Annotated in this window: 60 protein-coding genes and 1 pseudogene (2 of these 61 only partly in view); 35 read left to right on the top strand and 26 right to left on the bottom strand. The window is 40.7% G+C overall.

What is annotated here, in order from left to right; all coding sequences use genetic code 11:
- The 6 genes from J4G44_RS01410 to J4G44_RS01385 form a co-directional block, all read left to right on the top strand.
- Positions 1 to 265, top strand: the 3' portion of a protein-coding gene (locus J4G44_RS01410; RefSeq protein WP_420830717.1) for a pilin. 215 nt of this gene lie to the left of the window's left edge; only the last 265 of its 480 coding nucleotides appear in the window; its start codon lies beyond the left edge, outside the window; it ends in the stop codon at positions 263 to 265.
- A 70-nt stretch (positions 266 to 335) separates the two neighbouring features.
- Positions 336 to 677 carry a pilin gene (locus J4G44_RS01405; RefSeq protein WP_207973938.1) on the top strand — a complete coding sequence of 114 codons (342 nt, stop codon included), beginning with the start codon at positions 336 to 338 and terminating at the stop codon, positions 675 to 677.
- Positions 678 to 801: 124 nt separating this feature from the next.
- The gene (gene tfpZ / locus J4G44_RS01400; protein WP_207973776.1) at positions 802 to 1542 is read left to right on the top strand and encodes a TfpX/TfpZ family type IV pilin accessory protein; all 741 of its coding nucleotides are present in this window, start codon (positions 802 to 804) and stop codon (positions 1540 to 1542) included.
- Between the two features lie 153 nt (positions 1543 to 1695).
- Positions 1696 to 3327, top strand: a complete 1632-nt coding sequence (locus J4G44_RS01395) for a PglL family O-oligosaccharyltransferase (protein WP_207973775.1) — start codon at positions 1696 to 1698, stop codon at positions 3325 to 3327.
- Between the two features lie 218 nt (positions 3328 to 3545).
- Positions 3546 to 3788: a type II toxin-antitoxin system ParD family antitoxin gene (locus J4G44_RS01390; protein ID WP_019836164.1), complete on the top strand. Its 243-nt coding sequence runs from the start codon at positions 3546 to 3548 to the stop codon at positions 3786 to 3788.
- Positions 3781 to 4074, top strand: coding sequence for a type II toxin-antitoxin system RelE/ParE family toxin (locus J4G44_RS01385; protein ID WP_179989812.1), 294 nt, complete (start codon positions 3781 to 3783; stop codon positions 4072 to 4074). The genes J4G44_RS01390 and J4G44_RS01385 overlap by 8 nt, the downstream gene beginning before the upstream one ends.
- Before the next feature lie 171 nt (positions 4075 to 4245).
- Here J4G44_RS01385 and bfr read toward each other — a convergent pair whose 3' ends face one another.
- The 6 genes from bfr to gmk form a co-directional block, all read right to left on the bottom strand.
- Entirely contained in the window at positions 4246 to 4710 is a 465-nt protein-coding gene (gene bfr / locus J4G44_RS01380; protein ID WP_131260631.1) for a heteropolymeric bacterioferritin subunit Bfr, read from the bottom strand.
- Positions 4711 to 4957: 247 nt separating this feature from the next.
- Positions 4958 to 5152 carry a bacterioferritin-associated ferredoxin gene (locus J4G44_RS01375; protein ID WP_004974511.1) on the bottom strand — a complete coding sequence of 65 codons (195 nt, stop codon included), beginning with the start codon at positions 5150 to 5152 and terminating at the stop codon, positions 4958 to 4960.
- Between the two features lie 171 nt (positions 5153 to 5323).
- Positions 5324 to 5707 carry a RidA family protein gene (locus tag J4G44_RS01370; protein WP_004809961.1) on the bottom strand — a complete coding sequence of 128 codons (384 nt, stop codon included), beginning with the start codon at positions 5705 to 5707 and terminating at the stop codon, positions 5324 to 5326.
- A gap of 121 nt (positions 5708 to 5828) precedes the next feature.
- On the bottom strand, positions 5829 to 7931 hold the full coding sequence (locus J4G44_RS01365) for a RelA/SpoT family protein (RefSeq protein ID WP_207973774.1): 2103 nt from the start codon (positions 7929 to 7931) through the stop codon (positions 5829 to 5831).
- Between the two features lie 222 nt (positions 7932 to 8153).
- On the bottom strand, positions 8154 to 8435 hold the full coding sequence (rpoZ, locus tag J4G44_RS01360) for a DNA-directed RNA polymerase subunit omega (protein ID WP_004809957.1): 282 nt from the start codon (positions 8433 to 8435) through the stop codon (positions 8154 to 8156).
- 76 nt (positions 8436 to 8511) lie between these two features.
- Positions 8512 to 9135, bottom strand: a complete 624-nt coding sequence (gmk, locus tag J4G44_RS01355) for a guanylate kinase (protein WP_004974513.1) — start codon at positions 9133 to 9135, stop codon at positions 8512 to 8514.
- Between the two features lie 134 nt (positions 9136 to 9269).
- Between gmk and ispH the strand changes: the two genes are divergently transcribed.
- The 12 genes from ispH (at position 9270) to rplS (ending at position 20572) form a co-directional block, all read left to right on the top strand.
- Complete coding sequence (gene ispH / locus J4G44_RS01350; RefSeq protein ID WP_207973773.1) at positions 9270 to 10220, top strand: 4-hydroxy-3-methylbut-2-enyl diphosphate reductase; 951 nt, start codon at positions 9270 to 9272, stop codon at positions 10218 to 10220.
- Between the two features lie 163 nt (positions 10221 to 10383).
- On the top strand, positions 10384 to 10941 hold the full coding sequence (locus tag J4G44_RS01345) for a pilus assembly FimT family protein (protein WP_180158752.1): 558 nt from the start codon (positions 10384 to 10386) through the stop codon (positions 10939 to 10941).
- On the top strand, positions 10938 to 11468 hold the full coding sequence (pilV, locus tag J4G44_RS01340; RefSeq protein WP_207973772.1) for a type IV pilus modification protein PilV: 531 nt from the start codon (positions 10938 to 10940) through the stop codon (positions 11466 to 11468). The genes J4G44_RS01345 and pilV overlap by 4 nt, the downstream gene beginning before the upstream one ends.
- Before the next feature lies 1 nt (position 11469).
- Positions 11470 to 12474 carry a prepilin-type N-terminal cleavage/methylation domain-containing protein gene (locus J4G44_RS01335; RefSeq protein ID WP_207973771.1) on the top strand — a complete coding sequence of 335 codons (1005 nt, stop codon included), beginning with the start codon at positions 11470 to 11472 and terminating at the stop codon, positions 12472 to 12474.
- 8 nt (positions 12475 to 12482) lie between these two features.
- Positions 12483 to 13235 carry a PilX N-terminal domain-containing pilus assembly protein gene (locus J4G44_RS01330; RefSeq protein ID WP_207973770.1) on the top strand — a complete coding sequence of 251 codons (753 nt, stop codon included), beginning with the start codon at positions 12483 to 12485 and terminating at the stop codon, positions 13233 to 13235.
- A 10-nt stretch (positions 13236 to 13245) separates the two neighbouring features.
- Positions 13246 to 17328 carry a hypothetical protein gene (locus J4G44_RS01325; RefSeq protein WP_207973769.1) on the top strand — a complete coding sequence of 1361 codons (4083 nt, stop codon included), beginning with the start codon at positions 13246 to 13248 and terminating at the stop codon, positions 17326 to 17328.
- 23 nt (positions 17329 to 17351) lie between these two features.
- Positions 17352 to 17840 (top strand): type IV pilin protein, encoded by a 489-nt coding sequence (locus J4G44_RS01320; protein ID WP_180043538.1) that lies wholly within the window; start codon positions 17352 to 17354, stop codon positions 17838 to 17840.
- A complete protein-coding gene (locus J4G44_RS01315; RefSeq protein WP_180158755.1) occupies positions 17834 to 18259 on the top strand; it encodes a type IV pilin protein in 426 nt (141 codons plus the stop codon). Before J4G44_RS01320 ends, J4G44_RS01315 begins: the two co-directional genes overlap by 7 nt.
- A 142-nt stretch (positions 18260 to 18401) precedes the next feature.
- Positions 18402 to 18659 carry a 30S ribosomal protein S16 gene (gene rpsP, locus J4G44_RS01310; RefSeq protein ID WP_004974526.1) on the top strand — a complete coding sequence of 86 codons (258 nt, stop codon included), beginning with the start codon at positions 18402 to 18404 and terminating at the stop codon, positions 18657 to 18659.
- Between the two features lie 28 nt (positions 18660 to 18687).
- Positions 18688 to 19236, top strand: a complete 549-nt coding sequence (gene rimM, locus J4G44_RS01305) for a ribosome maturation factor RimM (RefSeq protein WP_004974527.1) — start codon at positions 18688 to 18690, stop codon at positions 19234 to 19236.
- Positions 19237 to 19278: 42 nt separating this feature from the next.
- The gene (gene trmD, locus J4G44_RS01300; RefSeq protein ID WP_207973768.1) at positions 19279 to 20019 is read left to right on the top strand and encodes a tRNA (guanosine(37)-N1)-methyltransferase TrmD; all 741 of its coding nucleotides are present in this window, start codon (positions 19279 to 19281) and stop codon (positions 20017 to 20019) included.
- Between the two features lie 181 nt (positions 20020 to 20200).
- Positions 20201 to 20572, top strand: a complete 372-nt coding sequence (rplS, locus tag J4G44_RS01295; RefSeq protein WP_004974529.1) for a 50S ribosomal protein L19 — start codon at positions 20201 to 20203, stop codon at positions 20570 to 20572.
- A 68-nt stretch (positions 20573 to 20640) separates the two neighbouring features.
- Here the strand turns inward: rplS and J4G44_RS01290 are convergent, their stop codons facing one another.
- The 3 genes from J4G44_RS01290 to J4G44_RS01280 form a co-directional block, all read right to left on the bottom strand.
- Positions 20641 to 21609: a lipase family alpha/beta hydrolase gene (locus tag J4G44_RS01290; protein WP_180186856.1), complete on the bottom strand. Its 969-nt coding sequence runs from the start codon at positions 21607 to 21609 to the stop codon at positions 20641 to 20643.
- A gap of 176 nt (positions 21610 to 21785) precedes the next feature.
- Positions 21786 to 22766 carry an esterase/lipase family protein gene (locus J4G44_RS01285; protein WP_104852622.1) on the bottom strand — a complete coding sequence of 327 codons (981 nt, stop codon included), beginning with the start codon at positions 22764 to 22766 and terminating at the stop codon, positions 21786 to 21788.
- A 351-nt stretch (positions 22767 to 23117) separates the two neighbouring features.
- On the bottom strand, positions 23118 to 24146 hold the full coding sequence (locus J4G44_RS01280) for a lipase secretion chaperone (protein WP_207973767.1): 1029 nt from the start codon (positions 24144 to 24146) through the stop codon (positions 23118 to 23120).
- Positions 24147 to 24290: 144 nt separating this feature from the next.
- Here J4G44_RS01280 and truB point away from each other — a divergent pair, with 144 nt between their 5' ends.
- The gene (gene truB, locus J4G44_RS01275) at positions 24291 to 25196 is read left to right on the top strand and encodes a tRNA pseudouridine(55) synthase TruB (RefSeq protein ID WP_207973766.1); all 906 of its coding nucleotides are present in this window, start codon (positions 24291 to 24293) and stop codon (positions 25194 to 25196) included.
- Positions 25197 to 25399: 203 nt separating this feature from the next.
- On the top strand, positions 25400 to 25858 hold the full coding sequence (locus J4G44_RS01270) for a hemerythrin domain-containing protein (RefSeq protein WP_004974536.1): 459 nt from the start codon (positions 25400 to 25402) through the stop codon (positions 25856 to 25858).
- Here J4G44_RS01270 and J4G44_RS01265 read toward each other — a convergent pair.
- Both J4G44_RS01265 and serA read right to left on the bottom strand, forming a co-directional pair.
- Positions 25855 to 26733, bottom strand: a complete 879-nt coding sequence (locus J4G44_RS01265; protein ID WP_004974539.1) for an EamA family transporter — start codon at positions 26731 to 26733, stop codon at positions 25855 to 25857. The two genes, J4G44_RS01270 and J4G44_RS01265, sit on opposite strands and share 4 nt — an antisense overlap.
- Before the next feature lie 157 nt (positions 26734 to 26890).
- Complete coding sequence (gene serA, locus J4G44_RS01260) at positions 26891 to 28123, bottom strand: phosphoglycerate dehydrogenase (protein WP_004974541.1); 1233 nt, start codon at positions 28121 to 28123, stop codon at positions 26891 to 26893.
- 347 nt (positions 28124 to 28470) lie between these two features.
- Between serA and J4G44_RS01255 the strand changes: the two genes are divergently transcribed.
- The 4 genes and pseudogenes from J4G44_RS01255 (at position 28471) to craA (ending at position 32068) form a co-directional block, all read left to right on the top strand.
- A complete protein-coding gene (locus J4G44_RS01255) occupies positions 28471 to 29880 on the top strand; it encodes an FAD-binding oxidoreductase (RefSeq protein ID WP_004974544.1) in 1410 nt (469 codons plus the stop codon).
- A 157-nt stretch (positions 29881 to 30037) separates the two neighbouring features.
- The gene (locus tag J4G44_RS01250; protein ID WP_004974545.1) at positions 30038 to 30409 is read left to right on the top strand and encodes a hypothetical protein; all 372 of its coding nucleotides are present in this window, start codon (positions 30038 to 30040) and stop codon (positions 30407 to 30409) included.
- A 138-nt stretch (positions 30410 to 30547) separates the two neighbouring features.
- Positions 30548 to 30657 (top strand): annotated as a pseudogene (locus J4G44_RS01245) (pirin family protein); the annotation flags it as partial.
- Between the two features lie 181 nt (positions 30658 to 30838).
- A complete protein-coding gene (gene craA, locus J4G44_RS01240; protein ID WP_167846350.1) occupies positions 30839 to 32068 on the top strand; it encodes a chloramphenicol efflux MFS transporter CraA in 1230 nt (409 codons plus the stop codon).
- A gap of 123 nt (positions 32069 to 32191) precedes the next feature.
- On the opposite strand, the gene J4G44_RS01235 is transcribed toward craA, so the two are convergent.
- The 4 genes from J4G44_RS01235 to J4G44_RS01220 all read right to left on the bottom strand — a co-directional run bounded on the left by J4G44_RS01235 (position 32192) and on the right by J4G44_RS01220 (position 35427).
- A complete protein-coding gene (locus J4G44_RS01235) occupies positions 32192 to 32488 on the bottom strand; it encodes a DUF3817 domain-containing protein (RefSeq protein WP_179989060.1) in 297 nt (98 codons plus the stop codon).
- 340 nt (positions 32489 to 32828) lie between these two features.
- Entirely contained in the window at positions 32829 to 33371 is a 543-nt protein-coding gene (gene sodC, locus J4G44_RS01230) for a superoxide dismutase family protein (RefSeq protein ID WP_179989059.1), read from the bottom strand.
- Between the two features lie 163 nt (positions 33372 to 33534).
- Complete coding sequence (locus J4G44_RS01225) at positions 33535 to 34674, bottom strand: AI-2E family transporter (RefSeq protein ID WP_131260611.1); 1140 nt, start codon at positions 34672 to 34674, stop codon at positions 33535 to 33537.
- 108 nt (positions 34675 to 34782) lie between these two features.
- Positions 34783 to 35427, bottom strand: coding sequence for a ParA family protein (locus J4G44_RS01220; RefSeq protein WP_004974554.1), 645 nt, complete (start codon positions 35425 to 35427; stop codon positions 34783 to 34785).
- A gap of 115 nt (positions 35428 to 35542) precedes the next feature.
- Here J4G44_RS01220 and J4G44_RS01215 point away from each other — a divergent pair, with 115 nt between their 5' ends.
- Positions 35543 to 36016, top strand: a complete 474-nt coding sequence (locus J4G44_RS01215) for a Holliday junction resolvase-like protein (protein ID WP_004974557.1) — start codon at positions 35543 to 35545, stop codon at positions 36014 to 36016.
- Here J4G44_RS01215 and J4G44_RS01210 read toward each other — a convergent pair.
- Positions 36013 to 36639: a class I SAM-dependent methyltransferase gene (locus J4G44_RS01210; RefSeq protein ID WP_207973765.1), complete on the bottom strand. Its 627-nt coding sequence runs from the start codon at positions 36637 to 36639 to the stop codon at positions 36013 to 36015. The two genes, J4G44_RS01215 and J4G44_RS01210, sit on opposite strands and share 4 nt — an antisense overlap.
- A gap of 171 nt (positions 36640 to 36810) precedes the next feature.
- Here J4G44_RS01210 and J4G44_RS01205 point away from each other — a divergent pair, with 171 nt between their 5' ends.
- Positions 36811 to 37377, top strand: a complete 567-nt coding sequence (locus tag J4G44_RS01205) for a hypothetical protein (RefSeq protein WP_179991508.1) — start codon at positions 36811 to 36813, stop codon at positions 37375 to 37377.
- Between the two features lie 165 nt (positions 37378 to 37542).
- Here J4G44_RS01205 and J4G44_RS01200 read toward each other — a convergent pair whose 3' ends face one another.
- Positions 37543 to 37875 (bottom strand): HopJ type III effector protein, encoded by a 333-nt coding sequence (locus J4G44_RS01200; RefSeq protein ID WP_179989056.1) that lies wholly within the window; start codon positions 37873 to 37875, stop codon positions 37543 to 37545.
- Between the two features lie 181 nt (positions 37876 to 38056).
- Between J4G44_RS01200 and crcB the strand changes: the two genes are divergently transcribed.
- A complete protein-coding gene (gene crcB, locus J4G44_RS01195; protein ID WP_131260607.1) occupies positions 38057 to 38434 on the top strand; it encodes a fluoride efflux transporter CrcB in 378 nt (125 codons plus the stop codon).
- Between the two features lie 213 nt (positions 38435 to 38647).
- Here the strand turns inward: crcB and J4G44_RS01190 are convergent, their stop codons facing one another.
- The gene (locus tag J4G44_RS01190) at positions 38648 to 38896 is read right to left on the bottom strand and encodes a type B 50S ribosomal protein L31 (protein WP_004974599.1); all 249 of its coding nucleotides are present in this window, start codon (positions 38894 to 38896) and stop codon (positions 38648 to 38650) included.
- Between the two features lie 278 nt (positions 38897 to 39174).
- On the opposite strand from J4G44_RS01190, the gene J4G44_RS01185 reads away from it, so the two are divergent.
- Positions 39175 to 39456: a type II toxin-antitoxin system RelB/DinJ family antitoxin gene (locus tag J4G44_RS01185; protein WP_136144463.1), complete on the top strand. Its 282-nt coding sequence runs from the start codon at positions 39175 to 39177 to the stop codon at positions 39454 to 39456.
- Positions 39456 to 39776: a type II toxin-antitoxin system PemK/MazF family toxin gene (locus J4G44_RS01180; RefSeq protein WP_207973764.1), complete on the top strand. Its 321-nt coding sequence runs from the start codon at positions 39456 to 39458 to the stop codon at positions 39774 to 39776. The genes J4G44_RS01185 and J4G44_RS01180 overlap by 1 nt, the downstream gene beginning before the upstream one ends.
- 158 nt (positions 39777 to 39934) lie before the next feature.
- Here J4G44_RS01180 and J4G44_RS01175 read toward each other — a convergent pair whose 3' ends face one another.
- The 3 genes from J4G44_RS01175 to J4G44_RS01165 form a co-directional block, all read right to left on the bottom strand.
- Positions 39935 to 41233 (bottom strand): ABC1 kinase family protein, encoded by a 1299-nt coding sequence (locus tag J4G44_RS01175; protein ID WP_004974602.1) that lies wholly within the window; start codon positions 41231 to 41233, stop codon positions 39935 to 39937.
- Between the two features lie 145 nt (positions 41234 to 41378).
- Positions 41379 to 42743, bottom strand: coding sequence for an MATE family efflux transporter (locus J4G44_RS01170; protein WP_275945553.1), 1365 nt, complete (start codon positions 42741 to 42743; stop codon positions 41379 to 41381).
- 38 nt (positions 42744 to 42781) lie between these two features.
- Positions 42782 to 43243: a DMT family transporter gene (locus J4G44_RS01165; RefSeq protein WP_131260603.1), complete on the bottom strand. Its 462-nt coding sequence runs from the start codon at positions 43241 to 43243 to the stop codon at positions 42782 to 42784.
- A 170-nt stretch (positions 43244 to 43413) separates the two neighbouring features.
- Here J4G44_RS01165 and hemW point away from each other — a divergent pair, with 170 nt between their 5' ends.
- The 4 genes from hemW (at position 43414) to J4G44_RS01145 (ending at position 47443) form a co-directional block, all read left to right on the top strand.
- Complete coding sequence (gene hemW, locus J4G44_RS01160; RefSeq protein ID WP_265738107.1) at positions 43414 to 44520, top strand: radical SAM family heme chaperone HemW; 1107 nt, start codon at positions 43414 to 43416, stop codon at positions 44518 to 44520.
- A gap of 141 nt (positions 44521 to 44661) precedes the next feature.
- Positions 44662 to 45771, top strand: a complete 1110-nt coding sequence (locus tag J4G44_RS01155) for a DNA cytosine methyltransferase (protein WP_004974609.1) — start codon at positions 44662 to 44664, stop codon at positions 45769 to 45771.
- Positions 45755 to 46843 (top strand): HpaII family restriction endonuclease, encoded by a 1089-nt coding sequence (locus J4G44_RS01150; RefSeq protein ID WP_131260601.1) that lies wholly within the window; start codon positions 45755 to 45757, stop codon positions 46841 to 46843. Before J4G44_RS01155 ends, J4G44_RS01150 begins: the two co-directional genes overlap by 17 nt.
- An 81-nt stretch (positions 46844 to 46924) precedes the next feature.
- A complete protein-coding gene (locus tag J4G44_RS01145) occupies positions 46925 to 47443 on the top strand; it encodes a DinB family protein (protein WP_179989894.1) in 519 nt (172 codons plus the stop codon).
- A gap of 194 nt (positions 47444 to 47637) precedes the next feature.
- Here J4G44_RS01145 and J4G44_RS01140 read toward each other — a convergent pair whose 3' ends face one another.
- A complete protein-coding gene (locus tag J4G44_RS01140) occupies positions 47638 to 49461 on the bottom strand; it encodes an acyl-CoA dehydrogenase C-terminal domain-containing protein (RefSeq protein WP_004974621.1) in 1824 nt (607 codons plus the stop codon).
- Positions 49462 to 49686: 225 nt separating this feature from the next.
- On the opposite strand from J4G44_RS01140, the gene J4G44_RS01135 reads away from it, so the two are divergent.
- Positions 49687 to 52077, top strand: coding sequence for a hypothetical protein (locus J4G44_RS01135; protein ID WP_180160787.1), 2391 nt, complete (start codon positions 49687 to 49689; stop codon positions 52075 to 52077).
- 102 nt (positions 52078 to 52179) lie between these two features.
- Here the strand turns inward: J4G44_RS01135 and aroE are convergent, their stop codons facing one another.
- From aroE to hemF, 3 genes are all read right to left on the bottom strand, one after another.
- The gene (gene aroE / locus J4G44_RS01130) at positions 52180 to 52968 is read right to left on the bottom strand and encodes a shikimate dehydrogenase (RefSeq protein WP_167846346.1); all 789 of its coding nucleotides are present in this window, start codon (positions 52966 to 52968) and stop codon (positions 52180 to 52182) included.
- Positions 52969 to 53064: 96 nt separating this feature from the next.
- On the bottom strand, positions 53065 to 53271 hold the full coding sequence (locus tag J4G44_RS01125) for a hypothetical protein (RefSeq protein ID WP_004974627.1): 207 nt from the start codon (positions 53269 to 53271) through the stop codon (positions 53065 to 53067).
- 317 nt (positions 53272 to 53588) lie between these two features.
- On the bottom strand, positions 53589 to 54533 hold the full coding sequence (gene hemF, locus J4G44_RS01120; protein WP_131260599.1) for an oxygen-dependent coproporphyrinogen oxidase: 945 nt from the start codon (positions 54531 to 54533) through the stop codon (positions 53589 to 53591).
- A 231-nt stretch (positions 54534 to 54764) separates the two neighbouring features.
- Between hemF and hemN the strand changes: the two genes are divergently transcribed.
- Positions 54765 to 56138: an oxygen-independent coproporphyrinogen III oxidase gene (hemN, locus tag J4G44_RS01115; RefSeq protein ID WP_179989900.1), complete on the top strand. Its 1374-nt coding sequence runs from the start codon at positions 54765 to 54767 to the stop codon at positions 56136 to 56138.
- Between the two features lie 44 nt (positions 56139 to 56182).
- Here hemN and ribA read toward each other — a convergent pair whose 3' ends face one another.
- Positions 56183 to 56606, bottom strand: partial view of a GTP cyclohydrolase II gene (ribA, locus tag J4G44_RS01110; protein ID WP_004974633.1) — the 3' portion only. It continues 179 nt past the right edge of the window; 424 of the gene's 603 nt are visible here — the last part of the coding sequence; its start codon lies beyond the right edge, outside the window — the gene reads right to left on this strand; the stop codon is at positions 56183 to 56185.

The following is a 56606-nucleotide window of genomic DNA, read 5'->3' as shown; positions in this document are numbered from 1 at the left end:
TAATGTTGGCACAATTACAATCAGCGGTACTACGGGTGCAATTTCAATTCCGTATTCTACTTCTATTGCTGCTGCTACAGAAAATACATTGGTATTAATTCCATTTACTGGTGCAGGTACAGCTTTACCAGATAGTTCATCAGCTTATACCCCTCCTGCTGACGCTATCCAATGGCAATGTGCTGCGGCAGGTGCTACACCTAAAGTTACTGGTGCTACAGTAGGTACTTTACCTGCAAAACTTGCTCCTTCTAACTGCCGTTAATTTTAATATTAGAAAAAAGCAGCTTCGGCTGCTTTTTTTTCATTCAATTATTAATATAAGAGATTATAATATGCATAAAATCAAAGGGTTCACTTTAATTGAAGTTTTGATTATTGTTGCAATTATTGGCATTCTTATTCTATTTGCATTGGTTCAATATAATCGACATATGACTAAAACAAAAATGCTGGAAGTGATTGGTGCGGCAAGAATTGCCCAACTTGCTGTTACAGAAGCAGCGATAAGTGAAAAAGATTTAACTGCAGTAACTGCCTCAAATATAGGTTATCAATTTTCAAACAACTCACATAAATATATAAGTAATTTAACCATAGAAGATTACACAGGCGTAATTACTGTAACGACAAATTCACCGAGTGCTACGGGTACGCTAGTTTTACACCAAGTCTGAATAGTACAACTCAACAAATAGAATGGTCATGTAGTAGCTCAACAATAAATATTCGTTACTTACCTTTAAATTGCCATTAATATAATGCAGATTTTAGATGTGTAGTGAAATTGAGGTATCAAAAATGGCAAAAACAAAACGAACAAAGTTTTTTTTATCTCATCTAATCATTTCCATTAGTTTGGCTTTGCTAGTGATTGGATTGGTCTTTTTTATTTGGTATCCATCATCACTTGCGACAGCTGTTGGCGTGACTCATATTTTTTTAATGCTCTTGGTCATCGACGTCATTTTAGGACCACTTTTAGGTCTATTGGTCTATAAAGAAGGTAAAAAAACACTCAAATTTGACCTAGGTGTCATTATTTTCATTCAAATTGTGGCTTTGTGTTATGGGGTGTTTAGTATCGAACAAGGTCGCCCTGCATGGTTGGTTTATAATGTAGATCGTTTTGAATTGGTTAGAAAAAATGAATTAGTTGATACGAATATTCAGCAAGCACAGCAACAATTCCAACAACCTTCATGGTTTAAACCGCAATATGTGGCTACTGAATTTGCCAAAGATACACAACAACGCAATGATGAAATGTTTGCAGAAGTATTTAGCGGTATTTCAATTTCACAGCGTCCAGAACGCTATGTAGAACTGACTCAAGCAAAAACCCAAATCCAACAACGTGCATTACCGCTTGTAGAATTGCAAGGGTACAACTCAAAGACAGACGTTGAAAAAACTTTAGCAAAATATCCAAAAGCCGATGCATGGCTACCCTTAAAAGCCAATGCTATAGATATGGTGGTCTTAGTCAATAAAGAATCCGCATCTATCATCAAAATAGTAGATTTAAGACCGTGGAAATAATTTCTTAAGTTAAAAATGGGGAGTTTAAGTATTCCCCCACACAATTATTCCATTTCGAAACTGGTAGAATTCCAATCAAACTTGCTACACAAGGCACTATCATCTTGCCTAAAAAAATATAAGATAGAGCCAGTTTTTTGATCTATTTTTTCTATGAAATCTGCATTGCTACTTTTGGCTGCCATCCTCATCTCCCTTGCATGGCTATTGCCCATTCACTACCGCCCGTGGGTCACCTATACAGGTGAACTCTACGCATTTTTTGCCTTGTTTGCTCTCGCAGCCAGCCTTTTTAAAGAAAAACTACAAATACCCAAAATCAGCCTGCCCTTACTGGCACTGTGCAGTGTTCCACTCATTCAGTGGGGCTTTGGCTTGGTCTACTTCTTTGACAAAGCCTTGCTCAGCAGCGTGTATATCTTCAGTTTTTGGCTGGCAATCATTTTGGGCTATAACCTCACTCAAAACAGCATCGAACGTGAACGCATCTTTACAGGTTTTAGCTATGTGCTACTCGGCGTAGGAAGTATTACCGCATTCATGGCGATTTGCCAGTGGCTCACACTCGATCAATACCTGCCGATTATGGTGGATATTAAAATCGGGCAACGTCCTTATGCCAATTTTGCTCAACCGAATAACATGGCGACCTTTTTAGTGATGTCTCTTATGGCAAGCCTGTATTTATACGAAAAACAAAAACTTAAAACCATGTGGATTGTGATTGCAGCTGCCATGATTTTGGTCGGTGTGGTATTGAGTCAATCGCGCACTTCATGGTTGGCATCGTTGTGTATCTTGACGTATTTGAGCTATCAACAATACCGTGGCGTGATGCGGATTAAATACCGCTATAGCTTGCTGTGGTTTGCCGCATTTATCGGGCTGATTTTTATCGCACCTGCTTTTAGTCAATTGCTCTCACAAAGTGCAGACCTTTCGGTGCAATCTCGTGATGTGGTACAACGTGCCACAGGCGATATGTCACGTTTGGCGATTTGGCAGCAAATGTTCGCTGCAATTGAACATCAACCGTGGTGGGGCTATGGTTGGCATCAAACCAGTGTGGCTTATGTGACGATCAGTGAATTTGTGCAAGGTCCTGTGTGGATTCGTAGCGCACATAATTTTATTTTAGACTTTTTACTTTGGAATGGTGTGATACTCGGCGTGCCATTTTTGGCGTATCTGGGTTATTGGGGCTACCAGTTGCATAAATATACCCAATCGGTGGAATCGGTTGTGGGGATTTTAATGGTCGGTGCATTTAGCGTACATGCTATGCTGGAATTTCCACAAAACTATGCCTACTTCTTGCTGCCTGTGGGTTTTATTATTGGCATGGTTCAGTCACAACGGGTGTTAAAAAGCTTCACTTTATCTGCAATATATTTACGCAGTACATTTGTACTTGGTGCATTGTTGTTGATGCTGATTTATCGTGATTATGAAGTAATGGTGCCAAAACTGAATCAGTCGGTACGCTACGAACACACACCTGAAAAAATCACCAATCAAGACCGTATTTTGTTACTCGAAGAATTTAACCGCCGCATTGCGTGGATTCGATTAAATCCGTATAGCCAGCAAACACCTGAACAATTACAGGATATTCATGAAATTGTGTTGAATTATCCAACCCGCTACGATTTATTGAAATATGCACGCGTATTAGCATTTAACGGTTATGAAGCTGAAGCCAAAAAGCAATTATGGTTGTTAAGCACTTTGTGGCAGGTCAATGTAGATTATGCGACTTTATTGGATGAGGCAGAGCAGCGCTGATTTGTGTAGCGCAAGGAGGGGGATTTGAAAATAGTGAGCCAAATATGGTGAAAATTTTCAATGTTGAAAATCTCTCCCAACTTCTCTTTAAAAAGAGAGGGGGTATTCATTATAAAATTGATTTCATGTGCGAAAATTTAAAGAGATGCTGAACTTTTGTTCAGATAAAGGGAGTTGTGTTAGAATTGTATGATCTATTCACACAATAAGGCATGCTGATGGCGAGAACTACAAGTGTAACAATTGGCCCACAACTCGATGACTTCGTGAGCAAACTGATTGAATCTGGACGTTATGGTTCAACCAGTGAAGTGATGCGATCTGCATTAAGATTATTGGAACAGCAAGAAAATCAAACTGCAGCTTTAAAGCAAGCGATTGAAGCAGGTGAGAACAGTGGAGAAAGTACACTCAGCCTAAAAGATATTGCTGCTCAAGTGAAGCAGAAGCATCGTGTATAAACTATCTAATTTAGCTGTCGATGATTTCACTGCTATTTATGAATACACCTTACTTAATTTTGGTGTAGCTCAAGCTGACCAATACACACAACATTTGGAAAATACCTTTCATTTGTTAGTGAGTTCACCATTGATTGGTTATGTATGTGTAGATATTGGCGAGGGAATACGCCGTCATGATCATCATCAACATGCTATTTTTTATAAAAAACAGGATTATGGCATTTTTATTATTCGGATATTGCATCAACAGATGCATCCCATGAAACATTTTTTTGCGTTATAAATACTTTTTTATAAATCCAAGAATTAAAAATGTGTATCAGCAAAAATATAAATTGATATTGAAAACATCTTCATGAGAGATGAGGAAGATGCTGAATTGTAGTTAAAGTGCTTCTCTAAAAACAAAAGACTGGAAAAACCAGTCTTTTGTGCGATTGAAACGAGATGAATTTTAGAGTTGACTTTGAATATAGTTTTCAATGCCTACCGTTTCAACCAAATCAAGCTGTGTCGTTGCCCAGTCTAAGTACTCTTCTTCTTTCTCTAGAATTTCCTGAACCAAATCACGGGTTACATAGTCCAGTTGTTGCTCTGCCAAAACCACCGCTTTTTGGATTGCTTCAATATTTTCTTGGACTTTACGCACATCGCAGTTCAAAACTTCAACTGTATGCTGACCGATATACAATTTGCCCAAGTGTTGTAAGTTTGGCAGCCCTTCTAAAAATAAAATACGTTCAATAATTTTGTCAGCATGTTTCATTTGACGAATCGACTCTTTATATTCGGCCGAGCCGAGTTGTTCAATGCCCCAATCATTAAACATACGTGAATGTAAAAAATATTGGTTAATTGCAGTCAGGTGATGATACAAAACTTGGTTGAGTTGATTAATCACATCACGATTGCCTTTCATTGCAGCACTCCATCAACAATTTCTGCCTTAAACCGCTTAAGGCAATCTATATTTCTATCTTAAACAAGACTGGGCAAAATGGCGAGTGATTTATAGAACGGCAAATGAAAATCGCAATCAAAAACAATTAGCTAGGCGGTGTGAAGAAATGTAAGATAAGAAAAACCCGCTGTAGTCGAAAGCGGGAGAGGAAACACCGAGTTAAAATTATAATACTGAAATGCGGGAGAACAATAAAACGTCAGTTTTAGGCAGCAACGGCAAGACGAGACGCAATTTGTGCAATTTCATCGCTAATGATGGCGCGAGTTTCAGGCGCACAGCGACCACAACAGGTGCCCAAGTCAAACATATCGCGAATTTCACGATAGCTGTCTGCACCATTGGCAACGGCTTCTTTAATGTCTTGATCTGTAATACCACGGCATAAGCAAACGTACATGAATGCAACCACAATAATGAAATAAGATAAGTATTATTATTGATAATTATTATCGTTTGTCAATAAAAATCATTTGAAAAGTCATTTATCGTAATTGGGTTTTTGAATTAAAAAATGCCACTTAATAGGTGGCATCGTTTATTGGTTTTTAAGTATTTGAATGATAATGACTTATGAATTGATAATCACCACGCCATCCATTTCAACTAAAGCACCTTTAGGTAAGCTGGCCACACCTAAGGCTGCACGCGCGGGGTAAGGTTGTGCAAAATATTCACCCATAATCTGATTGACCAATTGGAAGTGAGATAAATCAGTCAGGAAAATATTGAGCTTGGCAATATCGGCCAAAGAGCCCCCCGCCGCTTCACAAACGGCTTTTAAGTTATCAAATACGCGGCGAATTTGCGCTTCAATGCCTTCTACCAATTCCATGCTGTATGGGTCTAAACCAATTTGACCTGATAAATAAACAGTATTGCCCACTAAAATGGCTTGAGAGTAAGTACCAATTGCTGCAGGTGCATTTTCAGTATGGATGACTTGGCGAGACATTGATTTCTCCTAAAATAATGTACGAACATCATAGACCATCCGACTACCTTTCAGTAGCCTGATGAGTCAATAATGCAAAAGCGGTGAATGTGCGGCACAGTAAACAATGCAGCCACATTAATTAACAAGCTTTGGCTTCTTCTGCGATGCTGATGGGACGCGCTAAGCGGCTAATTCGTGGAAAACCGAAGTGCATACGCAAATCACGAATAATTTTGGCAATTTGCTTACGGTTATTCACCACAATATTCACGTGGGTTTTACCATCATGGCTGCGTACCATTTCTACTCCCGTTTTGGCCTTACGACATTGATAGATCAAATCGGAAATTTGTTCGTCATTCATATCCATATCAATGCTGAGATAAGCCGTAAAACTCACATCATCGACATCTTCTGAAGTCCATTGTAGCGGCATGATATTTTCAGGATGTTGATGTTGCTCATGCAGTAAGTTGTTGCAACGCGCACGATGCACAATCAAGCCACGACGTGATAAATTCCCTTGAATCGGATCGCCCAGCACAGGGTTGCAACAGTGTGCGTATTTGACGTCAATACCTTCTGTACCTTGAATCAGACGGTCAGAGTGTTCACTGCTGTCTTGATCGAGTGCATAGATGTGATTCGCAACCAGTTGTGGCAACAGGTCACCCACCGCAATTTGCTCAAATAAGCGGTCTTTGGAGTCGATATGACGCCATTGCAACACATTTAACCAATCGGCTTCGGTTAAGTCCTGAATTGAGTGATTAAATAATTTTAGTGCACGGTTCAGGGCTTGCTGCCCCACCAAACGCTGTTCTTCAATATCTTGATCACGCAAAATATTTTGTAAGGCACGACGGGCTTTTTGGGTATTAATAAAACTTAGCCAGTCTGGGTTTGGCGTGGCTAACACATCGGTGATGATTTCGACCACTTGCCCGCTGATGAGTGGTGTTGACAGCGGTTTGCTTTCACCATTAATTTTTGTACCGACGGCGTGGTTACCTAAGAATAAACTGGCTGCATAGGCAAAATCAACCGCGGTGGCGCCTTGCGGCAATTCATGTAAATGTCCATGCGGGGTATAAACATGAATTTTCTCTTGGTGCAGATAATCCAGTAAATCGCTAAATGTAGTTTTGGCACATTCACCATCAATCAACACATTCAAGCTTTTCATAGAGGCTTGAATGGCAGAACGACAAGCTTGTGGTGCGTTTTCACCCAAGACCACGCCAAAACGTGCGGCTTTACGCATCAATTCGGTTTGAATGGTGAGTGATAAGGTAGTTTGCTCACCTTTTAGACGCATCATCAGCGATTGGTTGCCACCTGGCAGTGGGCGACGGATATGATCTTCATAATGTAAGACCTGAAAGCTGTCACGTAAAATATCAGCCAAACGGTCACAGTCGGCAATGCTTTGCAAAATAATTTCGAAGGCGTGGCTGTGGGTCAGTTCTTGTAGATCAATATCGTTTTTAACAAAGTGGCGCAGTAATTCTATATTGTTATTTTTCTTTTTAATACGGCCTGCAATTTGATTGTCTTGCAGCAGGTCGGCAAGATTTTGTTCCCATTTAGATTGGTATTCGCAGCGTTTTGGTTTGGTGTGCAAAAGGGCAGCTTGCACATCGTTATACATATCTAAATCAAGATTTTGATAACACAGATGTTCGAGGTTATCTGCCATTTCATTCATACCCACGATACGTGCCATGGGTACAAATACATCAAAGGTTTCTTGGGCGATACGTGCGCGTTTGTCTGGTCGCAGCGCATCTAAAGTGGTCATGTTGTGATAGCGGTCTGCCAGTTTCACAATAATGACACGTGGATCCTGTAAGGTCGCTTGCAGAATTTTACGGAACGATGCGGCCTTGTTGTATTCCTTATCGCTGGAATGGCTAAGTTTGGTCACACCATCGACTAGTTCGGCAACGGTGCGTCCAAATTTTTCTGTGATGTCATCTTTGCTGTAGTCAGTATCTTCAATGACGTCATGCAATAGGGCAGCAATGAGCGTGTCGGCATCCAAACGCATGTGCGCCAAAATACAACTGACCGCAATCGGGTGTAACACATACGGTTCACCACTTTTACGGGTAACGCCATCATGCGCATGCTCGGCATAATCGCAAGCCGTAAGCACCTGTTCGACTTCACTTACGCTAAGGTAAGGTTCGATCATGGCTTGAAGCTGTTGTTTGGCTTGGCTGACCATCGTGCCTGGCATATAACACCCTTTAAAATACAAGTGATAACGAATCTACAGTTAGACCTTATAATGAAAAGCATATTGCATGACTTGTCAATTTTTTTCGTACCAAAACATAAGGTCATTAGACCATTTAAAATTAGGTCTTAATCCTTATGTTATAACGGTTTTTAGCGCAAGATTAAAGTTCAGACAACAAAAAAGCCTAGTAAAAAACTAGGCTTTTTCAGAAAGTCGTTCTTATTGGAAAGAAAAACCATCTAAATTCAAGTTATTTGCTGAAAGTGCGAGGTCAAGACTCGAAGTTTGATAATCTTGATCACGTTGTTTCAAAATGTCTTTAGAAACGTGACCTTCTGCAATTTCACGTAAAGCAACAACGGTAGGTTTGTCGTTGTCCCACTCTACAGTTGGCTCAATGCCTTGACGTGCCAATTGACGCGCGCGCTTGCTTGCCACTAGTACAAGCTCAAAGCGGTTGTCTACATGGTCTAAACAATCTTCAACGGTAACGCGTGCCATAAGAATTCTCGTTCGAATAATAAATTTAAACAGACTGTGCAGTATAAGGTGCTTTGCTTATAGACTCAAGTTTTAATCACGCGCTTGGCGGGCTAATTAACTTTTGAATCAAGGCTTGATGACGATGTGCCTGCTGCGCCATCACCAAACGATTAGCCGTAATCACCGATTCTAAATCGTGCAGAGCCTTATTAAAGTCATCATTAATAATCACATAGTCAAAATTGACATATTGTTGCATGTCTTCAACTGCGCAGCCTAGACGATGTTCAATTACATCGACTGCATCGGTGCCACGGTTAGACAAACGCTCGCGTAAATCAAACTGACTTGGTGGAAGAATAAAAATTTGCTTCGATTCAGGAAAAAGATTGCGTACTTGCTGAGCGCCTTGCCAGTCAATTTCAAGTAACACATCGTGACCTTTGGCTAACTGCTCTTTAACCGTCGCTTGCGCGGTGCCGTAATAATTGCCAAACACCTCTGCATACTCAATAAAACCGCCTTGTTCTACCAAGTCGATAAAATCTTGTTTTTGTGTGAAGTGATAATGCACACCATCGAGTTCGCCGGGACGTTGACCACGTGTTGTGTGAGAAACTGAAACGTGTAAATTATTCACACGCTCAAGCAGGGCTTTAACAAGGGATGTTTTGCCTGTTCCTGAAGCGGCAGAAACGACAAACAATAGACCCGACATGATATTTTTCCTGATATGATAAAATATCTTCTCTATTTTAGAGTAGACGCCCCTTAAACAAAATAGCCAAGATGGCTTTTGTTGGCATAAATTTTAAAACATCCCACCTATTTAACTTCAACATAGAGGGTTCTATGGAAATTGTATTGGCGAATCCACGTGGTTTTTGTGCAGGTGTAGACCGAGCAATTGCGATTGTAAATCGTGCCCTTGAGTGTTTTAATCCCCCTATATATGTACGTCACGAAGTGGTACACAATAAATTTGTGGTAGATGACTTACGCCAACGCGGTGCAATTTTTGTCGATGAGCTAGATGAAGTGCCTGATGACAATATCGTGATTTTTAGTGCGCATGGCGTATCTAAAGCAGTACAACAAGAAGCAGAGCGTCGTGGTTTAAAAGTATTTGATGCGACTTGTCCATTGGTGACCAAAGTGCATATTGAAGTCACTAAATATGCGCGTGAAGGCACTGAAGCCATTTTGATTGGGCATGAAGGCCACCCAGAAGTTGAAGGCACGATGGGGCAGTACGACAAGAAAAATGGCGGTGACATTTATTTGGTAGAAGATGAGGATGATGTGGCTGCACTTGCGGTTAAGCATCCAGATAAAGTGGCTTTTGTGACACAAACCACCTTGTCGATTGATGATACTGCCAAAGTGATTGATGCCTTGCGCCAAAAATATCCAAATATTCAAGGACCGCGTAAAGACGATATTTGTTATGCCACTCAAAACCGTCAGGATGCAGTGCGTGACTTAGCCAATCAATGTGATGTGGTGTTGGTGGTTGGTTCGCCAAACTCATCTAACTCTAACCGTTTACGCGAACTTGCAGAGCGTATGGGGAAACAAGCCTACTTGGTGGATAATGCCGATGAATTAAACCAAGCATGGTTTAAAGCAAATACAAAAATTGGTGTAACTGCGGGCGCATCTGCACCTGAAATTTTAATTAAACAGGTGATTCAACGCTTACAGGATTGGGGTGCAACTGCCCCTGAAGAGCTTGCAGGCCGTGAAGAAAATATTACCTTTAGTTTGCCAAAAGAGTTACGTATTCCTGTAATACAGGCTTAAACTGCGAAGTACATAACACTCTAAAAAATTGATGAAAAATAGGCAGATAACTGTTGCATGACGGTTATCTGCTTTTTTATGCCTTTTATCCTGAAGTGTGAGGGTTTTGTAAAATTGTTGGTTAGTATTTTTAATAGGACAAAGTCTATGTCTTGGGGGGAGTATGCGAAAAAAAGAAAACGGGTTCACCTTAATTGAGTTGATGGTGACCATTGCGGTGTTGGCGATTATCGCGATGATGGCGGCTCCTTCGTTTGGGGATTTAGTAGCAAAGCAGAGACTGAATACTTTAGCGCGTGATTTTGCAAATTTAGTTACGGATGCTAGAGGTCATGCAATATCTCTACGAAAAAATATAACGATAAAACTGGAATGTCCTATGAATAGTGGGGGGGTAAAAGTGTGTCCAGAAAATACAAGTACTTTGTATTATTGGAGCAAGTCCCTCGCTGATACTGAGTTAAAAAGCTTAAGTCTGGATGATGTGGTTTTTTCAGGGCTTGGATTAGCAAAACAAAGAACAGCCATGATAGATAATCCGAATTATGATCCAAATCTTCCTGAGGATTTGAATGCAGATCCTCCTGAAAATCCAAAAAAAATTCAAGTAATTGTTCCTTTGGAATTTACATTTTGTAATTCAAAAATTAAGCAAAGTCGCACAGTCTATATATCTAGTGTTGGGATTGTAGATCGAATTGAGTCAGGAGTGTGTTCATGAGCGGTCTATATGCACAAAAGGGAGTCGGGTTGATGGAGGTGCTTGTTGCACTAGTAATTTTAGCAATAGGTGTCTTAGGGTTTTCTGCATTGCAGCTTAAAGGTATCGAGGCTGCACAGGAAGCCAATGAACAAGCAATAGCTGTTAATCTTGCAAGAGACTTAGCAGAAAGAATGCGAGTGAATCGTTCCGCTTTATCCCAATACGCGACATTTATCAATAGTAAGGAAGAGGATGAAAGCAGTTGTACTTCAACTAATTCTGTCGGAACTGGCGCAGCAAGTGTGCAAATTCCAAATTGTAATGCAAATACTATGGCAAAACATGATGTAAGTGAGATTACTTTAAGGGCTAAAGAATTAGGTCAAACACTTGTTGTTAGAAGGTGTGTGAAAAGTAATTTAAGTTGTATCTATGTTGCATGGGGTAATACAACAATAAGTGCAACAGATGTGTCAGCATGTGTTAATGAAGCTACAGGTACATACAGAAGCAATACTCAATGTTTAGTTTTGGAGGCTTACTAAAATGATAAAAAATCCAAAACAGCTAGGTTTTACACTGATTGAGTTGATGATTTCATTGGTACTAGGTCTGCTTGTTAGTGCAATAGCTATTAATATATTTTTTTTGGGGCAAAGAAGCTCTACTGTGCAGCAGGGAATGATGAGTCTTCAAAACTCAACTTTATTTAATTTAGGCTCAGTAATTAACTCAATACGCATAGCAAATTTAAACTCATCAAAGCCTTTTATTGATGACACTGTGCTTTATGGTGGAATTGTTTTGTCTCGAAACAATATTTCAAACAATGTTAAAGAAGACGGAAGCTTAAATTTTACAATTAATGATAATTTGCTTACAAAAAGTACTATTGGTCCTTCAAACTTAGATGGTCAAAGCAGTGATCAGCTCGTTGTGCAATATAAGGTCAGTACAGCGAATCAATATGATTGTGAGGGGCAGGAAGTTACAGCAAATGATTATGTTGTAGAAAGATATTTTTTAAGAGAAGACGATAAGCCACGCAATGATCCCAATAAAGCTTTGGTGTTGGCATGTAAAGCTACACGATATACAGAAAGTACTGCAAAAACTAACACAACCTTGTCTGGATTGACTGGGGGAGGGGAGATTATTGTGCCTCGTGTAGACCACTTTTCAGTTCGTTTAGGTGTCGCATTTGATGGTGCGAATCCAAATTGTACTGGTACGAGTGTAACTACAGGGGAGGGTGAGAGTAGGGTGACCACTAATTACGAACCTGATACTAAGCTAGATTGTTTTAGTTATATGGATGTTGATGATTACATGGGGTTGTCGGGAAGAAAACCACAAATTGTTTCTGTTCAACTAGGTCTCTTGGTTCGATCTTCTGATTCTACTGGTGTGAATCAGTATTTCGATGAGGATCGTGTGTTTGAAGTGTTGGGTGCAAAAGGTAAGTTAATTGCGGATGCGAACAATCATCTCTATTTGAGAAGTGTTGTAAATCAGACAATCGCCATTAGAAATGGTTTTGGGATTGAGTAGGTAAAGATATGAAAAAAATCAAGGCTAAAAAATCTCAAAGAGGAGCAACACTTATTGTTGTGCTTGTTATGTTGGTGCTCCTCACATTGGTTGGCTTATGGGCAATACGAGGCAGTATAACGTCATTAAAGATTTCTACAAATGCTCAAGTTGTAGCGCTATTAAAGCAAACGAGTGACTCTGTTTTCTTTACATTGGAAAATAAAACAGATGACGAGCTGGTATTTACCAACATGCGTATTGGGGATGGCATGCTCAATTATACCCTTCGTCCAGAGAACAAAGGTAAGGAGCTTGTTTTTTGTGTTCGGGGGGAGACTGCGGACAACTTTGTGGGTAGCCGTATTGGTAGTGTGGTGTACTGGCAAGGTAATGCAATAAGAAATACAGACATGGGTAAAAATGGATTCTGCCAAGTTGGACGTACAGCTGACTTTTTAAGTGGTAGAAATGCCGTCCTAACGCAAGTAAGTGTTCGAGCGGGCTCAAGCGATCGCGACTGGGAGCATTTGATGGAAGGTGATGATAAAGAAACCTCCAAGAGCACAGGCATTCAAAAGGTGGTTATTACGGCAACTTCCTTGATTCCAAAACTCAGCAATAGTGATGATTCAAAAATTAATGAGTGTCTTTCAAACTTCACAAGCTTTAAAGATAATCTGGTTCAAAATGAAACAGTTACAGATTGTCTGGCAAATCTTAATGTTCCGTATAGCACCCAAGAAATGGAATATACGATGAAACCAGTGCGTGCATCGTAGGAGAAATAACATGAAGAATTTAAATATGAAAAATGTTCATCGATCTGCATTAGCACGGACTGAAGTGAACATGGTAATCGATAGATTTAAGATGGTTACACTTGCAGCTTCTATTACGACCTTAATCTGTTCAAGTGTTACAAGCTATGCTGCAGATTTAGAAATTTATAAAATTCCAGAAAATAGTACGGGTACAGCAACTTTAATGTTGATGCTAGATACTTCAGGCAGTATGCGTTGGAATATGCATAACACAAGTAATGCTTCTGCAGGCAATAGTCGGTTGGATATTCTTAAAAAGGGATTGCAAGATGTATTGGAGGGCACGGCAACAGTTAAGCGTGTTGAAGATAAAGTTGTTATGGGGCTAGCGACATTTGCGGGGGACAACGGGTTTATTAGAGTTCCTGCGAAGCCTTTGGGTGAAAAAACGGGTGAAGAAGTTGTAGATCAAATTTTTAAAAAACCCTTATGGATTCGTTATAGTAATAGAGTAGGAAGTGGCTATGGTGCAACCACCACCACTTATTACAATAAATGTACTTCCTGGGATGAGAGTAATTATAATTGTTTAACATGGTCGGGTGATACTACCTCCTCATCTGGATACAAAGATAGCTCTCCATATAAGTATACAACAAACCAAGATTGTAATTATGGTAATCGCAGTGACTGTCGTTATGTTTATCAGGAAATTCCTAAGTATAGAGATGAAACACACAGAGATGTTTTACTTTCTGAAATCAAAAAATTAAGTCCTGATGGGGGTACACCTACCCCATATGCTTATGCTGAGGTTGCTGCTTACTTGATGGGGCAAAGCACAGTCTTACCGAATATAGAAAGAAATGTACCCGCACATGCTAAACGTACAGCTAATAACACTGATGAGGGTTGGGATTGTCAGTCGTGGAGGTTAAGCGACAATACATGTCGTAATTGGGGCTCACGAGTAACTAACTATGGAAATGTGCCTACCGGTTATACAAGCTCTTATAGTTGTACGATAAGAAGTGGGTATACAGATTATTCTGCGACTTGTTATCGTTATAATAAAGAGTTTAACGATTCTGATAATAATTATTCTGGGTGGAATAATTCTGTAGATAGTGTTAAAAATGCAACATTAAGCAGATACATAGCTCCATCCTCGATTACCGCTCAATTAGGTGATTCTGAAGAGGCTGTTAATAAAAGAGAGTGTAGCGGACAAGGTATTTATTTCTTGACTGATGGTGAACCAGAGCCTAACGGCACAGCACCTGGAAGTGATGGGAAGAGTGGTACTGCATATAAGCTAATGGCACAAAGTTTAGGCAATAAAAAAGATTTATTTAGTTGCTCAGACAGTAATCTTGGTAATCTCAATGGGTATAAGAACCCTCAAAATGCATGGAGCTGTGTGGGCAATTATGCTGAGACGCTATTAGAAAAAGCTTCAAATCCAATAGGCTTGCAAATTAAAACTGCAGTGGTTGGTTTTAGTTCTAGTTTTAGTTCAGATACTAATGTCGATGTTCAAGATGCAAAAAATTGGGGAATCATTGGCGGTGGTAAGTGGTATGTAGGTACCAATTCACAAAGTGTTGTAGATAGTATTAATAACTTTATTAATGAGATTCAAAAAGATATTCCTTCGATGAGTACGGGTTCATCTACAATTCCTGTGGATGCTTTGAATCCAGAAATCATCCAACCTTACGCTTATTCTCCTCAGTTTGAACCTAAAGCAGATCCAGCAGATAATAGACAATTGTGGTTTGGTAATCTTAAAAAATATTATGTATTTGAAGGTGGTATTTACTCTAGTCCAACAGGTGGTAGCTCAAATATTGTGGTTAAGAAAAGTAAGCTACAAGATTTAGACGATGCTTGGGCTAAGGCGGGGGTTACTTATCCTGATAATACGCCTGTATTTAAAAAGGGCGGAGTACTTAGTAAATTATTGTTAGGTGTTGTCGATGGTGTAGATGCATCTAATCAGCCAGTTAAAAAAACAGGTCGTAAACTTCTTACTGAATATAATTTTGATGGTACTGTAGCTACAAATGATCAAATTACACGAAACTTTGATCTTAATCAAATAGACCACACATATACTAAAAATGCTAAAACGAAGACAGATGAAGCAAATCGAATTAGAAGTCTAATGGCGTTGTTGGGTATTCGTATTGAGGATTCAGTTGATCCAACTGATTTAGATTTGTCACAATCGACTGCATATGAAAACCTACGTCAAATGGGAAGTATCTATCATTCTTTACCAGTTTTATTAACTCAAGAAGGTAAAGCAGTTGCTCAGCGAAGTACGACAACGAATAAAGTTTTCGTAAGCACTACAGATCGAAAAGATTATGTAATGTTCGGTACCACTCAAGGATTACTTACAGTAGTAGATGCCGATAATGGAGTAGAAAAGTTTAGTTTTGTCCCTAAGGAAATAATTGAAAAACAACCTGAAACATTTAAGGAAAATGCGGGAAGTTTATCAGGTGGTAAAAATGCTCTCTACTATGGTCTTGATGGTGAATGGGTTGCGCATACAGTATATGTCACTGACTCTGATGGCACCATGACAGTAAAAGGTGCCTCGCGTGCCATTTTAGGTGCAACACCTGCTGAAAATGAAAACTTTGATGGTAAACAGTGGGTCTATGGTGGTATGCGTATGGGAGGGAGAAGCTATTATTCATTAGATCTTACCGATATTAACAAACCGAAGCTTAAATTTCATATTGATCCTTCAACAGGAAAAGTATATTCAGCAGACCACCCAACTGGGAAAACTTATGCTGCTATTTCCAATATGGCTCAAAGTTGGTCAAAACCCAAACTTGATTATGTGAACTGGATGGGTGAGCGTAAATTAGTGATGTTTGTGGGTGGTGGCTACGATGCTGGTGGTGAGCAGGGTGATGGACTGTATGCACATGGAATCCGCACTGGCTATGCTGGATATGAACACTACAACTATGCGCAGGATAATAAAAAAGGTTCGGGCGTCTATATGTTTGATGCAGATAATGGAGATCTTCTCTGGTATGCGAACTCAGATTCAAGTGGAAGTAACGGTGTTGCACACATAGGTCATAATGATCTTAAATACAGCGTTGCGAGTGATATTAAAACTATTGACCGTAATAATGATGGTGTAGTGGATCACATATATTTTGGTGATTTAGCCGGACAAGCTTTCCGTGTTGATTTTAATGGCACAAAGACAAGTTTTAATTCACAAATTAATAAAATTTTAGACCTTCATCAAAATGATGGTACTAGCCCACGATTCTATATGTCTCCGACATTTACAGCCCATCATAGTGCACAGCGTAAAGAAGGTGCGCATGTTGTAGTTGCAACATTTATATCTGGCAATAAGAGTTCTCCGTTGTTAGCTACAGTTGACTCGCCGTCAGAAACAGGTAAGAAAAATCCTCTGGGTTTACAATATGATGCTGTATATGCGATTTATGATTATGATATTCATCCAAATGGCCAGTTCTTCCCGAATAGTCACATTACCGCTAGAACTCTGAGCAATGAGAATGCTACCGCATCTACGAGTCATCTCAAGTTAATCAGAGATGTAGTGCGTTCAGATAATGAAGATACATTGGTAAAAGGTGCCTTGGCACATTCAACAAATGGTTGGGGGGGGTGGTACTATAAATTTGATAAAAAATTTGATGGTACCGATGCTGAGGCGAGCATTATTAAAGGGCTATCTCCACTAATTGCTATGGAAGGTAGTCTTTATGTGACAATGTATGATGCTTCAAATAATGGTACGTCTTCAAGTTGTGGTGCGGGTGTAAAAGGACATAGTTTTACACAGCGTTTATGTTTGCCGACAGGTGTGTGTCCTGAAAATGCAAACCATAAATATAATTTAGGTGCGGGTATTGTTAGTCTAAACGTTGGTTCAGTGGATGGTAGTAATATTAAATCTATCGTAGTTCCAGATCCAGATGATATAGGTGCATCATCATGTGTAGGTACAGACTGTGCGGGTAAGCCTAAATTCCTTCCAGCAGGTGGTTCAATTCGTTTCATTCCAAACCGTTGGTTTGAACGCTATGCGAAAATGGACTGATAATAATGAGAAGAACACATAAAATGCTACCATCTCAAAAGTTTAATCAGGGTTTTACCCTGATCGAACTAATGATTGTGGTTGTGATACTTTCAATATTGGCAACTATCGCAACAATATCTTATAAACAGTTTGTTCAACGAAGCGTGGCAGCTCAAGCTCAACAAGAAATAGCTAAATTATCTGAACAGTTAGAACGTCATAAATCTCGTAATTTTAGTTACAAGGGTTTTGATGCAACTTATCTTTATACAGGTGGATCTATTTTTGATGCGAGTTCTCAAACATTGGATTTAAACTCAACATATACAATTAGTATTGTTGATGGTGTTTCTACTAGCACCTTATTGACTGATACAAATGCATCAGGAAATCAATGGGCGATCAGAGCAAATAGTCGTGATCCCGAGAATTTTAGCTACTTATTAACAAGTAAAGGTTTGCGTTGTAAAAATAAAGCTAGCAATCTAGTGACATATACGGGGTGTGGTACAGGGGGCGAAGAATGGTAAAAAAATCGGGATTTACATTAATTGAACTTCTTATCGTAGTTGCCATTATTGGAATTCTAGCCTCCATTGCATATCCATCTTATCAAGACTATTTAATTAAAGCGAAACGTGTAGAAGCTCAATCAGAGTTGTTGGTTATTGCGCAAAATTTAGCTAAATATAAAGCTACAAACGGTAACTTTAGTAATGCTGATTTATCAAGGGTTTATGGTGCAAATGTATTACCGAAAGATGGTGCAGCAATGTATGATTTGGTATTAACGGTTACAAATAGTAATTGGATTTTATCAGCTAGCCCTAAAAATGGTACTCGTCAACAGGGTAATGGAAGTATTGTGATTAATAGTATGGGGCAAAAATGTTGGACTAAAGGAAGTACTTGCACACCATCCGCAACTTCCAACTGGGACGGAAAATAAATAAATTCAAATCTGCGGATAAATACGTTTTGATCTTTCATTCAGGGCAAAATTCACGTAAAATACTGCCCTCTATGAAAGGGGTTTGAAATGTGTCGATGGTCGGTACAGGGATAATCCGTAAAAACTATAAGGTTGTATCATGGTAGTTATTCGTCTTACTCGTGGTGGTGCTAAAAAGCGTCCATTCTATCAAATCGTTGTAACTGACAGTCGAAATGCGCGTGACGGTCGTTTCATCGAACGTATTGGTTTCTTTAACCCAACAGCTCAAGGTAAAGCAGAAAAACTTCGTTTAGATGCTGACCGTTTTGCTCACTGGGTTGCTCAAGGTGCTCAACCGTCTGAACGTGTTGCTTCTTTAGCTGCTCAAGCGAAGAAAGCTGCAGCTGCTGCATAATTTTTAGAAATTAAGTCGTAGGTAGCCCATGACACCAACACAGAATGTGCCCGAAGATCGTATTCAGATTGGACAGCTACGTTCAGCATATGGATTAAATGGGTGGCTCTGGGTCTATTCCAACACAGAACCTATGAGCAACATATTTGACTACCTGCCTTGGTACATTGAAACCAAAGCAGGTTGGCAAATGGTTGATGTAAAACGTTGGAAACCACATGGCAAGGGTCTGGTTGTTTCGCTAAAAGGTGTGAGTGATCGTACCGCAGCAGACAACTTGGTTGGCGCAAATATCTGGATTTCAAAAGCGCAACTGCCTCAACCAGGCGTGGACGAGTATTATTGGTCTGATTTAAAAGGTCTAACAGTGTTAGGTCTGGACGATGACGAACAAGAAGTGAACCTCGGTCAAATCCATGAACTGTTTGAAACAGGTGCCAATGACGTGATGGTGGTTCGCGCAACTGCCGATAGCGTCGATGGCGAAGAGCGTATGATTCCATGGCATAAAGATGTGGTACAACGCGTTGATCTCGAAGCGGGTCGCATCTACGTGAATTGGGGCGTAGATTATTAATCCTTTCAGGATTCGCAGAGCAGGAAAATAGAGGAGTCTGCGGTGTTTTTTGCAGTCATTACGCTTTTTCCTGAAATGTTTGAAGCGATTACAGCTTACGGTATTAGCGGACGTGCAGCAAAACGTGACTTGATGCAAATTCATTGTATTAATCCACGTGATTATGCACAGGGCAACTACAAACGGGTGGATGAACGTCCATTTGGTGGTGGTCCAGGTATGGTGATGATGGCAGAGCCTTTGGCGCAAGCAATCCAGCATGCCAAAAATCTTGCACAGCAAGCGGGTGCAGTTCATGTACCTGTGGTGTATATGTCGCCACAAGGTAAAACCTTAAACGAAACTGCAGTACAACAATTCGTTAAATATGATGGATTAATTGTATTGTGTGGTCGCTATGAAGGGGTCGATGAGCGTTTAATCCAAAACTATGTTGATCAGGAATGGTCAATTGGGGATTATGTTTTATCGGGTGGCGAGCTACCTGCGATGGTGTTGTTGGACAGTATTATTCGGAGACTTCCAGGTGCTATGTCTGATGAGCAATCTCATGTGCAGGACTCTTTTGTGGATGGTCTTTTAGATTGCCCACAATATACCAAGCCAGACCATTTTGAAGGGTTGGACGTGCCTGAAGTATTAAAATCGGGTCATCATGCCAATATTGAAAAATGGCGGTTTTTGCAGCGCTATCAACGTACACTTGAACGTCGACCTGAGTTGATTGAAAAAGTTGAGTTGAGTAAGCAGCAGAAAAAATGGCTAAAAGATTCGCAAGGGTAGACCAAATAATTGGTTTATCTAAGCACAATGGCTACAGGCAGTTGGTTTGTAGTCTTAAATAGGCTCTTTATGCATTGAAGCGGTCAGGCATAAAGGGAAAGTCAATCGGGTTTATGCGCTTTAGCCTCTATACCCAGTGGAAATCAGACCTCTTCTGACCCACACATACTGGAGATACCCCATGAGTGGTAAGCATCCTTTAGTACAAGCTGTTGAGAATGCACAGCTTAAGCAAGACATCCCAGCTTTTGCACCAGGCGATACAGTTATCGTTCAAGTAAAAGTAAAAGAAGGTGATCGTGAACGTCTTCAAGCATTTGAAGGTGTTGTAATTGCGAAGAAAAACCGTGGTTTGAACTCTGCGTTCACAGTACGTAAAATTTCTAGCGGTGTTGGTGTTGAGCGCGTTTTCCAAACTCACTCTCCAATCGTTGCGAAAATCGAAGTGAAACGTCGTGGTGACGTTCGTCGTGCTAAACTTTACTACCTACGCGAATTGTCTGGTAAAGCTGCACGTATTCGTGAGAAATTACCAGCACGTAAACAAGGTTAATTTTAACTTTGCTTTACAGCTAAAAAATGCGCCGTTTAGGCGCATTTTTTTATGTCTGCTATTTGAGTTTATAAACCTTGTAGTTTTAAGCGATTGGCATGTTGACGATACACATCAACAGGATCTGGTGCAAAAATATCTTTCATGCCCAAGAGTTGATTGACTTCATCTAAGTGGTTCCAATAGTAGTTATCACGAATGGTTTTACCAAATTTGGCGCTGCAGCGTGATACCAAACCATCATTATCACGACCATTATCAATCAACAAACTGGTCGCCAACATGGCTGAGTCTGGATCAAGTAAATTAGTGACAGCCGTATTGCCCGTAAATGAATAGAACTGGATGCCTTTTTCTTGATAAGCGCCCTCACCACAACTTGTCGTTGGCATACCCATTGGGAATTTGCTGTTAAATTGTGCTGAACCTGTGGTGCTCAAACTGTTGGCACCTGCCAATGAGTCATGTGGATAGCTATTTGGATCTAAACCTTGTGCCCAAGTAATGGTTTTAGACACTAAATTGACCATATCAATTAATGGTTTTTCGAGCGGTGCACCTTGTACATTCAAAATAAAGTCTGCCACAGGTGAGCCTTTATTCGGTGCACCGACAGCAGTCAGCGATGCGACTTTAGACGGCATCACGCCTGCAACATAACGAATAGTGGGCCCACCATGTGAGTGACCAATTAAGTTGACTTTGCTTGCACCTGTAATTGCAAGAATTTCATCGACCTGTTGTGCCAGTTGTTCCCCACGAACTTCGGATGAGTTAAAAGGAGATACACGGGTTGCCCAAGCGTTTGCACCGTTACGTGCTAAATTGGGTAAAATTTGGTACCAATAGTCGACACCTAACTGATCTCCACCAATATTGATAAAGCCTGCCATACCGTGAGTAAACACAATCGGATATTTGGTTTTGGCATAACTGGAGATCACGAAGTTAGATTTGACCTGTTCTGCATTGGATGCGTGCGCGGTACCGAGAGTACTGGCCGCGATTAAGCCTGCAATGAATAATCCATATTTCATATAACATCCTCTATTTTATTGTGCTTTCCTAGCATGACAATATCTATTGTCAAATATCATTATTCAGGAAATTTGCTAGATTGCAAGTTCTGAATGATTCATGGTTATTGAACTTCTTGCACTTGAGTTTCAAGCACAGGAAGATGGTTTTGCCAAGATTGAAATGAGCTTTACTATTACAAACCTTGTAATTTCAATCGGTTGGCATGTTGTCGATACAGTGCAACTGGGTCAGGTGCAAACAAGCCCGTTAAGCCAAACATCATGTTGGCAAGGTCGGTATGATTTAGTCGGTAGTTGTCACGAATGACGTGTCCAATGTGGGTACTACAACGTGCGACCATGCCATCGTTGTCTAAATTGCCATAAGACAGTGGGCCGAGTTGCATTAAAACAGTGTCAATATCCAGTAAATTGGTGGCTTGTGCTACACCTGTCCATGAATAGTAATGAATCCCGCGATCTACTTTGGCACCGCTGCTGCTGCAATTTGCGGCCAAGGCTGTGGTTGGAAAACGACGGTTAAAATCTGCAGACGCTGTTTCGGTTAAAGAAGCCATCGATGCATCAAAATCGACAGGCATGTCTGGCTGTTGCTGCGCCCAAGTAATGAGAGGCGCCACCATATAGTCGCCTAAAATATTAAACGCGGTGCGTGATAAACGATTATTTTGAATATCATCGGCAACTTTGGAGCCACGGAATGTACCTGCAACGCCCGTAATTGATGCCACATATTCAGGTTTGGTCGCAGCTACATAACGTACTGTTGGGCCACCATGTGAGTGACCAATTAAATTGACTTTGGATTTGCCAGTGATTGCCATGACTTCTTCGACTTGGGCAATCAGTTGCTCACCTCGAAATTCAGTACGGTGTGCAGGGGAGAGTTGTGCGGCAAATACGGTTGCGCCATTACGTGCCATATCTGGCAAAATTTGATACCAATAATCCATATTAAAGGTTTCATTGCCAATGCGTGACCATCCGAGCCAGCCGTGTACCATGAGCAATGGATATTTGGTTTTGGCATAGTCAGATTTGGCCTGTTCCTGAATAGGCAACACGCTTGGAGCAGCTTGAGCGACACCCATTGAACCGAGCAAGCAGCCAGTGACAGCCAATGTAATTGCCCGTATGTTAGAGATGATGGTCATAAAACAATCCTGTGTTCTTTATTTTTGTTACAAGTGAAGTGGTGGCTTCGCTTCCCTCTTGAAAGCTCAGATATGCAAATTGCCGTTGCTTACGGCACATTATTGTGAGTCATTCTCGACTATTTTTTGTACGCTCAGGTATTTTTTCATGCGTAATTTAGAAAAAACATATCATTTGGGGACAGTTATTGCGCATTGTCCCAGAGATTTGTAAATCTACATGCATATTGATATCTATTTAATATTTATAGACATTTGTATATTAAATCGTTGTGGTGAGTTTGTACTAAAACAGCTTTTCAGGCATAAAAATAGGGCATGTTGAATGCCCCAGTTTCCTATGTAGATATGTTAGTCAGCAAAAGGTAATTTTCCACCTTGATCATGTACCTGTTCAAAGGTTTCTAAACGCAATTGCTCTTGTGGATTTTGAAAATGCTGTCCGCGTAATTGTTTCACGGCTTGTTGCTTGGCTTGATCATTCATTCCACTTTGCATGATTTGATCACGCGTACTTAAATAATCCTCTACTCGTGATTTCCACTGACTGCGTTGCCCATCTAATTGTTCTAAACGCTGGGTGGCTTCAGGGCCAACCAGATTTAAACGCATTTGTCGAATTTCAGCAGCAGAGCCGCCGCGTGCTTTAATTGCTGCGGTTAAACTGCGCAAATCCTGTAAAGTATTTAACTGTTCTAAATTCTCCTGCCAATCTTGCGGGAGTTGTTTAAATAATTCTTGTAATTTCTGCGCTTTTTCAGCTTCGGACAATTTTTTATCATCCATCACCGCCATACGTTTTAAGGTGTATTCGTGGTAGATATCTTCCGTACCAAATAAACCTTCAATTTCATAATCTGAAAAATACTGTTTACGCAGGTTTTGCATATTGCTAAAAATGCTGCGGTAATATTGCGGATCTTCCTGACTCAAGTTCGGTGTTTGCAGTTGCCCCAACGCATTTCTGTAGTCTAAATAACGCTGCCATAAATCTAAAATTTGCGATAAAGCAGGCTCTTTATGTCCTTGTTGAATATACCTTTTAAAATCACCACGAATTTGTTCAATGCTTTTTTCGCCATATTGGGTAATAAAATATTCAAAACAGTTACGGGTTTGCTCATTCACAATCAGACGATGAGTTGCATCGAGTTTAAGCTGACAATTGACTTCGGTGTCTTGCTGACTTGGGCTTAAAAAATTTGCAGCAGAGTGATTCTGCATTGCTCGCTGCAGCTTTAACGCTTGAGCTGTTTCATTATTTGAGCTTGGCTGAGGCGATGTATGGGCAGAGGTTGATGGTGGCATCAGCCAATACACCAAAGCCACAATGAGCAGTATCACTACGCCTAAAACAATCCATATTTTATGTTTCTGCATTGCAATGCACCTGTTTATCCATTTTATTTTTTTAATCCTAAGCGCTCAAATATGCCATAAAAGTAAGTCGCTGTTCTAGAAATGTTGTCATTTATCGCGGCAGATTGTTACCATGACGCAGTTTTGGTTTGACCTATGTGTGCTATGAAATCATCTGCGGCTAAAATCCAGCGTCGTGCCATTAGTGGTGTATTTTTATTGAATAAGCCTTTGGGCATCAGTTCCAATGCAGCATTGCAAAAAGTGCGTTGGTTATATCGGGCACAAAAAGCAGGGCATACAGGAGCACTAGATCCATTGGCTTCAGGTTTGCTGCCGATTTGTTTGGGTGAAGCGACCAAATTTTCGCACTATTTACTCGATTCGGTGAAACGCTATCAAACCACCATTCAATTGGGACATAGCACCACCACGGGAGATGTGGAAGGGGAAGTGTTGTTGCAGCAGGCTCTACCTGCATTGAGCCAAGAGCACATTGAGCAGGTATTGGCACAATTTCAGGGCGATTTGATGCAAGTTCCGCCTATGTATTCTGCCTTAAAAAAAGAAGGCCGTCCGTTGTATGAATTGGCACGACAGGGCATTGAAATTGAACGTGAAGCGCGCCCAGTCACCATTTATGCCATTGAATTGCTGTCTTTTACAGAACAGAGCATCACTTTGGATGTAACTTGTTCTAAAGGCACGTATATTCGTGTTTTAGGTGAAGACATTGCCAAAGCCTTGGGTGCTTATGGACATTTGACCTATTTGCATCGGATTAAAACGGGGCATTTTGACCTGATTCCGAGCTATAGCATTGAATATTTAGAAAGTTTAAGTGAAGCAGAACGCGAGGCTTTATTGCTGCCTGCTTATGCGCCTGTACAGCATTTTCCACAGGTTCAGGTGCCTGAAGGTCGGGCTGAATATTTTAGCCGAGGCATGGAAAGTAATATCGAGCATCCTGCTGTTGCACAAGTATTGGTGTTTGATGGTGAGCGTTGTTTAGGCTTGGCAGAAATTACCGACAAAAAACGCTTGGTGCCTAAACGAGTGTTAAATCTTTAAAATGCAGTGAGATAGCTTATTTAAACTTGTGCTATGAAGACGTAAAGTTTCTCATACAAATCTTTGCAGGATTTCAGCTTCATGCCCTATACAGTAATTAGAGCTAAAAACTGAAATTAAAAACCGACAATAAAACCGAGCGTTGCGTTAGCCAGTGACATTTGCTTGCCAGCCAGCATCGGTTTAAAACAAGAGGTCTGCATATGAATATTTTTGAAGCTTTGCGCCAAAGTCACGACATTCAACGAAATTTAGCCCACCAACTGACGCAAACTTCAGGTGATAGCCCTGAACGTAGAGCGATATTTGAACAACTTAAAAATGAATTATTTGCGCATGCAGTGGCAGAAGATCGCTATTTTTATATTCCCTTAATGATGACTGATGCGGGTTTAAATATCACTCGCCATGCTTTGGCAGAGCATCATCAAATGGATGAATTACTCGAACAATTAACCGAAACTGAAATGAGCAACACAGGTTGGTTGGCCATTGCAAAGCAACTGTCAGATAAAGTGCATCATCATTTAAAAGAAGAAGAACATGGCTTTTTTCAGCAGGCAGGCAAAATTTTGTCTGAACAGCAAAAACAAAGTCTAGCCAAGCAATATTTGGCAGAGTATGAAAAATACCAACAGATGTCTAAAAACAGTTTGGTTTAAACATTCTGCGGCTGTTTGGATTTTTTTACTGCTCTAAAAGTAACACCGACCGAAGCTAACATAATGCAGCATAAGGCGAGCCATTGCAGTGAAGTAATTTTCTCACCCAACAATACCAAGCCTGTCAGTGCAGCCAAAGCAGGCGACAAACTGGACAGTGTGCCATAACTCATTTTGCTGAGTTGTTTTAAGGCTTGTAAATCCAGCGCATAAGGAATGGCCGTGGCAAGCACTGCAATGGCAAGCGCCTTACCCCAATACTGGGTTTCAAACAGTGCGGGGGCATTGTTATACAGTCCGAAGGGAATCAAAGCCAAAGCCGAAATACTGATAGCGATGGTCAGTGCGTGCATGCCAATATTTTGTTGCACCACTTTTTGTCCAAAATAAATATAAAAAGCCCAGCACAATCCTGCACCTAGGGCACACGCTGCACCAAACAGACTAAAATGATCACCCTGCGCTTGTCCCCAAGGCACCATAAGAATAATGCCTAAAATTGCCAACAATACCCAGACATAATCTTTACGGTTTTGAATGGACAATAAAGCCAAGCCCAAAGGCCCGACAAACTCTAAACCCACCGCAATACCTTGTGGCAATTTACCTAAAGATAGATAAAACAGAATATTCATTAAGCCCAAGGCTGCGCTATAGCACAATAAATCACGCCATTTTAAATGTGCGAGCCGTGACAGAATTTGCCATGAGCGAAACATGATTGCCACAATTACACTGGCAAAGCACAGTCGCAAAATCGTCACAGTAAGCGGGTCAAGCACCTGAAACAATTGTTTGGCAAAAGAAGCACTGATTTGATAGGAGATCATGGATAAAACCATGAACAACACCGCAGTGAGTTGGGCGTTTGGCATGGGGCAGAAAAATACTCAACAGTGTGGAAATGGGAAGGTCAGGCAGATTATAGCAAGTTTAAAAATACAGGGCTGTGGCAACTCAAGGTTACTCATAGATCAGGCATAAAAAACCACAGTGCTAAGACTGTGGTTTTTGTAGCATCAGCGTGTGGTCTTAGAACAAGACACGTACGCGAATTGTGCCTTCAACTTCGTGTAAAGTATCTAGTGCTTCTTTAGATGCAGTCGCATCAACATCCATCACTAAATAACCGACATCACCTTTGGTCATAAGTGATTGACCAGAGATGTTGATGCCGTGTTCAGCAAACAAGTTGTTGATTTTAGACAATACACCTGGAATATTTTGGTGAATATGCAATAAACGGTGCTTGCCTTCAGTCAATGGCAGTGCAATTTCAGGGAAGTTCACTGCAGACAAAGTCATACCTTTATCTGAATATGCAACAAATTTCTCTGCCACTTCTAAACCAATGTTCGCTTGCGCTTCCATGGTCGAACCACCCACGTGCGGTGTTAAAATCACGTTTGGTAGGTTACGTAGTGGGGAAACAAATTCTTCACCATTGGCTTTTGGTTCTTTCGGGAATACGTCAACTGCAGCACCTGCAATATGACCAGACTTGATGGCATCTGCCAAATCTTCAATCACCACACAAGTACCACGTGCCGCGTTAATGAAAATTGCGCCTTCTTTCATTTGTGCAAATTGTTCTTTTGCCATGAAATTGCGGGTAGATGGTACATCTGGAACGTGTAAAGAAACCACGTCAGCATTTGCCAATAATTCGCCCATAGAGCCAACTTGACGTGCATTACCTAAAGGTAACTTGGTTACAGCATCATAATAAATGACGTGCATACCCAAGCTTTCAGCCAATACTGAAAGTTGAGAACCGATTGAACCGTAACCCACGATACCTAAAGTTTTACCCCGTGTTTCAAATGAACCGACTGCAGACTTGTTCCAGCCACCTGCATGTGTATCGGTTGACTTTTCAGGTACGCGACGTAGCAATAAAATTGCTTCAGCCAATACCAATTCTGCAACCGAACGGGTGTTTGAATAAGGGGCATTGAAAACTGGAATACCACGTTCCATTGCTGCAGTTAAGTTCACTTGGTTTGTACCAATACAGAAACAACCTACCGCAATTAGTTTGTTCGCAGCTTCAAAAACTTCTTCAGTTAGCTGTGTACGTGAACGAATTCCAATGAAATGCGCATCTTTAATCGCTTCTTTTAACGCATCGCCCTCAAGCGCCGTTTTACGATAATCGATGTTGGTATAACCCGCTGCATTTAACACGTCGATTGCGTTCTGGTGTACGCCTTCTAACAACAAGAAACGAATTTTATCTTTAGGTAGTGAAAGATGTTGGCTCATTACGGCTCCGCTACAAAGGCCAAATTTAGTGGCGGTATGATAACATAGGAGATGGGTCGATATACATTTCCTTTATGACCAAGAGTGCAGGTATTTTTTGTCAGATATAATCTCTTTCAGAAATATTGCCCAAAATTGCCCTGTTCTTACCACGTTATATTATCGGAATTGCCAATATTCACAGGTTTTTCAAAAAAATCGCTTATAATAAGCGGCGCACATGAAAGCCAACCCACGCTGTTGCTTTGATGCACATATTTAGTCTGCAGTATCTTCATCTTCAAATAGATCAAGATGTGCAGACAGTCGCTTTTCTTCCTGTTTAATTCTTGCTAGGTCTGCAAACGATGAATGCTCCAGTCGCTTTAACCCCTGAGTTATTGACCCAATTAACGGCAATAGTCGGTGAAAACCGTATTAAAACGGATGCTGATAGCCTCCAAAACTGGGGTCGTGACCATACAAAGCATTTTGATCCGAACCCATCGGTCATCGTTTTTCCATCAAGCACAGAGCAAGTACAAGCCATTGTAAAACTGGCGAATCAGTTTAATGTGGCCATTACTCCATCGGGCGGACGTACAGGTTTATCTGCGGGTGCGGTGGCAGCCAATGGTGAAATTGTAGTCAGCATGGACAAGATGAACCAAATCTTGGAATTTTTCCCTGCAGACCGTATGGTACGTGTGCAAGCGGGTGTGGTGACTGAGCAACTACAAAACTATGCCGAAGAACAAGGCATGTATTATCCAGTCGATTTTGCATCTTCAGGTTCTTCACAAATTGGCGGTAATATTGGTACCAATGCGGGCGGTATTAAAGTCATTAAATACGGCATGACCCGTAACTGGGTGTTGGGTCTGACTGTGGTAACAGGCAAAGGAGATATCCTGCGTCTGAACAAAGGCATGATCAAAAACGCAACAGGTTATGCGCTGCAACATTTATTTATTGGCGGTGAAGGCACACTTGGCTTAGTGACCGAAGCTGAAATTAAGCTAGAACGCCAACCGCAAGATTTGCAAGTGATGGTGTTGGGCGTACCTGATTTTAATTCGGTGATGCCTGTATTACATGCTTTCCAAGCTAAAATTGATCTGACTGCATTTGAATTCTTTGGTGAATTGGCGATGCAAAAAGTCTTGGATCATGGTCATGTGCAACGTCCATTTGAAACCCAATGTCCATTCTACGTGTTACTTGAATTTGAAGCGCCATTTGAGCCAATTATGGACAAGGCGATGGAAATTTTTGAACACTGTATGGAACAAGGCTGGGTGATGGATGGCGTATTGAGCCAAAGCCTAGACCAAGTTGAAAGTTTATGGCGTTTGCGTGAAGACATTTCTGAGTCGATTGCACCGTTTATTCCATATAAAAACGATATTTCAGTATTGATTACTCATGTTCCTGCATTTATTCAGGAAATTGATGCAATTGTGGCAGAAAACTATCCTGACTTTGAAATTTGCTGGTTCGGCCATATTGGTGATGGTAACTTGCACCTGAACATTCTAAAACCTGCCGATTTAAGCAAAGACGAATTCTTTGCCAAATGTCAGGTGGTAAATAAGTATGTATTTGATACTGTGAAGAAATATGATGGTTCTATTTCTGCAGAACACGGTGTAGGCATGACCAAAAAACCATATTTGGAATATTCACGTTCAGCTGAAGAAATTGAATATATGAAAGCGTTGAAAAAGGTTTTTGACCCTCAAGGCATTATGAACCCAGGCAAATTATTTGATTTGTAATTCCTTTCGCCTTTCATTTATTTAAGTGAATTGAAAAACGCATCCTCGTGATGCGTTTTTTTATGCCGCTGTTTTAATTTTACATTTCTGTTCTAGCGTTTCTGCTCGAACAAGGCATCATAGAAGCATAAATAATAATCAACATTTTGGAGGAGTTATGTTGCGTTTAATCACGGTTTCCGCATTGGGTGTTGCGTTATTGTCAGGCTGTGCGACTACACAGAATATTATTTCACAAGTTACGCCTGCAGAAACACCTTTGGCGCAGGTACTCAAACAACGTCCAGATTTGCGTAAAGAATTGGCTACCGTTGAAATTCGTCAATACTTTAACCGTGTCGAAGCACCAACTGCGGCAGAAGTAAAAATTACCGAAACAGGCTTAATGGATGATTCGGTACGTTCAATTCGTAGTATTTATCACTTTAAAAATATTAATGGACAATGGCAGCAGGGTGATGTGCAAACCGCTTACTTATGCGCACGTGGTAAAAATACCAAGACTTTCCAAAGCAAAAAATGTCCTTAAATTGCTGTAGGGCTTAGGTAAATCTTGCATGATGTTCTAAAAATGCAACAAAGCGTCTGTGGATAATACTCGTGTTATCCACAGCTTTTATTTAGGATGACTTCATTCGATTCAAAAACGTGTGAGCGCAGCATGTCCATCAAAACGCTAGCATTTCTACACTGTAATGATCGCCTCATTGCCGTGGGTAGTTTTATCCTGTACTTTCGGTATTTTCATATTATGAATTGGGCAATACCGTATCGCCTTAACCCGCTGAAGGAGGTGATGCCTAACTTGGTCTGATGTCACATCAAGTGCCGCAATTTATTTAACGGACTTAAAAAATGCGCCATAAATTTGCCATTCAACTCTGTTAAACTGCAGCTCAATTTTCTATTTTTATGGGCTAAACGCGGCTGACTTGCATCGTTTTGTCCTTTATAACTCATGCCACAGCAGCAAAAAAATACCATTCAACGTGCCACACTCATGTTTCCCTTGGCTTTGGTCTTGTTTGAGTTCGCGGTTTATATTGGCAATGACTTGGTTCAACCCGCAATGTTGGCCGTCACACAAGATTTTGGTGTCAGTAGTGCATGGGCAGCTTCGTCCATGTCATTTTATTTGCTTGGCGGTGCTTGTGTGGCGTGGTTATTGGGGCCACTCTCTGACCGTTTGGGACGCAAAAAAGTATTATTGGGCGGCGTGGCATTTTTTACCCTAACCTGTTTATTGATCTTATTGACTCAGAATATTGAAAGCTTCCTTGTTCTTCGTTTTTTTCAAGGTTTTGGTTTGTCAGTCATTAGTGCAGTCGGTTATGCGGCTATTCAGGAAAATTTTGCAGAACGTGATGCAATTAAAGTCATGGCACTCATGGCGAACGTGTCTTTACTTGCTCCCTTGCTCGGCCCAGTCTTAGGTGCATTTATGATTGAGCATGTTTCTTGGCATTGGGGTTTTATCGGCATAGCACTGTTGGCATTTTTGAGTTGGTTTGGACTGAAAGCCAAAATGCCTGAAAATCAGCAGCGTATTCCCAAACCTCCATTTCGAGATGTATGGGATGATTTTAAACAAGTTTTTCAAAATACCAGATTCTTAGGTTTGACATTGGCGCTGCCCTTATTGAGCATGCCTTTAATGTTGTGGATTGCGTTATCTCCTGTGATGTTGGTGGAAGAGTTAGGCTTTAGTAGTCTGCAATACGGTTTGGCGCAGTTTCCTGTTTTGGGTGGTTTGATTTTAGGCAATCTGGTACTGATGAAAGTCATTGACCGTTTACCTTTAGGAAAAACAGTCTTGATTGGTTTACCTTTAATGTTGTTGGGTAGTGTGCTGATCGTATTGGGGGCAATTTGGCAAAGCTATTTTGTTTGGTGTTTGGTGATTGGTATGAGCTTGATTAGTTTTGGTGAGGGAATGAGCTTCTCAGTCTTATACCGTTTCGCCTTAATGTCATCGGAAGTGTCTAAAGGTACTGTTGCTGCTAGTGTTTCAATGCTATTGATGCTGTGCTTTTTTATTGTGATTGAACTGGTGCGTGTTTTATATATGCGGTTTGATATTTGGGCGTATAGTTTGGCTTGTTTGGTGCTGATAACGCTCTGGTTTAGTTTGCCACGCATGATGCTTAAACAGGTGATGCAGGAGCGAGTTGCTGCAGGGCAGTTTTAAGGGGTTAAATTTTTCAGCTGCATCATAAAACAAGGTGATGTGGCATCACCTTGCAAACATTTGATTTATAAATTAAATTTCAGAAAATGTGTAATATGATGAAAGCTGAAAAGGACTTGCAGATTAAGCTTGTACTGGTTGTTCCATCTTTTTCAATTTAGCATCAAAAACAAATGGGCCAAAAGGTAAAATTGAAGCAATTAAGCCCAAAATAAACATTTTAAGAGACCATTTTTGTTTTTCGCAAACCACAAAAAGCACTACTAAAAATGCGATAAACAATACGCCGTGTCCCATACCTACATATTTCACTAAAATTGGGTTATCGAACAAATATTTCATGGGCATAGCAATAAATAACAACAATAAGAATGAAATACCTTCTAGGAACCCAACCCAACGTAATGTTTTAATATTCATGCCCAAATCTTTTTCATGTCGATAAAACAGCAGTGTAGCGCAAATAGTGACAATAGCAAAGACGAGCTGTTGCGAGCTCTGCACATTGATGAACTAGATACGATGGCTGCAAAATTGAGCTAATTTTGTGCAAGTTAGTAGCAAGTTATTCAAAAACGAGTAAGTGTGGTTATGAAATACGACCGATATAAAGCAAGAAGAGCTGCATTGAGTGTCGTTTGAGAATAATCCTAAAAAAGATAAATTTTACTTTTTGCGGATAAGTCGAAAGGCATGTGTATAACCCTTAACTTATCCACAATTGGTAATAAATGTTTTATTGAAAATGCATCATGCTCGCTTAAATAATCCCACAGGCAATTCGCTCACCGCCGCCGCCCAATGGTTTTGGATGGTCAGCATAGTTATCACCGCCTGCATGAATCATCAAGGCCAACCCTTCAACTTGTGCCAATGTTAAACGGGGTGCAATCACAGTCACTTTGGCTGTTCCGTCGTTTGCAACACTTAAAGCCGGTAAGTCCCCTAAATGTCCTGTCAGCGGTGTACCATGATTCGGGATATTTTTGGGATTAAAATGTCCGCCCGCTGCCAAAGCAGCAACCATTTTTCCATCTTTTTCTGCTACTGCACATGAACCTTTTTCATGGATATGAAAACCTCGTTCGCCTGCAGGGAGTTGTTGGAGTTGGGGGTGAATGACTAAGCCTGCTGCACTGTCACGCAGTTCAACCGTACCTAATTCCTTGCCAATCCCTTGTGCTGAAACAGCATGCATTTTTAAGATTTTAGATTTTTGTTGTGTGGTCGCGGTGGTGCTGCAACCCATAAGTACTAGGCTGCTAAAAGCAGCAAGACTGGCAAATTTGAGTATTGAGCGCATAAAAGACATCCTGTTTGTTGTGCATAATATTTAGGGATGTCTTGATTGAAGCAAAGTTAGCTCCGTTACAATACAACGTTTGCGTAGTAGTATGTATGTACTGTGTTGAGCTGATTTATTCAGATCAACACAGCCATGTGAGCAATATGATCAGTAAAACAGCTTAATCAAGCTTTGAATTGGATGATGAATCGTCTTCAGGGAGATCATGCGCAAGCGTGGCTTTGGGCAACATTAAAGCTTCGGGCTGGTTGTTTTCATGCAACCATTCACGCCAAATGGCCAGTAACACGGCCAAAATCACAGGGCCAATAAATAGACCAATTAGACCAAAACTGGCAATTCCACCTAAAACTCCAAACATGATTAACAGGAATGGAATTTGAGTTGCACCTGAAATCACCAAAGGACGAATCACGTTATCGGCAGTGCTGACCACACATACGCCCCATGCCATCACGCCAATCGCTTCCATCGTATGCCCTTGGCTAAATAACCACAGCGAAACCGAACCATAAGCTAACGGTGGGCCAAACGGAATTAAGGCAAATAAGAAAGTCACAATGGTCAGTACCATCGGATTAGGTACCCCAGCGACAAAATAGCTCACGCCTGCGAGTAAGGCTTGCGCAATTGCGGTGAGTCCAACGCCATAGACCACAGCACGTGTGGTTTCAGAAATAGTATCTAAATAGTGATGAATACGTGGCCCAATCACCATTTCCAAAGCTTTGCTGACTTGATGCAAAATGGTGTGACCATCGCGGTAGAAAAAGAATAACGATAGCAGGGCAAAACCAAGTTTGATTAGGTTTTTGCTGACTTCATTAATCACCACTTTGCCGTAATTTAAATGCCCTTGAATCCATAAGGAAATGGATTGCACAATGCTGTTCGGATCGTGATTAATTTCTTTAAGGGTGCGGGTGACTTCTTTACCAATAATAGGTAAATTGCGAATGAAATCAGGGACATTTAAGTGTCCAGAAAAGACCTGTTTTTGTAATTCGTAATATAAGTTGCGACCTTCATGTTGCAGGATAAAAATGGCAAAAGTGAGTGGAATGCCGACCACCAACGTGACCATCAGCATCATTAAGGCTGCGCTAAGCGTAGGACGATGACCGCATAAACGTAGCACCGACTGATATAGTGGCCAGCTCATATAGGCAATGATTGCTGCCCAAACAACAGGAACAATAAAATATTTGAGTATGTGAAAACCCAAAAAGATCAGGACAAAAAACAGTCCAAACAATAAAATTTTTTGTAATGTTGGCGCGTACTGTTGCACTGAATTCACTGAAACATTCCTAAGGTCATGTGCCATATTAACTGAAAAAAAAGCTCCCGAAAACGAGAGCTTGGTAAGTTCTGGTGAATAAGTTCTAAACGGTGGCGATTCTAGGCTTTAAAACCATTGAGCAGGGTCATCTACAATGGCATTCAGTACAGGCTGCCATTGATCTTGCATTTGCAGATAAGTTTTTTGGGTTTTATCAAAAATACTTAAACCTTGCATTGCCAATTGTCCATAGGCTGCACGTTCTGAAATCCATGCCACAGGCTGTTGCTCGATTTTCTGGAAAAAATCCTGAATATCTTTAGAGCTGGCAGAGTTGGGTTTGACCCGATTGGCCAACAGCAAAATTTGGACTTTGCCTTTACGAATCCGCTTAATGTCTTGTAAGTGTTTTAAGAAGCGACGGGTGGAGTCAATGTCAAAAAATGAAGGCTGTAGAGGTGTGATAATGGCATGTGCTTCGCTAATCAGCTGCTCGGCATGCTCACCCGATAACGCACCAGGTGCATCAATAATTAAATATTCAATGTTTTTGGGTGCATCGCCAATCGACTTTTCATGACGCCAATCTAAACTTTGAATTGGAGCGGCTGTTTCTGGTCGTTGTTTTAACCATTGCAGCGCAGATTTTTGATTGTCGGCATCCGCCAAAGCAACTTTATAGCCTTTTTGTGCAAGCGCAGATGCTAAACTAATAGCCGTAATGGTTTTTCCACAGCCACCTTTTTGGTTGGCAATTAATATAGTTTTCATGACCCTCGAATCGATTTTAATCTGCTCATCCCTAGCATATCATTGTTTTGTGCTCGGAATATGACAGTTGACAAAAGTCGTATCGAGTTCTGCAAAAAAGGTTTAGGAAGGTTTTATGTCAATCTGGATGGCGATGCTGATTGGTGCCTGTATAGGCGTGGTGCTGACCACCTTAATTTTAAGCAATAGCCGCAATGGACGGATTAAAGCCGAGTATGAACAATATATTGCAGAAATTGAACTGTCACATCAGCAGGCATTATTGCAGGCACAAAAGCGCAGTGTAAATACCAGTCGTGCGGTACTGAAAGGCAAAATGGCAGAGCAATTAGCACCGATTATGCCTGAATTTCAGTATTTACCGAGCGATGCCAAATTTTTAGGTGATCCTGTTGATTATATCGTGTTTGATGGCTATACCGATTATCGGGATGGCAATGGGCATGCCGAAGATATTGCAATCGTCCTAATTGATATTAAAAGTGGTGGCGCACGTTTGACCAAAGGTCAGCAAGCAATTGCGCAGGCCATTCAGCAGGGCAGACTGCGTTTTGAAACCATTCGGATTGATTTTGAGGATTGTGATTAAAGAGGTTTATGTACTCGCGCCAATAACATGCGCTGTGCAAGACTTGGAATGCCTGCAATATCAATATATTGGACTTCACCCAATTCAAAACCAGTTTCGAGTAGGGCAATTTCAATGTCACGGTTTAAGTGACAGCCATCTGCAACTTTCTTTTGAATTGGTGTGAGCAGATGTTGCAAACGCTGAATATTTAAGTTTTGTCGATTTAAAACGTGTTCTACGAGGTGCAAAGTGCCGCCCGGTTGTAAGACACGATAAATCTCTCGCAAGCTTTGTTCTAGGTCTGGAATACTGCACAACGTCCAAGTGGATACCACATGCTGTAATTGATTATTTGCAAAAGGCAGTTGTTCTGCACTTGCGGTGATCTGCTCAACCACGAACGGTGCTGCATCAATTCGTTCCTGCGCCAATTGGAAAATTGCTGTATTGGGTTCTAAGGCATATACAGTATCTACACCTTGATAAAAAGGTAAATTTAAACCTGTGCCAAAGCCAATTTCCAAAACTTCACCCGATACGCCCAATAAAAGCTCACGTCGCAAATCCATTAAGGAAGGGGTTTGCATGACCTGATTCAGCAAGTGCGGGAAAATATGTTTTTGATAAAATTTATAGAGCATGTGCAGATCTAATTATTGATTTTTATGCCGATAAGCTTAGCTGAAATTACAGGGTTTTTGCCATGTCAGAATGAGCCAATGACTGCATTTTGTTACCAATTTCAACTATTGTATTCATAATCTGTGATTAAGATAAATATAGATAGATGAATTTAATAGGCAGATTTTAAGATGAACACGCATATTTCGCTAAAACTCACGGCATTGTTACTGACTCTGGCTTTGCCATGTTCCGTCTATGCTGCGGTCGAGCGTAATATTGCCAAAGGCTTGCCTCCTGTCGTGAAAGGTCAGTCGATTGAAGTGTTGCAACCTTTTAAGGGTGATTTTCGAATTTTGGGTTCAAAAACCTATCAGGATGATGCCCAAGCCAAATTTTCTCCGATTGATTATGCGGTGAGTTGGGGTTTATTTGCTGAGCCTGAAATTGCCCGTCATATTACCGTCAATCAATATGACCGCTATTTAAACTGGAAAATAGACCGTTTACCTGTGCCTGCAGAACAAGCCATGCAAATGGTGTCTAATATGCATATCATTCCTGCCAACCCAAAAATTGCCAAAGACATTCAAAAAGTAAAACGTGGTGATTTGGTGCGTTTAAAAGGTGAGTTGGTTGAGGTGAAAGATCAGGACTTGGTTTGGACATCATCTCTCACACCAACCGATACGGGGGATGGTGCTTGTGAAGTATTTCGCGTTAGTTCGATTCAGTGGATTGAAAAAGTCAAAAGCTGAGTGTGATGTTTAGTTTAGAGTTTGAATTGTAGATACTTGCCGAAACTGTATCTCATACACGGTGAACAGCTTGAGTATTGCTCCACGTGAAACATACACATCCATAAGAAAAAACCGCATGATGGGTTTAACTTTCATGCGGTTTTTGCTTGGTTAAAGTTGTTTTTATTTGGCGCTGAGGGCTAGCGTTTCAAACTGAACGCCATCCCAACCGTGCTGCATAAACTGGCGGATATTTTGATGATCAGTTCCATCAGGTGTTGCAAGTACTGAAGCATAATGTTCTGCAAATAGGCTGAGGGTTTGCGCCTGATCTAAGCCATTGAGTTTCGCAAATGAAAATATTTTGGCACTGCCCTGATTTTCATTGGCGGCGTTGAGCTGTTGCCCATTTTTGAAAGCAGTTGGCGTGTAGGTGTAACGTGCTTCAATAAATGAGAGCACATCGGTAAATATTGCAGTGCCTGCTTCAAGTTGCGCCAATAATTCCTGAGCCATCCTGTCCTCCATTGCGCCTAAAAATAACATGCAGACTAGCGCAATTTTTATGGCAAAGTCTATGTGTTTTTTGAGTGTACATTCGCATTTAAAATCATGATTCTTGTATAGTGTGATCAGGTTTTAATTGTGCGGTGATGGTTCATTCATCTCACTTTTTTTCATTAGGATTCAAAACACAATGAATTGGCTTTTGGTAGCAATGGGCGGTGCAATTGGCGCAAGTTTACGTTATGCCGCAAGCCTGTATTTATTTAAATCGGCACAGCATTTTCCATGGGCAACGTGGTCGGTCAATCTGTTTGGCTGCTTTTTGGCAGGTGTATTTTTTGCATTGAGTCAGAAATATCCTGTGTTGCAGCAGGAAGCCCGCTTATTACTGATGGTAGGTATTTTAGGTGGCTTTACCACTTTTTCCAGTTTTAGTTTGGAAACTTGGCAACTCTTAAGACATGGACAGCAAGGTATGGCGTTTAGTTATGCGCTTTCCAGTGTGGTTTTGGGAGTGATGTTGCTGGGATTGGGTTTTTATGTGATTCAACAGTTTTTAAAACATTAGATTAGGGTCTGTACCAAATCAATCGTTGAGTAGAAAAATCCATTAGATAAAAATTATAAATAAAAAGAAGCCCAAGCTGGAGGAGAGTGCTTGGGCTTTGAAGATAGAGGATATCCCATCGTTTCGATGAGCAATCTTGCTATGTTTAAAATATAAAACAGAAAACTTAACTGAATATGAAGTGATTGTGAGATTTTGCAATAAAACTCAAGCTTAGCGTTTGAAACGTGCAAAGCGTTTGTTGAAGCTCGCGACACGTCCTTCATTACTGGTTTGACGTTGTTCACCTGTGTAGAACGGATGCGATGCGCTTGAAATATCCAAAGTCACATAAGGATATACCTTGCCTTCATATTCTTTACTTTGGCTGCTTTGCAAGGTGCTGCCAATCACAAAATAGGCATTGGCGTTGGTGTCGTGGAATAAAACTTCACGATATTCTGGGTGGATATTCGGGCGCATGAGATTTCTCCAAACTAAGTGTGTAATTTGTGAAATGTTATAACATAACAATTAATTTGGCAAATAAAACCCACATGCATTCTTTCTAGTGAGTTTTACATCAAAAATTATCCAATCCCTTTTTAAACCTGTTGTATAAGGGCTGTCATTGAGGGAATAGTGTCTGCACAGATTAAATAATTTTTTCTATTGGAAGTGAAAAGGCATCGTAAGAACAAGTTTGACCCATGCCATTTTAAGGCATAAAATGGCATTCAGTGGTATGTATGGAGTAGATGATGACAACATTGGTAAAAAAACGGGTTCAATACACGGTTGATCAGGCAATTATGGAATCGGCAGAATACATTATGACAAAAGTTGGTCTGACGCCTGCCACTGTAATGAGCATGGTTTACGCTGAAATTGCACGAACTGGAAAAATACCTGTCACGACTCAAGTGAGTGACGAGGATTTGAATACAGCAAGATTAATCGCGATGAGCCATAATGTTCCTAGTGTAAAAGTGTCTAGCGCTGCGGATACTGCTGCTTTTTTAGAAGATGATGGCGGCTACTAATGACCCAACAACTCTATTGGGCTTATGTTGGCTTTACAGATATTGCCGAGGGTAAGACCAGACCTGTGTTGTATATTCGCCAAACGGACACCGACTATGCTGTATTCCGTTTAAGTAGTCAGTACGAAAATAAGTCTGCTTTTATTAAAAGCAAATATGTGGAAATTAAAAACTGGCAACAGGCTGGTTTAAAAAAGCCATCGTGGATTGATACAGTACAAACATATCAGCTGCCTATCCAAAAAACACAACTCACTTATATTGGACAACTGTCTGCCGATGATCTGGAATGCTTAATCAAACACCTTGAAATTCAATAATTTGAATTTCATCGTTTCAACTTGAAGGAATCGGTTTAGATAACAAAAAATCCTCCTACATTTGGGAGGATTTTTTGTCTGGATTATAATTTTAGTTACGGAGCATAAAACAGATTGGGCTTTATTTTCAGCATCCTTTGCTGAGTCCAAAGTTGAGTCTAAGCTCGCGGTGGAACCAACTCCTCAAAAATATCATTTAAATTATCATGTACTTTTAAATGAATTAAATTCCAATAATGCCCTGAAACAGTTCGATTCACCATTAAGGTATCGGGAGAAGGCTTAAACACATCCCAATATTTCAATGAACTTTTGACCAACTCAACGCCATCATGATGGGCAGAATTTTCAGCAAAATCATAATGTGTGGTTAGCGGACGCATCAGCACTTCTAACCATTGCAAATATAAATCTTCAGGGAATTTACCCAATGCAGAAATTGCCTGCAGTGCATCTAGATGCTGTTCAATTTCGGCAATATCTTGCGCACGCGCAGCATGAATCAGTTGTCGAAAATGATGCACTACATCATTCGATAGAGTTTTGACGCCGCCGTAATCATAAATCACCACAGAACCATCTTGGCGGAACGCAAAGTTGCCCGGATGCGGGTCGCAATGAAAGCGTTTTAAATAAAAGATTTCTTGACCCATGGCACGCAATAAACGTCGTCCCAAAGTGTTGCGGGTACGCTGTGACCATGTGCTTGCCGTTTCTATATTTTCACCTTGTTCCAAACTTAAGGTGAGAATATGCCGCGAAGAATAGTCTTTAAACACTTGTGGGATAATAATTTTATCATCCAAAGCCGCGTGAAAGGTACGCGCTACTTCTAGGTTTTGTGCCTCAATCTGGTAGTTCAGCTCATTGTCTAAACTTTCCTGAATTTCCTGAAATAGACGGTCTTGTAATTTACGGTCTATTTTAAGTACACCCATTAAACGCAGTGCCAAACGGACTTGTTTCAGGTCACTTTCGCAGGCTTCATCGACCCCAGGATATTGCACTTTGACCACCACTTGCTCGCCATTGGGTAAAATGGCTTTATGCACTTGCCCAATAGATGCGGCTGCAAACGGAGTTTCATCAAAGTGTTTAAAAATTTTGTCGAGCGGTTTACCGAGTTCTTTTTCAACTTGTGCCTTAATTTCAGCAAAAGGCATGGCAGGTGCTTGGCGCTGTAATTTACTGATGGCTTTGGCAACTTCAGGCGGAAAAATATCTTTATATTGCGAGGCAATTTGCCCGACTTTCATCACCGCACCTTTCATTTCGCCTAAGGTATCAGCAATTTGGATACCAATATCCTGAAACAATTGGCTGCGTGCCGCATTTTTTTGTTCTTCATCTGCGGTGAGGTTTTTAATCGAGTTCGATACCGTTTTGGTTGCAATACTTGCTGTCATGCTCGCAAGTTTCATAAAGCGACGACCAGGTGTACGCGCCGTTTTTGCCATGCGATGTTCCTCAAGATCATCTTTACTATCTTTTGATCATAAGTGTTCGTGAGCAAAATGCCTACTTTTAATTGTTAAAGTATTTTTTGATCACAAGACCCACGTGCCAAAACGTATTTTGGCATGTAGGTGAGTAGGCTGAGGTTTATGCTGTAAATTGGCGTTCCAGTCGTTGATTGTTGAAATATAAACGGGTCAGAAGTAACACACAGGCAATGCTTAAACCGACAATCAGCCCGACCCAAACCCCTGCAGCGCCCATACTGCTGTAACGAGTTAAATACACGCCAATGGGGAACGCCACAACCCAATAAGCAAGCATGGTAATCCACATTGGGCCCTGAGTGTCTTGCATGCCACGCAAACAACCTGCTGCGCTAATTTGCCATGCATCCATGAGTTGATAGGCAATCGCAAATAATAATAGAGACATCGTCACTTGCGCCACTTGCGGGTCGCGGGTGTAAATTGAAATGATTTCAGGACGGAAAAACCACATCAGCGTCATTGTAGAAAAGGCAAATACAGTTGCAGTTGCAAAGCCTAAGCCTTGTACTTTACGCATGGCGTGAATATTTTGTTCGCCATAATATGTGCCAATACGAATGGTCAGGGCAATTGCCAAAGACATGGGAATCATAAATAACTGAGATGTGACTGACATGGCAATTTGATGGGCTGCCAGTTTGGTTTCTCCCAAAGGACTGATTACAATGGCGGCAGTACTAAAAATACTCACTTCAAAGAAAATGGCTAAACCAATGGGCAGTCCTAACAGCAAAATACGTTTAATCCAGACCGCATCAATCGCTTCCCATTGGCTAAATACCGGCGTGCTTTGATAGGCGCGACTTTTAAAAATATAAAATGCCAAAGTTATGAACATTAACCATTGCAAAATGGCGGTGGCAAAACCGCAACCCGCACTGCCCAGTTCAGGCAGAGGCCCCCAGCCATACATAAACATAAAGTTCAGCGGAATCAATAAAACCAATGCCAACAGACTAATTACAGTCACAGGGCGTGGATAGCCCAGTGCTTCCGAATAACCGCGCAAAGCGGCATACATGGTCACGGCAGGCATCCCAAAACCAATGGCATGTAAAAATAAGCCTGCTTTGGGCTGTAAATTTTCAGGCACACCAAATAATGGCAATAGTGCAGGCATGAGCTGTAAAATCAGCCCTGCAATCACACCTAAAATAAACGCAATCCATAAAGACTGACGGGCGATGGTTGCAATTTTTTCTGGGGTACGCGCGCCTTTAGCCTCGGCGACTAAGGGTGTGGTAGCAATCATAATGCCACTGAACAGCAGCATAATGGGCATCCACAAACCGACCCCAACAGCAATAGCAGCTAAGTCGGTGGCAGACATGTGACCTGCCATAATGGTATCAATCAGACCTAAACCTGCTTGCGCAAATTGTGTGACCAAAATTGGAATCATCAGTTGAAAAAGCTGTTTTAATTCAAAACGGGTCGTGGTCACAGAATGTATATTTGACACAAAAAATCTCAATGCATGAGGTGCTTAGCGTTTGGGTATTAGCGTTGTAAAGTGAGAAGCACACCAATAAAAATCACCACGCTACCTAAAAGACGTTGCCAATTGATACTGACTTTTTCAGTGCCCAAGAACCCAAAATGATCAATCAGCATTGATGTGACCATTTGTCCAAAAATAATCACCCCAGATAAAGTGAGTAAACTTAGTTTTGGAGCACTATAAATACTCATGCTGATGGCATAAACCCCTAGACATCCGCCAATCCATAAATACCATGGGATGTTGAGCAAGGTGCTGAGGTTGGGTTTTTCGACTTGCTGAAAAAATACCAGTATGGCTAAAACTATTGTACCAACCAAAAAAGAGAAAAGGGCAGCTTGTAACGGAGAATATAAATATTCACGCAATTGGCTGTTGATTGCAGTTTGAAAGGCCATTGCAATCCCGATGCCCATCGCCAGTGGCAAAATTAAGAGTAATTGGCTGGATATCTTCATCATTTTCACATTTTTTCTTATTAAACAGATTCTAGTCTAAAGCAAATTCTAGGGAATACATCAGTGTCCTGCTGTAGTCATGTTAAAATCTGTATCACTGTTTTGATTTTGCATTGAGTCTGTCTTTGAATCCACTTCAACCCATTGATATTCCTTTATCTTTATATATTCACATGCCGTGGTGCGTGCGTAAGTGTCCGTATTGTGATTTTAATTCACATGCTGTGCCTGACGGTAAGTTGAGTTTAGATTTAGAACAGGAATATCTACAGGCTTTGCTGGAAGATTTTAAAACCCAGACTCAGTTTGCGCAGGGGCGGAAAATTCACAGTGTTTTTATTGGCGGTGGCACACCTTCGCTAATTTCAGCACAGGGGTATCAATGGTTATTTACACAGCTGAAAGCCGTGCTAGCTTTTGAAGATGACTGCGAAATTACGTTGGAAGCTAATCCGGGAACAGTGGAGCATGATCCCTTTGCAGATTATTTGGCTGCAGGCATTAACCGTTTGTCGATTGGCGTGCAGAGTTTTAATACTGAGCATTTAAAAAAATTAGGGCGTATTCATTCTAATGATGATGCGATTGCCGCAATTGGCTTGGCGCGTGAAGCGGGCTTTCAGCGAATTAATGTCGATTTAATGCATGGCTTGCCTGAACAGACTTTGCAGCAAGCACTGCAGGATTTAAAACTTGCAGTGGAACATGGTGCAACGCATATTTCATGGTATCAATTGACTATTGAGCCTAATACTATTTTTTTCCGCACTCAGCCAATTTTACCTGTAGATGATGTCTTGGAAGAAATTCAAGCGCAGGGTGAAGCCTATTTAACTGCGCAAGGTTTTGTGAATTATGAAGTGTCTGCATGGCGTAAAGAGTTGCCGTCTGCACATAATTTAAATTATTGGCAGTTTGGCGATTATTTGGCGATAGGTGCGGGGGCGCATGGCAAAGTGACTTTGCATGATGGTGTGTATCGCTTCCAAAAAACCCGTTTGCCGAAAGATTACTTAGCCAAAGTACCTGCGGAAAACTTGCAGTTTAAAGCAATTGCAGCCGATGAGTTGCCATTTGAATTTATGATGAATGCACTGCGCCTGAATGATGGGGTTGAGGCAAACTTGTATACTGCCCGCACAGGTTTAAACTTGGATGATTTGCAGGATATTTTAAATACATTGCGTCAGCGGCAATTGTTGCAGGATGATCCGAAGCGATTGGCATGTACTGCGCAAGGGCATGTGTTTTTAAATTCGGTGTTGGAAGCGTTTTTGTGATTTGAGTTCAGCTCAGGCATCTGTCCTAACGCTTATCGAATATTGTGCTAGAGCGACAGCTTGTGTCTTGCACTGCATGCTATTTAAGGTAAATTTTGTTATTGTAATGGCTTTGTTATTGTATCGCCTTGAAGGTTTGAGATGAACTCTACTAGTCCAAAAGTTTTAAAGGCTCATGGTGAATTAGTGGTAAACAAAGAGGAAAACCTTTCCCTCTTTGAATCAATCCCTTTTTATCCAGAATACCCAAGTAAATTTAAATTTATTGACCTATTCGCAGGAATTGGTGGATTTCGGCTAGCGTTACAAAATCTTGGTGGCGAGTGCGTATTTTCATCAGAAATAGACCTATATGCCCAAAAAACATATTCCGTCAATTTTGGTGAAACGCCTTATGGTGATATCACTTTAGAGTCTACTAAAAATGCGATACCTGATCATTTCGATATTTTATGTGGAGGCTTCCCTTGTCAGGCTTTTTCAATTGCAGGTAAAAGATCTGGATTTGAAGATACACGCGGTACGCTATTTTTTGACGTTGCGGATATTATAAAACGGAAACAACCTAAAGCTTTCTTTTTAGAAAATGTTAAAGGCTTAATTAGTCATGATAAGGGAAATACACTTAAAACTATTTTAAAAACATTAAGAGATGATTTAGGTTACTACGTTGCTGAGCCTCAAATTATAAATGCTAAAGATTTTGGTGTTCCCCAAAATAGAGAGCGAATTTTTATTGTAGGCTTCCATAAAGATACTGGAATTCAAAATTTCTCTTATCCACAACCATTAAATAAAAAAACCTGTTTTGCCGATATAAAGGAAACTCAGGTTGTACCTACTAAATATTACTTATCTACACAGTATTTAGATACCTTGGAAAAGCATAAAGCTCGACATGAAAATAAAGGAAATGGTTTTGGTTACGCTATTATTCCAGATCACGCAATTGCCAATGCCATAGTTGTAGGTGGAATGGGGAGAGAGCGTAATTTAGTTATAGATCATAGAATTACAGACTTTACTCCAACTACTAGAATTAAAGGAGAGGTAAATCGGAAAGGTATTCGGAAAATGACGCCAAGAGAATGGGCACGGTTGCAGGGGTTTCCAGATCATTTCAAAATCGTGGTTTCAGATGCCTCAGCCTATAAACAATTTGGAAATTCTGTTGCTATTCCAGCGATACAGGCAACTGCAAAAGAAATATTAAAAGCATTGAAGATTGGTGAGTATGATTACAGCAAATAAGGGGGAATGGAGTGAACTCTATGCCCTTTTTAAATTACTATGTGATGGGGAGTTAAGTGCGGGTGATGAAAACTTAAATAAAATAAATAATTTAATTTATCCTGTAATTAGAATTTTACGTCAAGAACATCATCATTTATTCACTTATGTACCGCATAAATCAGAGGGTATAGTAGAGATTTTGCGGGGTGAAGATGTTTTTCAGATACCATTACAGGAACTCAGAGATATTACTCAGTTTTTGCTGGCAGAATTACAGAAAAAGCAAACGGCATCATTTACTATTCCAGATGTGGAAAACTTTATATCCAGATACCAATCAAATAAGATTAAAGCAAAATCTAGTGCGAAAAGTGATATTAGAATCGTAATTTATGATGCAAAAATTGGAACAATGCCTGAATTGGGATTTAGCATAAAGTCAAAATTAGGTAAACCATCCACATTGTTAAATGCAGGAAAGACAACAAATTTTATTTTTGAAATAAAAAATATTTGCCTAACCGAAAAAGAGATTGAAGATTTTAATCAGCTTGCATTGCCACAACCAATTATTAAATCTCGTATAGCACATTTAAAAATGTTGGGAGCCGATATTAAATTTTCCCATTTAAATAATGCTGTATTTGAGAATAATTTAATTTTGTTGGATAGTTTACTACCAAAAATTATGGCAGAAGCTATATTTAAATATTACACATCAACTCTTAATTCAGTTAAAGATATTTTTAATGAAATTTCTTATGAAAATCCAATGAAATATTCTTTTGAACATCAGCATCCTTTTTATCAGTTTAAAATTAAAAAATTATTGTGTGAAATAGCAATTGGAATGATGCCTGGTACAGTTTGGACAGGTAACGAAATTGATTCTACAGGTGGATATTTAGTAATTAAAGAAGATGGCGAGATCATTTGCTATCATCTGTATCATCGCCATGAATTTGAAGAGTATTTATACAATAATACAAAGTTTGAGATGGCAAGTAAAACCAAGCATGATTTTGGTCAATTATTTCTAAAGGACAATAAATTGTATCTGTCTTTAAATCTACAAATTCGCTTTAAATGATTAAAAATATATCTTTTATCTTAATATAGTTTGAACTTTTGATTCAATTTTCATAATAAAACTCAAATAGGATAATTTTAAATGGATTTAAAAACGTTTGAGTTACTTGCCCGCTATAATCTTTGGGCAACTCAAAAACTAAATCAGACTTTGCTATTGGTTTCAGATGATGATTTTTTCTTGGATCAGGGCTTATATTTTAAAAGTATTTTTGGCACTCTGAATCACTTGTTGGTCGGTGAGCATCATTTGTGGTTTCCACGTTTTGCTTTGCACCACTCACCAATTTTGCCATTAGATAGTATTGTGGAAACCAACAGAACACAGCTTGTTGAGCAACTTGAAAAGAAGGCTGAAAACTGGATTTATTTTTTAAATCAGGTGGATGAGAAAGTTTTTCATCAAGAGCTGCACTATAAAACATCAACTGGCGTGGAGATGCACTTACCCTATGCTGCAACCCTAATGCATGTGTTCAATCATGCAACTCATCATCGTGGGCAAATTACCGCGGCTTTAACCGCAATGGGATATGTCTGTCTTGAGCTTGATTTAATTTATATGTTGCTAGAAGACAAGGCTAAGAAGCGAATTGAATGAAACGACTAGAAATTTTATGTCTAGTGATTTTAATTTTTCTGATTTTATATCTGATTCAGTGGGTATTTCATGGTTTTCCAACAGCACATTAAAAGTAATTTTAATTGATGTGTAGATTCGAGTACTGACTTTCTGAAGTAAACACCAAAAGAGCGCATTACGCGCTCTTTTGATTTACATCTGCTTAGAATATTTTAGTAGTCAAAACTAAAATGTTCTGGTGCTAATGCAGTCATGGTTTTAGATGGATTGACCATTGCTTCTGCATGACCTTGGGTACGTGGCAATAAACGCTCAAAGTAGAAATCTGCAACTTTGATTTTGGCTTTATAGAACTCAGGTGTTTCCTGACCATTGCCTTCAGCCAATTTGGTCGAAGCCACAGCCGCTTGTTGCGCCCAGAAATAAGCCATCATGACATAACCAGAGAACATCAAGAAGTCTACTGAAGCACTGGATACGATGTCACGGTCTTTACGTGCTGCCAACATAATGCGCACGGTTAATGCGTTCCATTGAGCACATAGCTTGGTTAAGTCCCATGCAAAACGACGCATGTATTTGTTACGTGCATGCTGACCACAGAATTTCAAAATTTCAGCGGTGTAGTCACGAATCACTTTGCCCTTAGAGCTTAACAACACTTTGCGACCAATCAAGTCGAGCGCCTGAACGCCAGTTGTACCTTCATACAGGGTAGAAATACGTGAATCACGTACAATTTGCTCCATGCCCCATTCTTTAATATAGCCATGACCGCCGTACACTTGCATGCCGTGGTTGGCAGCTTCATAACCCATTTCAGTTAAGAAGCCTTTTAAGATTGGGGTATAGAAACCTAAATGGTCATCATGCGCTTCAAAAGCTGCAGTATCACCACGCATTAAAGCGTCGTTCATTTTATCTGCCAATTGTGCAGCATGATAAATCATGGCACGACCACCTTCTGCCACGGCTTTTTGCGTTAAGAGCATACGACGTACATCGGCGTGGTGAATGATTGCATCAGCTACTTTTTCAGGGTCTTTTTTACCTGAAAGCGCACGCATTGACATACGTTCTTTGGCATACGGTAATGCACCTTGGAATGCCAATTCTGCATGGCAAATCCCCTGAATTGCTGTACCAATACGTGCAGTATTCATAAAGGTAAACATGGCATGTAAGCCTTTGTTTGGTTCACCAATCAAATAACCCACGGCATTGTCAAAGTTCAGGACTGCAGTTGCAGACGCGCGAATCCCCATTTTGTGTTCAATAGAGCCACAAGTGACAGGATTACGCTCACCCACCGTACCTTCTGCTGTTGGCAAGAATTTCGGTACGATAAATAATGAAATACCTTTTGTGCCTGCAGGCGCATCTGGGAGGCGTGCTAACACAATATGAATGATGTTTTCAGTCAGGTCATGTTCGCCTGCAGAAATAAAGATTTTGGTACCTGAAATCGCATACGTACCATCGGCTTGTGGTTCTGCTTTGGTTTTTACCTGACCTAAGTCGGTACCACATTGTGGTTCAGTCAAACACATGGTGCCTGACCAAGTACCTGCAACCAAGTGCGGTAAATAGGTATCTTTTTGCGCGTCTGTACCAAATTGCATAATGGTGTTGATACAACCCACGCTTAAACCTGGATACATTTGGAATGACCAGTTTGCTGTACCCATCATTTCAGATTTGATGAGGTTTAGCGACATTGGCAGGTTTTGACCGCCGTATTGTTCAGGGTAAGACAGACCTTGCCAGCCACCTTGCACAAATTGGTCATAGGCTTCTTTAAAGCCTTTCGGTGTGGTCACATTGCCATTTTCAAAATGACAGCCTTCTTCATCGCCTGATTGATTAAGAGGAGAAAGTACATTTTCACAGAAATCTGCTGCACCTTCCAAAATCATATCGACTGTATCTGCGTCCGCAAGTTCACCGTTAGAAAGATTTTTGTAGTGGGTCGGGTAATCAAGCACTTCGTTCATTAAGAAACGAATATCGTGTAATGGGGCTTTATATGCTGGCATAGTCTTAATCCTAATTTAGAAATAGTTTTGGATTATCTGTATCGATATGTTGATTATTCACACTCATGATCAAAAAACATTGATAAGAATAGCGAATAAAAATGTCAGAAATGCGAATAGTGAAAATTATTCACCTTACAAAAACGAATGAAGTGTTATGTTACAATGTATCATAATCTATATGTTTGAACAGACCAATCTATAATGAATATAAGGTGTTTAGCAATGAAGATACAATTAAAATATTTATCTTTATGTCTTTTTAGTTTAGCTGCTACAGGTTGTTCGCAGCATGTCATTAAGACCAATTCCAATCAGACGGCAAGTATAGAACAAAAGGCAATTACAGGGTTAAATGCCATCTTTGAAACGCCAAGTTATGACTTTCAGGGCAAATTACGGGTACAGAGCAATTTAGTTGAAGCAATACCAAAAGTAGCGGATGCTGCTCCTGCTACACTCGATCCTGTACTTAAAAAGCAATTAGATCAGTATTTAAAACAGCAAAAAGTCCGTTTAAGTACACAAGAAAAACAAAACTTATATACGGCAATGGCTAAGGAACAAAACTCTGCTTCCTATGCTGCAGGGGCAATCGAAAAATCGAGTCCTTTTAATTTTCTGTTGAATGTATTGAATGATACTGAGTTTAGCTACGATGGCTCGGTGCATTATCGGCAAAAAATTGCTGCTTTGAATGTGGCAGCACGCTATGAAAAACCGACACTTTTGGTGCAAATGAAAGTACCGATGGTGGTCGATTTTAATGAATATAAGTTCTATACCAACTATTTTTCTTTGTTGCCTTATTTGGTGAATAAAGACAGTCAAAATGACTTTGCCTATATCGACTTTTCTAAATACAAAGCCGATTTTGAGCGGATTAAAGTGGCACAATTTGCCGAATACTTAAAAGCCATGAATGCGGTGCCGTATGTATTGGCAGATTCTAAACATATTCAAAAGTTATCTTTAACTGCACAAGACCGTCAGCAAAAAATTAGTGAAAAAATTCGTTTGAACAGTAGTTTGGAAGATATGTTGCTGCAGCTTGCCATGTTTGATCAGGTCAATGCACCGTATTTGCAACAGACTGTATTGGGGCAGGCGACCACAACCGAAGATGCTGCTGAACAAGCTGAAATTACGCAAGATACATCGGCCAAAGAAAGTGTTGAAGACTACTTGAAACACAATGAAACTGCTGAAGATTATGGCATGAGCCAAGAGGCTTTTGTGGCGTATCAAGCCACCCTTGCTTTACGTGATTTGGTCAGTCAGAAATTTTATGCAACTGAAACGACAGTGAGTAATGTGGCAGATTATTCAGCAGATGCCAGTGAAGATGCCATGATCGCAGCTGAACAAGCCGTTGAAGCGGCTGCTGAGCAGGCAGAAGATTCAGCAAGCACCGCAAGTATGCTAAGCGAACAAGACTGTCAGCGTTTGATCGAAACAGCAAAAACAGCCAAAGTTGGAGATTTAACCTACTGTGCTTATGCCTATGAATTAGAAGCATTTAGCCCAAGTCGTGCTGAGCAGGCACAATCGGTTTTAGATGAGCACTTTGCTTCACCGCAAGAAAAGCTAGCTAAAGTTTTTGAACCATACCGTTCGGAACAATTGGTCGATGCCGCCGCTTTTGCAGCTTTGTGGCAAAAACATCAGGCTGAAATTCAGCAGATTATGAACGCTACACCTAAAGATAAAAAAACACCGATTCAAATTGATGTGGCTTTAGATGATCAGGGGCGTGCTGCAAAAATTGATTATGCGTTGCAATTTAAACGCGAAAATTACGGCACAATTCATGTGTATAACGATGTCAGCATTGCGAATTATGGGCAAGCCAGCAAAATTGACCGTAGTGCGCTGCGTCAAGCCAAATCCATTCAAGAGGTCAGCAAAGACTCAATTTTAGAAAAATGGGTGACAAATTTAGGGCGGACTTTGGAGCAGGAAACTGCAGAAAATAAAGATAAGACCACTGTAAAACCTGCCTTAAGTTATGATGAAGAATTGGCGCAGTTGGCGCAAAAAACCTATCAACAAACAGAATCTTTTAGTCAGACTTATCAGACTTTATTTTTAGTGCACATGGCAGCAGAGCAAAGTACGTGGGTAAAAAATCTTAGTCCACAAACCTTGCAGGAAATGGCAGAAGTGTATGCCTATTGGTTCAGTGATGAGCGCTACTATGACCCGAAAGGTGCCGCGCTAAAACGGATTGAAGCTTTACAAGCCAAGCATCATTTAGAAGAAGATGAGCAATTCAATAATGCAATTGGTCGTTGTATCAATAATTTGACTGAAGATGCAGTCGATGAAAATAAAGTCGCACTTGAATGGCGTAAGCTGAAACAGCAGTACAAGCAACCACAACAGATATTTGCTCAGCAATATTTAAAAGCCTATGAAGCAGCTTATGATTGGGATGTGCCTGACTTGGAGAATTTAAAGAAAACGGCACACATTTTGGGGCAGACGTATGTTGATCGTCAGCAGGGCAAATTGAGCCAAAATTCAATTCGCACTTTAACTGAAGATCAGGCTGAACAGATTGATTATGAGTTATATATGGATGTGTATGAAGATATGCAGAAATTTGTAAAATAAACCGTGGGTGAAAAATGGGCAATCAGCGTTCAACAAGATTGCCCAGTTTAAATAAAAAAATAGCCCTTTGCTGCTCAAGGGCTATTTTTATTTGGTGATGATTTAGAGGAAATCTTTTAATTCAGGTTTCACGCCATTCCAAATATAAAAAGATTCAATCGCCTGTCCGACCAGCATGCCAAAACCTTCCGATGTCGGTACGCCACGCGCTTTGGCTTGTTCTAAAAAGCTCGAAGGTTTGCCATAAGCCATTTCATAAGCAAAATTAAACTGCAAACACTCAGGCAAGGTGAGGGCATCTCCCGTTAAGCTGGCAGACGTCGCATTAATGGCTAAATCAAATTGACCTATTAAATCGGTAAGTGCCATGGCTTGTAATTCTGCTTGCGGTACGGCAGCTTGTAGGTCAGCAACCAGTTGTTCAGCACGGGCAAGGGTGCGGTTGGCAATCACAATTTTTTTTGCGCCTGCTTGTACCAACGGATAAATTACCCCGCGGGTTGCACCACCAGCGCCAATAATCAAAATATCACTGTGCTCTAAATTCCAGCCCAAAGCACGAATGGCATCAACCAAACCCTGACCATCGGTATTGTCGCCATGCAAAACACCATCTTGCATCCACAAGGTATTGACTGCTTTGGCAATTTTGGCACGTTCGGTTAATACGCCACATTGGGCAAATGCTTGCTCTTTAAAAGGCACGGTTACATTCATGCCTACACCGCCCTGATTAAAAAAGTCTGCAACACTGTCTCTAAAACCATCAAGAGGGGCAAGGCGTTTGCTGTATTGCAGGTCAATGCCTGTTTTTTCTGCAAAGGCATGATGCAGTTCAGGAGAACGTGATTGTTCAATTGGGTTGCCAATCACGGCAAATTGTTTGCGCATTTGCCAAAATCCATGTGCTGAAATGTGCATCAATATACGTCAAATTCAGCGCGGACTAAAGCCTATGGCGGTATAAAACGGTGGGAGTCTTTGGACTTAAGGATTACAAATCTCTAAAACGGTTTCTAATACCAAAATAGTGGCAATCACGAACATGGCAATGCCCGCTAAAATGCTGCTACTAATGGCTAAGCCATCTGAAAGATGACTTTCAAAAATAAAGGTCATGCAAATTGAGCCAAGTAACATGGCAAAGGTTGCCCAAAATAAAAAGATTTTGTGTTTGAACAGCGGGCTAAACATGCGGATCTCCTGACAGATGTGGCGCAGTGTGACATAAGGCTTTGACAGTTTGATGAATTCGCCTTTGACTCATGGTTTGATGTATGGATAGTTAAATCCTATTTGTGCATGGTCGAATAGGGTGCGCGGTCACATCATCTATTAAAATCCATCCGCACTATCATGACAGTTAATTCATGCTGTGCATATTTATTGATTTGAAAATAAGCAATAAAGTTTGTAAGTAAAAAAGCGATTCGTGGAAGAATCGCTTTTTTGAACCTTGAATGTGATCTTTTTTACACTGCGATGTAGCAAGGTTTCACCAGTCGCGAGCTTTAACTCGTCTTGAGATTTAACCAATCGCGTGGTTTTAAATAATAGTCAGTGAGTTTTTTCTCTGCGGAATCTTCTGCCCATTCAGGACGGTACGACCATCCCGCCAAGTTCGGTAAGCTGACTAAAATGGACTCAATCCGTCCACCTGTCTGCAAGCCAAATAAAGTGCCACGGTCATAGACCAGATTGTATTCCACATAACGTCCACGACGGTAAAGCTGGAACTCACGTTGTGCTTCGGTATAGGCTTTGTCACGATTACGCTCAAAAATAGGCAGAATTGCAGCCAAATAACCATTACCCACCGCCTGAATATAGTTGAAACAGGTGTCAAAGTCCCATTGATTCAGATCATCAAAAAATAAACCACCCACGCCACGCTGTTCATCACGGTGCTTTAAATAAAAATAGTCATCACACCATTGTTTATGTTCTGCATAGACTTGATCGCCAAAAGGCGCACATAAGTCATGTGCTGTTTGGTGCCATGCCAACACATCTTCATCATTTGGATAAAATGGTGTCAGGTCAAAACCACCACCAAACCACCAAATTGGCGGTTGTCCTTCAGGTTCAGCGACAAATAAACGCACATTGGCGTGCGAGGTGGGTACATGCGGGTTTTTCGGGTGAATTACCAATGATACACCCATCGCTTGCGCAGGTGCGCCTGCAATATTGGGATGACGCTCAGTTGCAGAAGCAGGCAGTTTGGAAATATTGATATGCGAAAACATCACCCCGCCTTTTTCAATGACTGTACCGTTTTGTAAGACACGGGAACGACCACCGCCACCTTCAGGACGTTGCCAGTCATCAATTTCAAACTGTGCGCTTCCGCCACCTGCCTGTTCTTGTTGTTCTAAAGCCGCACAAATTCGCGCCTGCAAATCGAGAAGAAATTCACGTACACGTTGAATATCCGCGTGAGTAGGATGCGACATGGCCACCTCAGGATAAAAATAAAATGGCTTACATCAAAACATAAAACTGTCTAAAAATTAAGGGGTTTATCCAGTTTGCTGCAAATCGCTCAGGCAATTGCGCAAGGTGCTTTGTATTTCAGCATGTATTCCGAGCAAAAGACTAGGTTGATTTCCATGCCTAAGCTCAGCACAATAGTTTTTACAATCTAAATTTTAGTCAGCAGCAATTAACTGAATGGGGCAGAGTGGATGACACAGCAGGCAAATTCTTTAATTCAAAAATACAATGTGCCTGGACCACGTTATACCAGTTATCCAACCGTACCTTATTGGGATGATGCTACCTTTTCTGCCGAGGCGTGGCAGCAAACGCTGAAGCGTTCGTTTGATGAATCTAATGCCAGCGAAGGCATTAGTCTGTATATTCATTTGCCATTTTGCGAAAGCCTATGCACTTTTTGTGGCTGTCATAAACGCGTCACCAAACGCCATGAAGTCGAGCAACCGTACATTCAGGCGTTATTAAAAGAATGGGACTTATATTGTCAGTTGCTCGAAAGCACTCCCATCATTAAAGAAATTCATTTGGGCGGTGGCACACCAACTTTCTTTTCTGTCGAACATTTGACGCAGCTTATTCAAGGCATTTTAGCAAAAGCCAAAGTGGCAGAACAGCACGAATTTAGTTTTGAAGGACATCCCAATAACACCACCCGTGAACATTTACAGGCTTTATATGACTTGGGTTTTCGTCGGGTTAGTTATGGCGTGCAGGATTATAATGAAAAAGTGCAGCGCGCCATTCATCGGATTCAGCCTTTTGAACATGTGCAACGTGTGACCGAGTGGGCGCGTGAAATTGGCTATGATTCTATTTCACATGATCTGGTTTTTGGTTTGCCCTTTCAAAATCTGGAAGATGTACTGAATACCATTGAGCAGACCCAGCGTTTAATGCCAGACCGTTTGGCGTTTTACAGTTATGCGCATGTGCCATGGATTAAAGGCAATGGGCAGCGTGGCTTTAAAGATGAAGATGTGCCTAAAGATGAATTAAAACGTCAGTGCTATGAAGAAGGCAAACAGCGTCTTTTGGCCTATGGTTATCATGAAATTGGGATGGATCACTTTGCCTTAGAACGTGATGGTATGTATCAGTCGTTTAAAAATGGTACCTTGCACCGTAATTTTATGGGCTATACCGCATCTAAAACGCAGCTTATGATTGGCTTGGGTGTTTCATCTATTAGCGACAGTTGGTATAGCTTTGCGCAAAATGAAAAAAGCATTGAAGATTATTATGCCCGTTTAGCCTGCAATGAAATACCTGTGTTTAAAGGGCATGTGCTGGATCGGGAAGATTTGGTAATACGTCAGCATATTTTAAATTTAATGTGCAGCTTTGAAACGTCGTGGGCCAGTCCAGAATTGGCATTTCCTGAAATTGAGCAAGTGCTGCAACAGTTACAGGAAATGCAGGAAGATGAATTACTGCTCATTCAAGATCAGCACATTCAGATTTTGGAAAAAGGTAAACCTTTTGTGCGCAATATTTGTATGGCCTTTGATTTGCGTTTAAAACGCCGTATGCCGAATAATCGTATTTTTTCGATGACGATTTAAGTAAGTTGAGTAGAAATTATTTAATTCAAAAATTAAAAGGTGACTCAGAAGTCACCTTTATCATACATGTGCGCCATGCGTTCGTGTTTGGTTTGCAAATATTCTTCATTGAATGGATTTAGACCCACAGTTAAAGGCACACGGTCTACCACCGTAATCCCTTGTTCCTGTAATGCTTGAATTTTCAAAGGGTTGTTGGTGATTAAGCGCACAGCTTTAACCTGCAAATGATCTAGCATAATGCTGCACATATCATAGCGACGTGCATCGGCAGGTAAATTCAGCATTAAATTGGCATCCACCGTGTCATGTCCTTGATCTTGCAGGGCATAAGCACGAATTTTATTGGTCAAGCCAATCCCGCGACCTTCTTGGCGTAAATATAAAATCACACCTTGTCCTGCGTCATTAATCAGACGTTGAGTGGCTTGAAGCTGTGGGCCACAGTCGCATTTTAAAGACGCGAAA

Source organism: Acinetobacter towneri, from assembly GCF_017498585.1.
Lineage (GTDB): Bacteria > Pseudomonadota > Gammaproteobacteria > Pseudomonadales > Moraxellaceae > Acinetobacter > Acinetobacter towneri.
Note: the sequence above shows the minus strand (reverse complement) of the source record. Positions and strands in the feature narration are given on the sequence as shown.

What these genes read in the sequence shown, in the direction of transcription:
- J4G44_RS01220 (WP_004974554.1), bottom strand. Translation starts at nt 35,427, where the DNA reads ATGAAAACTATATTAATTGCCAACCAAAAAGGTGGCTGTGGAAAAACC.
- pilV (WP_207973772.1), top strand. Translation starts at nt 10,938, where the DNA reads ATGAGCGGTCTATATGCACAAAAGGGAGTCGGGTTGATGGAGGTGCTT.
- hemN (WP_179989900.1), top strand. Translation starts at nt 54,765, where the DNA reads ATGACACAGCAGGCAAATTCTTTAATTCAAAAATACAATGTGCCTGGA.
- J4G44_RS01255 (WP_004974544.1), top strand. Translation starts at nt 28,471, where the DNA reads ATGAATGCTCCAGTCGCTTTAACCCCTGAGTTATTGACCCAATTAACG.
- J4G44_RS01280 (WP_207973767.1), bottom strand. Translation starts at nt 24,146, where the DNA reads ATGCAGAAACATAAAATATGGATTGTTTTAGGCGTAGTGATACTGCTC.
- J4G44_RS01175 (WP_004974602.1), bottom strand. Translation starts at nt 41,233, where the DNA reads ATGGCAAAAACGGCGCGTACACCTGGTCGTCGCTTTATGAAACTTGCG.
- J4G44_RS01395 (WP_207973775.1), top strand. Translation starts at nt 1,696, where the DNA reads ATGAAATCTGCATTGCTACTTTTGGCTGCCATCCTCATCTCCCTTGCA.
- J4G44_RS01270 (WP_004974536.1), top strand. Translation starts at nt 25,400, where the DNA reads ATGAATATTTTTGAAGCTTTGCGCCAAAGTCACGACATTCAACGAAAT.
- J4G44_RS01210 (WP_207973765.1), bottom strand. Translation starts at nt 36,639, where the DNA reads ATGCTCTATAAATTTTATCAAAAACATATTTTCCCGCACTTGCTGAAT.
- serA (WP_004974541.1), bottom strand. Translation starts at nt 28,123, where the DNA reads ATGAGCCAACATCTTTCACTACCTAAAGATAAAATTCGTTTCTTGTTG.
- J4G44_RS01335 (WP_207973771.1), top strand. Translation starts at nt 11,470, where the DNA reads ATGATAAAAAATCCAAAACAGCTAGGTTTTACACTGATTGAGTTGATG.
- crcB (WP_131260607.1), top strand. Translation starts at nt 38,057, where the DNA reads ATGAATTGGCTTTTGGTAGCAATGGGCGGTGCAATTGGCGCAAGTTTA.
- J4G44_RS01135 (WP_180160787.1), top strand. Translation starts at nt 49,687, where the DNA reads ATGAAGATACAATTAAAATATTTATCTTTATGTCTTTTTAGTTTAGCT.
- rplS (WP_004974529.1), top strand. Translation starts at nt 20,201, where the DNA reads ATGAGTGGTAAGCATCCTTTAGTACAAGCTGTTGAGAATGCACAGCTT.
- J4G44_RS01185 (WP_136144463.1), top strand. Translation starts at nt 39,175, where the DNA reads ATGACAACATTGGTAAAAAAACGGGTTCAATACACGGTTGATCAGGCA.
- J4G44_RS01180 (WP_207973764.1), top strand. Translation starts at nt 39,456, where the DNA reads ATGACCCAACAACTCTATTGGGCTTATGTTGGCTTTACAGATATTGCC.
- J4G44_RS01370 (WP_004809961.1), bottom strand. Translation starts at nt 5,707, where the DNA reads ATGTCTCGCCAAGTCATCCATACTGAAAATGCACCTGCAGCAATTGGT.
- J4G44_RS01315 (WP_180158755.1), top strand. Translation starts at nt 17,834, where the DNA reads ATGGTAAAAAAATCGGGATTTACATTAATTGAACTTCTTATCGTAGTT.
- J4G44_RS01205 (WP_179991508.1), top strand. Translation starts at nt 36,811, where the DNA reads ATGAACACGCATATTTCGCTAAAACTCACGGCATTGTTACTGACTCTG.
- J4G44_RS01375 (WP_004974511.1), bottom strand. Translation starts at nt 5,152, where the DNA reads ATGTACGTTTGCTTATGCCGTGGTATTACAGATCAAGACATTAAAGAA.
- hemW (WP_265738107.1), top strand. Translation starts at nt 43,414, where the DNA reads ATGCCGTGGTGCGTGCGTAAGTGTCCGTATTGTGATTTTAATTCACAT.
- J4G44_RS01405 (WP_207973938.1), top strand. Translation starts at nt 336, where the DNA reads ATGCATAAAATCAAAGGGTTCACTTTAATTGAAGTTTTGATTATTGTT.
- sodC (WP_179989059.1), bottom strand. Translation starts at nt 33,371, where the DNA reads ATGCGCTCAATACTCAAATTTGCCAGTCTTGCTGCTTTTAGCAGCCTA.
- J4G44_RS01265 (WP_004974539.1), bottom strand. Translation starts at nt 26,733, where the DNA reads ATGCCAAACGCCCAACTCACTGCGGTGTTGTTCATGGTTTTATCCATG.
- J4G44_RS01165 (WP_131260603.1), bottom strand. Translation starts at nt 43,243, where the DNA reads ATGATGAAGATATCCAGCCAATTACTCTTAATTTTGCCACTGGCGATG.
- J4G44_RS01345 (WP_180158752.1), top strand. Translation starts at nt 10,384, where the DNA reads ATGCGAAAAAAAGAAAACGGGTTCACCTTAATTGAGTTGATGGTGACC.
- J4G44_RS01365 (WP_207973774.1), bottom strand. Translation starts at nt 7,931, where the DNA reads ATGCCAGGCACGATGGTCAGCCAAGCCAAACAACAGCTTCAAGCCATG.
- J4G44_RS01325 (WP_207973769.1), top strand. Translation starts at nt 13,246, where the DNA reads ATGAAGAATTTAAATATGAAAAATGTTCATCGATCTGCATTAGCACGG.
- bfr (WP_131260631.1), bottom strand. Translation starts at nt 4,710, where the DNA reads ATGAAAGGCAATCGTGATGTGATTAATCAACTCAACCAAGTTTTGTAT.
- ispH (WP_207973773.1), top strand. Translation starts at nt 9,270, where the DNA reads ATGGAAATTGTATTGGCGAATCCACGTGGTTTTTGTGCAGGTGTAGAC.
- J4G44_RS01125 (WP_004974627.1), bottom strand. Translation starts at nt 53,271, where the DNA reads ATGTTTAGCCCGCTGTTCAAACACAAAATCTTTTTATTTTGGGCAACC.
- aroE (WP_167846346.1), bottom strand. Translation starts at nt 52,968, where the DNA reads ATGCGCAAACAATTTGCCGTGATTGGCAACCCAATTGAACAATCACGT.
- J4G44_RS01155 (WP_004974609.1), top strand. Translation starts at nt 44,662, where the DNA reads ATGAACTCTACTAGTCCAAAAGTTTTAAAGGCTCATGGTGAATTAGTG.
- J4G44_RS01320 (WP_180043538.1), top strand. Translation starts at nt 17,352, where the DNA reads ATGCTACCATCTCAAAAGTTTAATCAGGGTTTTACCCTGATCGAACTA.
- J4G44_RS01215 (WP_004974557.1), top strand. Translation starts at nt 35,543, where the DNA reads ATGTCAATCTGGATGGCGATGCTGATTGGTGCCTGTATAGGCGTGGTG.
- hemF (WP_131260599.1), bottom strand. Translation starts at nt 54,533, where the DNA reads ATGTCGCATCCTACTCACGCGGATATTCAACGTGTACGTGAATTTCTT.
- J4G44_RS01290 (WP_180186856.1), bottom strand. Translation starts at nt 21,609, where the DNA reads ATGAAATATGGATTATTCATTGCAGGCTTAATCGCGGCCAGTACTCTC.
- tfpZ (WP_207973776.1), top strand. Translation starts at nt 802, where the DNA reads ATGGCAAAAACAAAACGAACAAAGTTTTTTTTATCTCATCTAATCATT.
- gmk (WP_004974513.1), bottom strand. Translation starts at nt 9,135, where the DNA reads ATGTCGGGTCTATTGTTTGTCGTTTCTGCCGCTTCAGGAACAGGCAAA.
- truB (WP_207973766.1), top strand. Translation starts at nt 24,291, where the DNA reads ATGAAATCATCTGCGGCTAAAATCCAGCGTCGTGCCATTAGTGGTGTA.
- J4G44_RS01285 (WP_104852622.1), bottom strand. Translation starts at nt 22,766, where the DNA reads ATGACCATCATCTCTAACATACGGGCAATTACATTGGCTGTCACTGGC.
- rimM (WP_004974527.1), top strand. Translation starts at nt 18,688, where the DNA reads ATGACACCAACACAGAATGTGCCCGAAGATCGTATTCAGATTGGACAG.
- J4G44_RS01190 (WP_004974599.1), bottom strand. Translation starts at nt 38,896, where the DNA reads ATGCGCCCGAATATCCACCCAGAATATCGTGAAGTTTTATTCCACGAC.
- rpoZ (WP_004809957.1), bottom strand. Translation starts at nt 8,435, where the DNA reads ATGGCACGCGTTACCGTTGAAGATTGTTTAGACCATGTAGACAACCGC.
- J4G44_RS01150 (WP_131260601.1), top strand. Translation starts at nt 45,755, where the DNA reads ATGATTACAGCAAATAAGGGGGAATGGAGTGAACTCTATGCCCTTTTT.
- J4G44_RS01330 (WP_207973770.1), top strand. Translation starts at nt 12,483, where the DNA reads ATGAAAAAAATCAAGGCTAAAAAATCTCAAAGAGGAGCAACACTTATT.
- rpsP (WP_004974526.1), top strand. Translation starts at nt 18,402, where the DNA reads ATGGTAGTTATTCGTCTTACTCGTGGTGGTGCTAAAAAGCGTCCATTC.
- J4G44_RS01200 (WP_179989056.1), bottom strand. Translation starts at nt 37,875, where the DNA reads ATGGCTCAGGAATTATTGGCGCAACTTGAAGCAGGCACTGCAATATTT.
- J4G44_RS01140 (WP_004974621.1), bottom strand. Translation starts at nt 49,461, where the DNA reads ATGCCAGCATATAAAGCCCCATTACACGATATTCGTTTCTTAATGAAC.
- craA (WP_167846350.1), top strand. Translation starts at nt 30,839, where the DNA reads ATGCCACAGCAGCAAAAAAATACCATTCAACGTGCCACACTCATGTTT.
- J4G44_RS01235 (WP_179989060.1), bottom strand. Translation starts at nt 32,488, where the DNA reads ATGAATATTAAAACATTACGTTGGGTTGGGTTCCTAGAAGGTATTTCA.
- J4G44_RS01250 (WP_004974545.1), top strand. Translation starts at nt 30,038, where the DNA reads ATGTTGCGTTTAATCACGGTTTCCGCATTGGGTGTTGCGTTATTGTCA.
- J4G44_RS01390 (WP_019836164.1), top strand. Translation starts at nt 3,546, where the DNA reads ATGGCGAGAACTACAAGTGTAACAATTGGCCCACAACTCGATGACTTC.
- J4G44_RS01145 (WP_179989894.1), top strand. Translation starts at nt 46,925, where the DNA reads ATGGATTTAAAAACGTTTGAGTTACTTGCCCGCTATAATCTTTGGGCA.